Raw genomic sequence first — 55,184 nt, 5'->3', positions numbered from 1 at the left:
CGTGCCGGAGCACCCCAACCACCCCAACCACCCCGGCCCCCCGCCCCCGCCGAAAGCCCCCCGGCCTTCCGCCCCCCGTCGCCGATGGTCCCTCCGGACCCGGCTCGTGGTGTCCGCGGTGGCTCTGATCGCCGTCGTCGGGGCCGTCATCGGGACGGTGACGTCCATTGCGCTGTACTCCTACATGCAGGGGCAGTTGGACCGACAGGTGCATGAGTTCGTGAGGCGTGCCCAGATGCCGCGCCCCCACGAACCGCCGCGTCCCCAGGGCGGCCTGGACTTCGTGGCGATGGCGGGTCAGCCCCTCGGTGCGGTGGGGGCGCGGATCGGGCCCGGCGGTACGGCCGGGGCCGGAGCGAAACTGACCAACCCGACCGGCTGGCCGCCCGAGAAGCGGCTGACGATCCTGACCAAGGCGCAGGTCGCGGCGCTGAACAGGCTGCCGAGAGACGGCCGGTCACACACCGCCGAGCTGCCCGGACTCGGTGACTACCGGGTGGAGTCCGCCAAGGACGGCTCCCTGGTGCTCGGCCTGCCGCTCGCCGATGTGCAGAAGACCGTCGGCAGGCTCGTCCTCATCGAGGCGTGTGTGACGGCCGCCGGGCTGGCGGCGGTGGGGCTCGCGGGCTCCGCCATGGTCGGAATCGCGCTGCGGCCGCTGCGCCGGGTCGCCGCCACCGCCACCCGGGTCTCCGAACTCCCGCTCCACCAGGGCGATGTGGCGCTGCATGTCCGGGTTCCGGCGTCCGAGTCGGACGGGCGTACGGAGGTCGGGCAGGTCGGTGCGGCGCTGAACCGGATGCTGGGGCATGTCGGTTCGGCGCTCGCGGCCCGTCAGGAGAGCGAGACGCGGGTACGGCGGTTCGTCGCCGATGCCAGCCATGAGCTGCGTACCCCGCTCGCGTCGATCCGCGGTTACGCCGAGCTGACCCGGCGCGGGCGGGAGCAGCCTGGGCCGGAGACCCGGCACGCCCTGGGCCGGATCGAGTCGGAGGCGGAGCGGATGACGGGGCTGGTGGAGGATCTGCTGCTGCTCGCCCGGCTGGATTCCGGGCGTCCGCTCGCGTACGAGCGGATCGATCTGTCACCGCTGGTGGTCGATGCGGTGAGCGACGCCCGGGTGGCCGGGGCCGGTCACCGGTGGCGGCTGGAGCTGCCCGATGAGCCGGCCGTGGTGTACGGCGATGCCGGGCGGCTGCACCAGATACTGGTGAATCTGCTGGCCAATGCCCGTACGCATACGCCGGAGGGGACCACGGTGACCGCCAGGGTGCGGGCCGCCGCGGGTGCTGCCGACGGTCGCGACGGGGGCGTCCAGCTGGAGGTCCAAGACGACGGGCCGGGGATTCCGGCGGAGCTTCTGCCACATGTCTTCGAGCGCTTCGCCCGGGGGGATGCCTCGCGTTCGCGTGCCGCCGGGAGCACCGGGCTCGGCCTCGCCATCGTGCAGGCGGTGGTGGCCGCGCACGGCGGCACGGTCGAGGTCGGCAGTGCGCCGGGGCGGACGGTCTTTACGGTGACGCTGCCGACGGCGGCGGCGCCCTCGAAGGCGGGCCGTACGGCGGGACGGGCGGCACCGGGCACGGGCCGGTAAGACGCCCGTCACGGGCCGGGAGACGTCACTCGCGCTCCCCCCCCACCACTCGCCTCCCGCCTACTCACAGCCCCCCACCCACCCACAGCCCCACCACAGCCTCACCACACCCCCATGACAGCCGGTCTGGCGAATGTCGTGGCATGACGACGACACCGCCGCCCCGCGCCCCGCTGGGCTCCCTGCCACCACGCGAGCATCTGCGGCTCGGCCAGAGCGCGACCGTGCTCGATGTGGTGATCCCCGTCCACAACGAGGAGCGCGACCTCGAACCCTGTGTGCGGCGGCTGCGCGAGCACCTCGCCCGCACCTTCCCGTACGGCTTCCGGATCACCATCGCCGACAACGCGAGCACGGACCGTACGCCGGATGTCGCGGCCCGCCTCGACGATGCGCTCGACGAGGTCACCGCGGTACGGCTGGAGCAGAAGGGGCGGGGGCGGGCGCTGCGCACCGTGTGGTCGCTGTCCGAAGCGCCGGTGCTGGCCTATATGGACGTCGATCTGTCCACCGACCTCAACGCGCTGCTGCCGCTGGTGGCGCCGCTGATCTCCGGGCACTCGGATCTGGCCATCGGCTCCCGGCTCAGCCGGAGCGCGCGGGTGGTGCGGGGGCCGAAGCGGGAGTTCATCTCGCGGATGTACAACCTCATCCTGCGGGGCTCGCTCGCCGCACGGTTCTCCGACGCGCAGTGCGGGTTCAAGGCCATCCGCGGCGAGGTCGCCGAGCGGCTGCTGCCGATGGTCGAGGACACCGGGTGGTTCTTCGACACCGAGCTGCTGGTGCTCGCGGAGCGGGCCGGGCTGCGGATCCACGAGGTGCCGGTGGACTGGATCGACGATCCCCACAGCACCGTGCACCTCGTGCGGACGGCCGCCGATGACCTCAGGGGCGTCTGGCGGGTGGGGCGGGCGCTGGCGACCGGCGGGCTGCCGCTGGACCGGCTGGCCCGGCCGTTCGGGGACGATCCGCGGGACCGTGAGCTGACCGGTGTGCCCGGCGGGCTGGCCCGTCAGCTGGTCGGCTTCTGCGTCGTCGGAGGGCTGAGCACCCTGCTCTACCTCGCCCTCTTCTCCCTCTTCCGCCTCGGTACGGGCGCTCAACTGGCCAATGCCGCCGCGCTGTTGATGTCGGCGCTCGCCAATACGGCCGCCAACCGGCGGCTGACCTTCGGGGTACGGGGCCGGGACCGGGCGGTCCGCCATCAGGCGCAGGGGCTGGTGGTCTTCGCCGTCGGACTGGTGCTGACCAGCGGCTCGCTCGCGGCCCTCGACGCCGCCGGGGGCACCGCCTCGCACGGCACCGAACTCGCGGTGCTGGTGGCCGCCAACCTCGCGGCCACGGTGCTGCGGTTTCTGCTCTTCCGCGCCTGGGTCTTCCCCGACCGCGAGCGCCGGGACGACCACACCGTGACGCCGCACCCCTCGCCTGACCGGAACGACCTCACCAGGAGCGCTCGATGACCCCGCAACAACGGCCCGGCACCCCGGCCCCGCCGCCGTCCGCCCCACCAGAGGGCGCCACGGTGCCGCTCACCGGCCCCCGGGCGCCCGTGGAACCGGAGCCGGCAGCCCGCTGGGAGCGGCCCGCACTGCTGGCGTTGTTGCTGGTCACGGCGGTGCTCTACCTCTGGAGCCTGTCCGCTTCCGGCTACGCCAACCAGTTCTACTCGGCCGCCGTACAGGCCGGCAGTGAGAGCTGGAAGGCCTTCTTCTTCGGTTCGTCCGATGCGGCGAACTCCATCACCGTCGACAAGCCGCCGGCCGCGCTGTGGCCGATGGCGCTGTCCGTACGGCTCTTCGGGCTCGGCTCCTGGGCGGTGCTGGTGCCCGAGGCGCTGATGGGTGTGGCGGCCGTCGGGGTGCTCCATGGGGCCGTACGGCGGCGGTTCGGTGCGGGCGCGGGGCTGCTCGCGGGCGGTGCGCTGGCGGTGACGCCGGTCGCGGCCCTCATGTTCCGGTTCAACAACCCCGATGCGCTGCTGTGCCTGCTGATGGTCTGTGCGATCGCCTGCGTCCTGCGGGCTCTGGAAGCCGGCCGGACGAAGTGGCTGGTGCTGGCCGGGGTCTGCTTCGGGCTCGGGTTTCTCACCAAGACGCTCCAGGCGTGGCTGATCCTGCCGCCGCTCGCTGTCGTCTACGCCTGCTGTGCGCCGGTCGCGCTGCGCCGGCGGTTCGGTCAGCTGCTGCTCGCCGGGCCGGCGATCGTGGTGTCCGCCGGCTGGTGGGTGGCGCTCGTCGAACTGTGGCCGGCGGCCTCCCGCCCGTACATCGGCGGCTCCCAGCACAACAGCTTCCTGGAGCTGACCTTCGGCTACAACGGCTTCGGGCGGATCACCGGCAACGAGACCGGCAGCGTCGGCGGGGGCGGTGGCCGTCCCGGCGGCGGGGGTGGCTGGGGCGAGACCGGCCTCACCCGGCTGTTCTCGTCGGACATGGGCGGGCAGATCTCCTGGCTGCTGCCCGCGGCGCTGATCCTGCTGGTCGCGGCGGTGGCGGTGTTGTGGCGGGCGCGGCGGGCGGTCGCCGCCGAACAGGCCGGTCAGCGGGCGGAGTTCCTGGTCTGGGGCGGCGCGCTGCTGATGACCTTCACGACCTTCAGCTTCATGTCCGGGATCTTCCACCAGTACTACAACATCGCGCTGGCCCCGTATATCGCGGCGCTGGTCGGGATGGGTGCGGCGCTGTTGTGGCGGCGCGGCGGACGGCTCGCCGCATACGTCCTGGCCGGGACGGTGGCGGTGACCGCCGGATGGTCGTTCGTGCTGCTGAACCGCTCACCGGACTGGCTGCCGTGGCTGCGCTGGACGGTGGCGGCGCTCGGCTTGCTCGCGGCGCTGGGTCTGCTGGCGGCGGTACGACGGGACGGAGCCCGCGGGCCGGGGGGCACGCCCGTATCGAGCGGCGTGCCCGTATCGAGCGGCGCGCCGGCATCGGACGGCGGGCCGGTAGCGGGTGGCGGGCCGGTATCGGGTGGCGCCCCGGTACCGGCAAGCCGGCGGAGCGCCGTGCTGGCGGCGGGGCTCGGGTTGGTGACGGCGCTGGCCGGGCCGGTGGCGTACACGCTCAATACGGTCAACACGGCGAAGGGCGGCTCCATCGTCACGGCCGGTCCCTCGGTGCGGGGCGCCATGGGCGGCCCCGGCGGCGGGTTCCCGCGCGGCAGGATGCCGGGCCACAACGGCGGGGCCCCGGGCACCGGTCAGGGCGGCCGGACCGCCGGTCAGGCCCTTCCACCAGGTCAGGGCGCCCAAGGCCGGGGCCCGGTCGGTCGGCAGGCCGTCCCCGGCTTCCCGGGCGGTACGGGCCGCTCCGCCGAGACCGGTGCCGCCGGTGGCCGGATGCCCGTCAGGGGCGGCGTGGGCGGCATGGGCGGTCTGCTAAACGGCACCAAGGTGAGCGACCGGGCCAAGGCGCTGCTGGAGAAGGACGCGGACGACTACACCTGGGCGGCCGCGGGCACCGGCTCCCAGACCGCCGCGAGCTACCAACTCGCCACCGGGAAGCCGGTGATGGCGATCGGCGGCTTCAACGGGAGTGATCCGTCGCCGACCCTGGACCGGTTCAAGAAGTATGTCGCGGAAGGGGAGATCCACTACTTCATCGGCGGCGAATCGGCCGGTGGTCCCGCCCGTCCCGGCTCTACGGCTCGCCCCGGCGCTACGGCCCGACCCGGCGGCGGCCATGGAAGCGCCTCGCAAATCGACTCCTGGGTGAAGAAGAACTTCAAGAAGGTCACGGTCGGCGGCGCCACCTTCTACGACCTGACGAAGCCCGGGTGATGCGGTCACCCGGCACCTCACGGAGCTCCGGACCCAGGTCGCCGTCTGGGCCGTCGCGCAGGGCGTCACGGCCCCCTGACCGGCCCGGCTGACCGGCCCCCGGCCCCTTGACCGTCCCGCCGGGCGGGGCCCGCACCGCGATGCAGGTACCCGCGTACAGGTAGTTCTCCGCTACCGCCGGGCGGGCCGCGACGGTGATCGTGGTGCGGCGGTCGCCGCGTCGGGGTGGCGGCCCGTCCGGTCCGCCGGACGGGCCGTCCGGTCCGTCGGCGCCGTCCCGCGCACGGTGGCGCGTTCCGCTGCCCGCGCGGAGGAGCAGAGGGGTGGTGCCGGTCGGGCGCCAGCCCTCACCACCATGAGCAGGAAGAAGTGGGGCACCGGAAATGACTGCACGATGGGCCGGAAGACCCGGCCGTCTGTGTGCGCGCTGGGGCACGGCGGTGGCGATGGCCTTGATGATGTGCCTGGGGCTCATCGTCACACCGTTCGGGACGGGGCAGGCGCGGGCCGATGGCGGCCGGGACTGTAGCCAGCCGCTCCAGTGCGTGACGATCTACAGCAAGCTGGAGGCGCCCAACTGGCGGGTGCTGGACGTCGCTCGGGGCTGGGGCGGTGACGGTGCCGCGAACTGGGGTCACCTCAACGTCGTGCCGAAGGGCGACCCGACCGGGGAAAACCAGAAGTTCCAGCTGCGGGACACCGGAGACGGCAGTTTCCAGATGGTGGTCAACGACGGCGGCAAGTGCATCTCCCAGGACGACGGCCACTACCTCGGCTGGATGGCCGAGGTCGACTGCGCGAACGTCGACACCCAGAAGTGGTACCTCCAGCCGACGCCCTCCGACGGGTTCATGATCCGCTCGGTCAAGGACGACTCCTGCATGAACGCCCAGGGCGGGTACAGCGGGCAGAACTTCGTCTACCACTCGAACCACGTCGGGTCCTACGGCTGCAACGCCGGCGACCAGGCGTCGTTCTTCAGCATCCACGACCCGGCCGCCGGGGACGCGCGGGAGACCCCGGCCATGTACAGCCTCGCGGCGGCCTATGCGATGACCAAGTGCGACAAGGACCAGGCGTACTGCAAGTGGGAGATCACCGACCGTTCCGAGCCCACCTACGGGACCCCGATCTGCCGTGGTCACACCGATAAGAACGAGACCGGCGGCGACCTGACGAAGGAACTGACCCAGACCGAAACCAGCATCGAGTCCACCACGACGGGCTCGGCGATCCAGGACACCGCCGAGGTGGGCGTCACCCTGACCCTGGGTGTGAAGGACGTCTTCTCGGCGCAGGTGGGCGCGAAGTTCAGCCACTCCTGGCAGAGCAACTACGCACGCACCACCGGTACCCAGAAGACCTGGTCGGAGAAGGTGAGCATCACCGTTCCCGACGGCCAGTACGGCTGGGTGGAGGAGCGGCCCCGGACCCAGGACCTGACCGGCCACTTCGTCTTCGACATCAACGGCTGGGGCCAGTGGACCTACGGCGCCGACAGCAGCAACCCGGCCGTGGCCAAGATCGCCCTCGGCGGTGGCGACGACGGTAACGGGCTGTGGGTCAGCAAGACCGGCACCGAGCTGCCGACCTACTGCTGACCGCGGCCACCCCCGACCCGGCCTCAAATAAAATGTACGGCGTATAGCACTCCCTGTACGGTGTAAATCATTCGCTCATACACCGTACAGGGAGCCCGTATGTCCCCCGTGGCCTCCGACGCCACCACCACACTCCAGCCGCCGGGCCGGACCGCCACCCGCTGGCTGATCCTGGCCGTCATCTGCCTCGCCCAGCTGACGGTCATCCTCGACAACACCGTCCTCAACGTCGCCATCCCCTCCCTCACCGAGGACCTGGGGGCGACCACCGCCGACGTCCAGTGGATGATCAACGCCTACTCGCTGGTCCAGTCCGGTCTGCTGCTCACCGCCGGAAATTCCGCCGACCGCTACGGCCGGAAGAAGATGCTCGCCATCGGCCTGGTGCTCTTCGGCATCGCCTCGCTCGGCGCGGCGCTCGCCCAGTCACCCGGCCAGCTGATCGCCGCCCGGGCCGGGATGGGGGTCGGCGGCGCGCTGCTGATGACCACCACCCTCGCCGTCGTCATGCAGATCTTCGACGACGCCGAGCGCCCCAAGGCCATCGGTATCTGGAGCTCGGTCAACTCGCTCGGGTTCGCGGCCGGGCCGCTGATCGGCGGTTCGCTGCTCGACCACTTCTGGTGGGGCTCGCTGTTCCTGGTCAATCTGCCGGTCGCCGTCGTGGCGCTGCTGGCTGTCCTCGCCCTCGTGCCCGAGTCCAGCAGCCGCGGCGGCGAACTCCCCCAAGCTCTCAACGGCGTTCGAGCAGGGGGGTCCCCCATCGATCTGCTGGGCGCCCTGCTGTCCATGATCGGTATGGGCGGCGTGGTCTTCGCGATCATTTCCGGGCCGGTCACCGGCTGGCTGTCCGGGCGGGTGCTGATCTCCGCCGCCATCGGCCTGGCCGGCCTCGCGGTCTTCGCGCTGTGGGAGCTGCGCGTCCCGTATCCGATGCTGGATATGCACTTCTTCCGCAACCGCCGCTTCATCGGGGCGGTCTCCGGCGGCATCCTCGTCGCCTTCGGGATGGGCGGCTCGATGTTCCTGCTCACCCAGCATCTGCAACTGGTCCTCGGCTACGGCCCGTTGGACGCCGGACTGCGGATGGCGCCGCTCGCCGTCACCGTCATACTGATCAACTTCACCGGCCTGAGCGCGCGGCTGCTGCCCCGGCTCGGCACCCCCGGAATGATCGTCTCGGGGATGTCGCTGCTCGCGGCCGGCCTGGCCGCCATCTCTCTCCTCGGCGGCGACAGCTACGGCGGCATGCTGACCGGCCTGATCGTGATGGGCGTCGGTGTCGCGCTCGCCATGCCGACGATGGCCAACGCCATCATGTCCGCGATCCCGCCGGCCAAGGCCGGAGTGGGAGCGGGCGTCAACGGCACGCTGATGGAGTTCGGCCAGGGGCTCGGCGTCGCCGTCCTCGGCGCGGTCCTCAACTCCCGCTTCGTCGCGCTGCTTCCGCTGGTCGCCGCGAGCGCCGGCTCGCTGCCCGCGGCGCTCGCCAGGACCCGTACGGACGCCGAACGCACCGCCGTCCAGGACGCCTTCGCCGCCGGTATCGGCACCAGCCAGCTGGTCGGCGCGGCCGCGGTCTTCCTCGGCGGGCTGCTCGCCGCCGTGCTGCTGCGCCGGGCGGAGCGCACCGGCCGGGACCCGGAGGCGCCGGCCACGCCCGCCGGTGCGGAACCGGCGGCCGCCGTGGCGGAATAGCATCGGTGGGTAGGTGATCGTGAACGGCAGGTACCGACGGCCCGTATGACCACCCGTACGCGCCGTTGACTACCCGTACGCGCCGCGCACCGACGACGACACCAACAACGACACCAACAACGACACCGACACCGACACCGACAACGACACCCTGACGTCGCAGACGTCCGGGGCAAGGAGGGGCGCCATGGCAGCGACGGACGGCCGCACCGGGAAGCGGCCGAGCAGCGTCTGGCTGACCGCACGCCCCCCGCTCAAGCGCAAGGCGGACCAGCCGGCCGGACTCGACCTCGACAAGATCGTCGCGGCGACGGTCCGGCTGCTGGACGCCGAGGGCCTGTCGAAGTTCTCGATGCGCAGGCTCGCGGCCGAGCTGGGCGTCACCGCGATGTCCGTCTACTGGTACGTCGACACCAAGGACGACCTGCTGGAACTGGCCGTGGACGCGGTGGCCGGCGAGATGGCGCTGCCGGACGAGTCGGACACCGGCGCCGACTGGCGCGACCAGCTGCGCGCGCTCGCCGTCGGCTACCGCGACATGCTGCTGCGCCACCCCTGGGCGGCCCGGCTGCTGGGCCAGTTGATGAACATCGGCCCGCATTCGACGGCCTTCTCCAACGCCACCCAGCGGGTGATGCGGCGCAGCGGCCTGAGCGCGGAGCGCAACTCCGGTGCGCTGGCGTCGCTCTTCCACTTCGTCTACGGCTTCGCCACCATCCGGGCCACGCACGAAGAGCGGTGCCGGGCCGCGGGCATGACCCTCGACGACTACTTCGAGCAGGTCCTCGCCGCGCTCGCGGAGCGGCCGGAGTTCGCCGAGACGCTGGAGCTGTCTGCCCGCACCGGGTACACGCGCCAGGGCCAGAGCGTGGTGGAGATGCTGGACCGGGATTTCGCCTTCGCCCTCGATCTCCAGATCGCGGGGATCGAGGCGATGCGGGACCGGGCGGGGGAGTGACGGGCGTGGGCCCGGGGGAGACCCGGAGGTCTCACCCCATCGGCAGGCTCTCCCCCTGCACCGCCTGGATGTCGAGCTCCACCTTGAGCGTGGTCCCGATGGCCGCGACACCGGCCGCCACGACCTGGTTGTAGTTCATCTTGAAGTCCTCGCGGCGCAGCTCCGCGGTGGCGCGGAACGCGGCGCGCACCCCGCCCCACGGGTCGGGGCCGGTGCCGAGGTAGCTCAGTTCGAGGTCCACCGGCCGTACGACACCGTGCAGCGACAGCTCACCGTGCACGGTCCAGCGGTCCGGGCCGGCCGGGGACAGGCCCGAGCTGCGGTAGCTGAGCTCCGGGTGCTCCTCGACGTTCAGGAAGTCCTCGGAGCGCAGATGGCCGTCGCGCATCCCGTTGCCGGTGTCGATGGAGGCGGCCTTGATGTCGGCCTCGACCCGCGAGGCGTTCAGGTCCTCGGCGATCTCGATCCGGCCGCCGAACTCGGTGAACCGGCCGTGCACGCTGGAGATCCCCAGGTGCTGGGCGACCGCCGCCACCGTCGAGTGCATCGGGTCGATGGTCCAGACGCCGGGCGGCGGCAGCTCGGCCCCGCCCTGCCGGGCCAGGACGACGCTGCCCACGTCCATCCGGCCGCTGGCCGTCACGATCGCGCTGGAGGCGACCGGCGCGTAGCCGACGGCCGTCACGATGACCGTGTACGGGCCGGCCGGCAGCGGCTGTGCGCTGCGGATGGCGCCCTCGTCGTCCGCGGCGGCCCGCAGTACCTGCGCGCCGGTCATATCGGTGACGGTCAGTACGGCGTGCTGGACCGCCCAGCCGTCCCGTGTGCGGACCTGCGCCCTCAGTCCCGCAGCTCCCGCGCCCGTCGAAGTCATTGCCTCTCCCGTGTGTTGCCTGATGATGTCCCCTGCTCAGGGGGCCGGTGCGAGCCCGGCCGAGAGTGCGGGGAGGTGTCGGGCTCCGGCGGCGGCGTGCAGGCCGTCCCCTGCCTGTGCGCAGCGCCGCCGCCGGCGCCCTTCGGTCCGGTCCGGGACGCGCCTCCGCTCAACGCGCGCACCGGACCGGGGTATTGCTCCCGGGTGAGATCCCCGGGCCCGGGCGGTTTCAGTCCCCGGGGTGTGCGAGCTCGACGTCGTACCCGTCGACCCCGCCGGCATCGACCGCGAGGCCGGTGGCGACGGGCGGGTAGCCGCTCGCGATGACCGTGTAGTCGCCGGCGTCCAGGTCGGTGAACGCGTAGGCGCCGTCCTCCCCGGTCGTCGAGGTGGCCACGACATTGCCCGCCGCGTCCACCAGCGTGACCCGGGCGTCGGGCAGCGGCCGGCGGTGCGCACCGGCCCGCACGACGCCCTGCACCCGCGCGCCGGACAGCAGCTCGATCTCGATCCGCGTGGTGCCCTGGCCGCCGATCTCCACCGGCAGTGCGGCCGGGCGGTGGTCCGGGGCGTTCACGGCGACGGTGAAGGTGCCGGGCGCCAGCTCGTCGAAGGCGAAGTGGCCCTCGGCGCCGGTCTTTCCGGTGGCCAGCACCTCGCCGCGGACGTCGGTGACGACGACCATGGCCCCGTCGACCGGTGCGCCGGTGGCCGCGCTGCGGACCTGGCCGCCGAGGCCGCTGGTGCCGCTGAGCAGGATGTCGTAGGCGTGCGGTGCCTCGCCGATGACGACCGTGGACGCCTGCGGCTGGTGGCCGTCGGCCGCGGCGATCAGGACGTACGAGCCGGCGCCGGGGGCGCTGAGCGCGTACGAGCCGTTGGCCTGGGCGACCGCGCGGCCCAGCTGCCGCCCGCTGAGCGAGATCAGCGTCACCGCGGAGCGCGGTACGGGGCTGCCCTCGGCGTTGCGGACGAAGCCGTGCACCGACGGGCCGGACGGGCTGGCATCCCCGCCATCGGCCGAGGCGTACGCGGCCAGCGGCTGGGCGGCCGTCGCCACGGCCGGGCGGGCCCAGGAGGGCGTGTGTGCCGCGTCGCCCGGGGCGACCGGCGCGGCGCCCACCAGGGCGAGCTCCCGCTCCTCGGCCTGCGCCGGGATGACGGCCTCCGCGGAGGCGGCCGACGGGGTGGCGGACGGGGCGGCCGCGGCCGGTGCGTCCTCGGAGCTCTGGGCCAGTCCGCCCCGCGTCTTCAACGCGACCTCCTTGATGAACAGGGTGAAGAGGAAGGCGAGCAGCGCGCAGGGCGCCGCGTACAGGAAGACATCGGCGACACCGTGGCCGTAGGCGCTCTCCATGACGGTGCGCAGCGGCGCCGGGAGGGAGTCCAGGTCGGGGATGCCGCCGCCGCTGTTGCCGGCGCCGTGGGCGGCGGCCCTGGCGGCCTTGGGACCGAGGTCGGCCAGACCGTCCTTCACGTAGTGGGTGACGCGGTGGGCGAGGACCGCACCCAGGGCCGAGACGCCCACCGCACCGCCGAGGGAGCGGAAGAAGGTCACGACGGACGAGGCGGAGCCGAGGTCCTCGGGGGCCACCTGGTTCTGCGTGGCGAGCACCAGGTTCTGCATCATCATGCCGATGCCCAGGCCCATCAGCGCCATGAAGATCGCGATGTGCCAGTACTCGGTGTCGTAACGGATGGTGCCCAGCAGACCGAGACCCGCGGTCACCAGCACACCGCCACTGACCAGCCACGCCTTCCACTTGCCGGTCTTGGTGATGACCTGGCCGGAGACGGTGGACGAGACGAACAGGCCACCGATCATCGGAATCGTCAGCACGCCGGACATCGTCGGCGACTCGCCGCGCGCCAGCTGGAAGTACTGGCTGAAGAAGACCGTGCCGGAGAACATCGCGACACCGACGAACAGCGAGGCCACCGACGCCAGGGTGATCGTCTTGTTGCGGAACAGCCGCAACGGGATGATCGGCTCCTTGGCCCTGGTCTCCACGAAGACGAAGATCGCGCCGAGCACGACCGCGCCGCCGACCATCGCGGCGGTCTGCCACGACATCCAGTCGTACTTGTCCCCGGCCAGCGTCACCCACACCAGCAGCAGCGAGACCGCCGCGCTGATGAAGAAGGCACCGGCCCAGTCGACCTTGACGCCCTCGCGCTTGACGACCGGCAGCTTCAGCGTCTTCTGGAGCACGATCAGGGCGATCACCGCGAACGGCACACCCACGTAGAAGCACCAGCGCCAGCCGAGCCAGTCGGTGTCGGTGATGACGCCGCCGAGCAGCGGGCCGCCGACGGTGGCGACGGCGAAGGTGGCGCCGAGGTAGCCGCTGTAACGCCCGCGCTCCCGCGGCGAGATCATCGCGGCCATCACGATCTGGGCCAGGGCGGACAGACCGCCCACGCCTATGCCCTGCACGACCCGGCAGGCGATCAGCATGCCGGTGTTCTGCGACAGCCCGGCGACGACCGAGCCCGCCACGTAAATGATCAGCGCGAACTGCACCAGCAGCTTCTTGCTGAACAGGTCGGAGAGCTTGCCCCACAGCGGGGTGGTCGCGGTCATCGCCAGCAGCGAGGCGGTGACCACCCAGGTGTAGGCGCTCTGTCCGCCGTCGAGGTCATGAATGATCTCGGGCAGCGCGTTGGAGACGATCGTCGACGACAGGATGGCGACGAACATGCCGAGCAGCAGCCCGGACAGCGCCTCCATGATCTGACGGTGCGTCATAGGGGCTCCGTCGGAGGCGTGCTGTCCGCCTCCGTGCCTGGCGTGGCCGCCCCGCACACCGGCTGGTGTGGTCGTAGCCATGTAATTCCTTTTCATCCTGCGGGTGTACGGGTGGTGACGTCGTGATGCGCCCGGGTGCGGCAGTCGCCGAAGCTCGTGCGGAGCCTGGCGAGGAGCTCGGTGAGCTGCCCGACGTCGGCGTCGGGCCAGTCGTCCAAGTACCGGGCGAGCGTGGCGGTGTAGCGCTCGGCGAGCTCCGCCAGGAGCGCGGTGCCGCTCGGGGTCAGGCGCAGCAGCCGTGAGCGCTTGTCCGCCGGATCGGGCTTCCGCTCGATCCAGCCGCGCTCGGCGGCATGGGCCACATGCCGGCTCGTCACCGACATATCGATCGCGAGCAGCTCGGCGAGCTGGCTCATCCGCATCTCGCCGTGCCGGTCGAGGAGGGCGAGCACCCCGGCCGAGGCGGGCGGACAGTCCTGGGGCAGCGTCCGCCCCATCTCGCGTTTGACCGCGCCGATGGCGCTGAGTTGCCGGGCCAGCTCCTCGTACTGACTGTGAGCTGCCACCGGCGCCTCCACGCATCCCTCGCACCTCTTTTGTTGCTTGGGGCAACCATAGGCAATGTTGGTTGCTGAAGGCAAACGATTCATCCAGCATTGAAGTAAAGGCGCCCAAAAGTCTGCACCGGGCATTGGTCAACAACCTGACCGAGACCCGCAAACCCGCAGGTCGGAGCCGCTATCGCAGGCGCCACCCAATACCGGCCGGTAACGGGACGCCCCCGGACGGCCCGCCCGCCCTCCCGCCCACGCGCCGTACCCGGCCCGGCCCCGCTCCGTAGGCGCCTGCGCGGGCGCTCCACGCGCGCCCCAACGGTGCCGCTCCGCCCCCGGTTCGCTAGGGTCCTTGCCCATGGCGACCAACCCGCAGAACCAGGCCGGCGGCAACTACGACCCGGCCGGCAGCACGCAGATGTTCCGCGCCTTCGTGGACGAGGGCGGCACCCCGCAGACCGGCGGCCGCCGCGCCCCGGCCCCCCAGCAGTCCGCCGGCCCCCGCGTGGGCGTCATCATCGGCGTCATCGTCGCGATCCTGGTCGTCGCGGGCGCGGCGTGGCTGGCGCTGGCCTAGACACTTCCTCGTCGTACGGGGCCCGGCATCTGCGATGCCGGGCCCTTCATCTGTGCGGGCCACAGGTCAGGCCACGCGACCGCCCTTACGGCAGAGCCCTCGGCCAGGGGCATGGACCTGACCGAGGGCGGCGCCGGGGCGGAGTCTTACTCCGTCGCCGGATGAGGCACCTCAGGTGCCCGGGCAGGAGCCGGGGGGCGGCGGGGCCGGCTCATCCTTGTTCGAATAGCCCTCCGCATAGGTGACGGTGCTGGTGCCCTCGGCGCTCCACTTCATGGGCCCGCTGGAGAAGGTCCAGGTGCCTGTCACGTCCCGCTTTTCCATGATCTTCACGACCCACCCGTAGTTTCCGGGCGAGATGGGAAAGTCCCATGTCGTGCTGCGCAAATCAATATGGCTCCAGGTCTTCTGGTATGACGTGGCAACCGAGGTGCTGACCTTATTCACCACGCCCGCGTCCACTCCGAATTCGGCTCCGACAGTGACGGTGGTCCCGACGCTGTGCTGCCAGCCCTCATGCTCCCCCCGGGTGAAATGACCAGTGGTCTTCTCCGTCTTGCTGGGGTTTTTCCACCACTGGTTCACGCACTCTTCGCCGACGGGCTGCGCATCGCCGTAGGACTTCGCTTCGTAGCTGCAACTATCGGGGTCGACACCGCACATCTTGAATGCTGCGGACAACGCCTTCTGGTGGAGCCGGCCGGTGAAATCGCTGCGCTGCGCAGCGTCTTCCAGAATGAACTGCTGGCTTGCCCGGCCCGAAGAGCACTCGCCCCTGCCGAGGTCTGGAACGTACTTGTCCTTGCGTATTTCGCCGCCGATCATCTGGTCGTCCATGCACCGGCGCTCGCTGGCGTTCACGATGTAGTAGGCGTTGCCCGCACCACCCTCGTTCACCGGTACGAGGTACCAGTTCTGGGAGTCTGTCGTGGGATCTGCGGCGTTCTTTTCATGACAGCCCGCCATCGCAAGCAGGTATGCCTGCTTGTAGCGGGGGACGTTCGAGTCGTTCGTTCGCCACTTGTCGATGCACTGGCCGTCCGTCCCGGACTTGATGTGGAACGTTCCGTCGTCGTTGAAGTCGAATTCGAAGACCTCGGGAGCATCCCAATTCAGAACAGATGTACCCGCCGCGTTGACGTACTGGCCCGGCTTCGACGTGCTTTGGACCGACACGGTCGTTGTGGCATCTTCAGCGCGAGCTGTCCCCGTGGCGAGCGGCGACACGACGAAACCAAGCATTGCCGAACAGACCGCCAACAGTGCGGCGGCCGCCCGCGCCCCGGATCTCCGGGGGGTCATCTCATGGGTCATGGTTTCTGCTCCTGTTTCCGTGAGCCGAGCCCTCGGGGCCGGGTCAGGTGACCCCGAGCGGCACCCACAGCACGTTCTCCAGGACGAAGGGCCTGGCCGGGCACCGGTTCACCCTGTGGGCCCGGATCGCGGTGGGACTGTCAACGTAGGAGCGGGTGGCTGGATGTACATCCGTCATCTGACGGATAAAGCCCTTGATTACAGGCGCACCGGGTCGTATTGACCGGCGGTCAGTGCGGCGATGGCGGCTCGTCCGGATTCCTGCGGCGGATGACTTCGGCGGCGAGTTCGACCCGCGAGGTCATCCCCAGCTTCTGGAGAATGTTGGACACATGGGTGCCGACGGTGCGTCGTGAGATGTACATACGGGCCGCGATCTCGGGGTTGGAGTGTCCGGAGGCGACGTGGCCGGCGACGAGGTGTTCGGTGTCCGTCAGCGCCTCCCACCCGAGGCGGGCACTGCTGCGTGGTCTGCGTGCGCTGCGGTGGACGGCGTGGGCCCGCAGGCGAGCCAGGGCGCGGGCCATGTCCCACTGGGCGTCCAGCCGTGTGTAGACCTCCAACGCCTGGTCGAGCAGGGCACGAGCCCGGGCGGGCCGCCGCTGCTGGGCCAGTAGTTCGGCCGCGTCGGTGTAGGCGTGTGCCTCACTCAGCGGTCGCGGCGCCTGGTGGTAGCAGCGGGCTGCTTCCAGCAGCAGATCCGGGTCCCGGTCCAGCAGTCCCTGGCACCGGAGGGCATCACCGAGGTGGTACGGGGTGCCACTGTGGTCGGCCCGTCTGCGTGCGGCCTCGGCGTAGCGCCGTGCGTTGGCGGTGTCGTTGTGGGTCAGGGCGAGCCGCACGAGATCGGGCGTCAGAAAGCCGAGGCTCAACTGGCCCGGCAGATGGCCGCCCACGCCACGGTCGAACGCGGCGGTGAGCCGGGCGTAGGCGCGCTCGGGGTGGCCCCGGGCCTCGTCCGCGAGGGCGTCGGCACACAGCGGCAGGTGTGCGTAGTACCAGGTGATGTCACTGCTGTCGGTCGCCGCGGCCGCGGCGGTCAGATGAGCCTCGGCGGCGGACTGCCGGCCGCGGTGCAGTGAGATCAGCGCCGCCACCCCCCGCAGTGCCCGGCACATCCTGAAGCGCTTGCCGGGATCGAGCCCGGCCTCGATCTCGGTGAGGGCGTCGTCCCAGCGGCCGGCGTGGAAGGCGAGCAGGGCACAGGAGAGGTGGTACCAGGGCAGATAGACGTCACCGGTGTGTTTCGTCGTCTCATGGACGGCTGCGAGGGTGCGCTGCGCGTCCTGGTAGCGGTCGAGATCCATATAGCGGTTGACCAGGGTGAGTTGCAGCCTGATCCGCTGTGCCGGATGCAGCGGCTCCGGCGTGAGCCGGGCGGCGTGCCGGGCAAGTTCCAGGGCTTCGGTGCCAGGAGCTTCGAGGAATCGCTTCGCCGCCAGGATGTGCAGCGCATCGGCCAGGGCGGCGTCGTCGTCCATCGCTTCTGCCGTGCGCCGAGTGGCCGAGGCGACCGCGCCGGCCTCCGTCAGCCGGCCGAGTGCGAACAGGCAGGTTGCGCTGAACGCCCGGAACCGGAGCGCCTCAAGCGCCGATACGCCCGGCCTGCCGCACGCGGCGCGGATCTCGACGAGCGCCAGGTCGGGACGGCCGCGGGCGAAGGACGCGTGGACGATGATCCACCGCAGCGGGCCTTCCCACCCCGGGCCACGGGTCCTGGCCAGTGCGCAACGGGCGGTCTCCTCCGCCTCGGCCAGGCGGCCGGAGGAGAGCTCGGCGACGGCCCGGTACAGCTGGAGTTGGCCGCGGCGTGGATCAGTGGGTCCGGCGAGCTCCAGTGCCTGGTCGATCAGCAGGAGCGCCATGGCCGGCGCCCGGGACGTGAGGGGGACCGCGGATCCAAGGAGCCAGTCGATCAGGAATTCGCCCGACGCGGACGTCGCGACCAGCAGATGCTCGGCGACGCGTTCGGGAACCGCTCCGGCGCCCGCGAGGGCCTGCGCCGTCCTCAAGTGCAGCAGGGCGCGGGCCGGTCCCGGCACGGCGTCGTAGAGGGCATGTCGGATGAGGTCGTGACGGAAGACCAGCCGGTCGCCGGCATCGCGCAGAATTCCGGCCGTCCCGGCCTCCGCGAGGATGCTGAGCAGTTCATGTGTCGGCCGGTCGAGGACCGTTGCGAGGTCGGTGAGGGTACAGCCGGTGCCCAGCACCGAGGCGGCGCGAAGCACTTGCAGCACCTCCTCGCGCAGATACCGCAACCGGTGGTTGATCAGATGGGTCAACGACGGTTGCGGGCAGTCGAGGGGGACCTCCGCGAGCCCGTCGCGGAGGTCGATCGCGTCCTCACGCCGGAGGGCGGCGGCCAGCTCCATGACGTACCACGGGTTTCCTGCCGCCCCCTCGGCCATGCGTCTCAGCCGCGGACCGGGCGCACCGCCGCACAGGCCGGCCAGCAGGGCCGACACGGCAGGCGGAGGCAGGGGTGTCAGCTCCAGTATCGGGTGGTTGCCGAGAGCCAGACTCCGGGAGAGCCGGTCGACGTCCCCTTGGGGCGCGGGCCGATAGGCCCCGACGAGGAGCAGCGGCAACTGGTGAACCGACCGCAGCAGCCGCTGCACCACCAGCAGGCTCGCCGAGTCCGCCCACTGGAGGTCGTCGAGGAACAGTGCCAGCGGCTGCTGGGTACACAGGTCGTCGATCAGGCCGAGCATCGTCTCGACGGCGGCGAAGTCCGACCCGGCCGCCTCGCCCAACCCACCCGGCATCCCGTAGCGGCCCTCGCCCCGCAAGATCTCGTCGGCCCGTGCCAGGGAGGCATCCGCCGACTCCGTATCCACCCCCAGACAGGCCGAGATCACCGCGAACGGGCGCTGCCGTTCCAGCTCCTGGGCCGTCGCGTGCAGCACCCGCATGCCCAGCGACCCGGCAGTTTCCGCGGTCAGTTCCAGCAGGGCTGTCTTGCCCAGGCCGGCCTCGCCGACGACGAACGCCGCCTGCCCCGTGCCCGCCGTCGCGGTCCTCGCCCATCCCGCCATTTTCGCCAGCTCGGCCTCACGGCCCACCAGCCGCCCCGGGAAATACACCACGCCGCCTCCTCTGTACTTCGCGTACCAGCTGGAGAGACGCGCCACGGTGGGTTCCATTACGCCACTCGGACAAAATCGCGAAGAAAGTTCAGCTGTGGGTCACCGGTGTGGGGAGGACGGCGCTCCCCGCTCGCCGCCCTGGTGATCAATCACCGAGCGGCTCAAGAGACACGAAAGGCCGACCGTGCAGACGCCGGCCGCACGGCCCGGCCACCAGCGCACCTGGTACGGCCCCGTTGCGACTCCGCTAGGACCTCGACGCCCCCAGGCGTTCGACTGCACGGTGGGCCTCGGAGAGTACGCTGCCCAGCTCCCCGTACAGCAGTTGGCCGTCGCGTTTGACCGGGCGGCCGTCGACCAGGACCGTGTCGATGTTCCCGGGGTGGGCGGCGGTCACCACGGCGCCGATCGGGTCGTGGGCGACCGGGGCGAGGTTGAGGGCGTCGGCGCGCAGCAGGACGAGGTCGGCGCGCTTGCCGATGCCGAGTGAGCCCACCTCGTCAGCCAGGCCGAGGGCCTCGGCGCCCTCCGCGGTGGCCATCCGCAGCACATCGGCCGCCTTGACCGTGGGCCCATCGGCCTGGCCGTCGCCGTCACCGTCGAAGTGACTGCTCATCAGCGCGGCGCGCATCTGGGAGAACATGTCGCCCGGCGCCGAGGTGACCGCGTCCGCGCCGAGTCCCGTCGGGATGCCCGCCCGGCGCAGCCGGCCCGCCATCGGTGCGCCGAAGCGCATCGAGGCCTCGATCGCCGGCGTGATCGCCACCGCGCCGCCGGACTCGGCGATCAGCCGCAGCTCGGAGTCGGGCAGGGAATTGCCGTGCACATAGAGGGTGCCGGAGGTGAGCAGCCCCTGCTCCTGGAGTGCGGCGATCGGGCGCATCGCCACCGGGCCGGCGGTCACATGGACGGCGATCGGCAGGCCCAGTTCGCGGGCGAGCAGCCAGTCCTCCCGGACGGTCTCCGGCGGGGCGAAGGAGGGGCCGACGGGGGCCAGGGCCATCGTGAGCAGCGCCTCGCCGGAGGGGAAGTACTGGCTGCGGACCTGCCGCACCCAGTCGGCCCGCCGGGCGGTGTCGTCGAAGACGGGGTAGCCGTAGCCGAACACGGCGCGGATACCGGCCTCCTCCAGCGCCTCGACGGCGGCCGCGCTGTGCTCCGGCGTGTACTGGACGTGCGAGAAGTCCTGCACGGTGGTGACGCCGGTGTCCAGGCACTCCAGCGCGCCGAGGAGATTGCCGGTGTACACATCCGCGGGCGTGAAGCGGCCGGAGAGGTCGCCGAGGATCCGGCCGAGATAGCTGTCGAGGCTCTCGTCGACCGCGGCGGACCGCAGTACGGCCTGCCAGACGTGCCGGTGGGTGTCGACGAAGCCCGGCAGCACGATCAGGTCGCGGGCGTCGATCACCTCCAGGCCGGTATCGGCCTCGTCGACGGGCAGCCCACGGCCCACGGCGGCGATCCGGCCCTCCTCGACGAGGACATCGGTGTGCGGGTGGACGACGGGGTGGGGGGCGGTGTCGATGACCAGGCCGCCGCGCAGAAGCAGGCGCGGTGAGTGGTGGCGCTCGATTCCCATGGCAAGTCACCCTCTACACGTTCGGAAGAAAGCTTTATAGAAAGCTATCATGATGCTGATCTATCCTGCCGACGTGACCGCACCACCCGGACCGCGCCCTGACCCCGTCGACGCGCTGATGGACGCCTGGCACGCCGAGCTGCCGGACGTGCTCCGCCCGACGACGGAGCTCTCGAAGCGCATAGCCCAGCTCGCCCGCGCCCTGGATCAGGCCACCCGCGGGGTGCTGCCCGAACTCGGCCTGACCGTCGCCGAGTTCGACATCCTGGTCGCCCTGCGCCGGGCGGGCGAGCCGTACCGTATGAAGCCGAACGAACTGGCCCGCGCCCTGCTGCTGTCCTCCGGCGGCATCAGCAATGTCGTCAACCACCTCGCGGAGCGCGGCCTCGTCCGCCGCGAGCCCTCTCCGGACGACGGCCGGAGCACCATGATCACGCTGACGCCGGACGGGGTGCGGACGGCCGAGCACGCCGTACGCGCCAACGCCGACGCGCATGAGGCCGTCTTCGCCGAGGCGTCCCTCACGGCCGTGGACGCGGCCACCAGGGCCCTGCGTGACGTGGACATACGCCACAGCCCCGCCCCGCGCCCGATACGCACCGGACGGAATCCCAGCCGCTCCTGAGGCGGCGGCCGCGGCGCGGCGACGGGCCCCGGACCGAGGCCGGCCCGGGGCTCCGTGACACGCGTGGGGAGGGGCCGGGAAGGCGCTTCACGCCTGGTCGGCCGCCGCCCGGATCGCGGCGACATCGATCTTCTTCATGCCGAGCATGGCCTTCATGGCACGGACCGCGCGGTCCTGGTCCGGGTCGTTGAGCAGCTCCATCATGTCGCCCGTCGCCACCTGCCAGGACAGCCCGTATTTGTCCTTCAGCCAGCCGCAGGGCCCCTCTTCGCCGCCCTCGGAGAGCTTGGCCCAGTAGTAGTCGATCTCCTCCTGGTCGGCGCAGTTGATCATCAGGGAGATCGCCTCGGTGAAGGTGAACTCCGGCCCGCCGTTGATCGCGGTGTACGCCTGGCCGTCCAGCTCGAATTCCACCGTCAGGACGGTGCCCGCCGGCCGCGGGCCCGCCTCGTTGAAATAGGTGATGTCGTTGATCTTCGAGTTCGGGAACACCGAGCAGTAGAACTCGGCGGCTTCCTTGCCTTGGGTGTCGAACCAGAGGTTGGGGGTGATCTTGGGCATGGTCTGCTCCCTGGGACGGTTCGCGGCCGGTGGCTGCGTCTGTGCCTCTATAGACCGTCGCACCGCTCGGAACTCATCGCTATCCAGGAGGCCCGTTGCCGGGCCGACGGGGGAACGGAGCGGCCCGGCCGGCCGCGCGGCCCGGCGCCCCGCCCGGCCCGACGTCCCCGCGCGCCCCGGCGCCCCCGCCCGGCCGCCTCACTTCCAGGTGAAGGCCACATCCTTCGTCTCGATGTGCATGCCCGCCGGCACCCGCCAGCCATCCACACACACCCGCCAGATGCCGGTCTTCTTCTTCCCCGGCGCCAGCGGCAGCGGCAGCTTGTGGGTGGAGGGGAGGGTGGCCCAGTCGATGCCGAGGGCGCCGATGATGTGTGTCCCGAAGGTGACCGTGCCGGCGGTGACGGGCCGGTCGCCGGTGTTGAGGAACTCCAGGGTGACCCGCTCGCACCAGCGGACGTCGGTGCCGGACCGGCCGGGCACACCGATCAGCAGGCCGTCGGGGGTGTCCGGGCCGGCCGGGAGGGTGGGGGAGGGCGGTTCGGGGGCGGGGGTGCCGTGCGGCGGGGTGGGATCGCCGGGGTGCGAAGGGGAGTTGGGGGATCCCGGTGACGTCGGGGGCGTGGTGGCGCCGCCGTCGCCGGGGTGCGCTCCTGTGGTGGGTGCGGAGGAGCCGTGCCGTGCACCGGACGCACCGGGGCTGCCGGGGGCCCGTGAGCCGTCTGCCGTGCCCTTGCCGGGGCCGTCGGACGCCCCCGTGCCGGGCCGGCCGGACTCCGTACCGCCGCCGCTGCCGTCTCTGCCGCCGTTCCGCGCCTGGCCCCGGTCGCCCTCCAGAGGTGTCAGCTCGACGCCGTCGCGGGGCGGTACGGCCTGGGTCGGCACCCGGCCGTCGCCGGGACCTGCCGCGCCCACCGCGGCACGGCCCGCCCCGGCCGCGCTCCCACAGCCGGCCAGCAGGACACCCAGACACAACACGGCCGCGGAAGCGGAGGCCACAGTCGTCGTCCGTCGCATCGGGGCAGTGTTGCTGACGGAGTGTCAGATGTACAGGGGTCGGGCGACGCCGGGCTTGTGAAGGGCGGGTCGGCAGCCGTCATCAGCGGGTCGACAGCCACCACCATCCGGGGGCCCGCTCGCCGTCGGTGTCGTCGGTGTCGTCTGCCGGCTGACTGCACGGACGACCAACGGGCGGCCACGGCCGGATCAAGTCCCTGACCAACGAGGTACGTTCAACGCTCCGCGCGGACAGCACGGAGGGGCCCACGAGCTGCGTACGGTCCGCGTATGGGCCCGTGTACGGCTCTCGTGCGCCTCTGTCGCTGCTTTCGGGGTTGCGGCATTCGGGGTTGCTGCTTGCGGAGTTGCCGCTTTCGGGGCTGCGGCTGTCGGGCAGCCGGGGCGCGGATCTCCCGCGCGATGCCCCGCCGTCCTCCTGGCTCCTCTTGTGACTGTCCGCCGAGCGGCACGAGCGCTGTACAAGCCCCCCGGCGGACCGTTCCTCAGTCGGAGATGAGGCCCTCGCGCAGCTGCGCCAGGGTGCGGGTGAGCAGCCGGGAGACATGCATCTGGGAGATGCCGACCTCCTCGCCGATCTGGGACTGCGTCATGTTGGCGAAGAAGCGCAGCATGATGATCTGGCGCTCACGGGCCGGGAGTTTGGCCAGCAGCGGCTTGAGGGACTCGCGGTACTCCACGCCCTCCAGGGCGCTGTCCTCATAGCCGAGGCGGTCCGCGAGGGAGCCCTCGCCGCCGTCGTCCTCGGGGGAGGGGGAGTCGAGCGAGGAGGCGGTGTAGGCGTTGCCGACGGCGAGACCGTCGACCACGTCCTCCTCCGACACCCCCAGGCACAGGGCCAGTTCGGGGACGGTCGGGGAGCGGTCCAGCTTCTGGGAGAGCTCGTCACTGGCCTTGGTGAGGGCGAGCCGGAGCTCCTGGAGGCGGCGCGGGACCCGCACCGACCACGAGGTGTCGCGGAAGAACCGCTTGATCTCGCCGACCACGGTGGGCATCGCGAACGTCGGGAATTCCACGCCGCGTTCGCAATCGAAACGGTCGATCGCCTTGATCAGACCGATCGTGCCGACCTGGACGATGTCCTCCATCGGCTCGTTGCGGCTGCGGAAGCGGGCCGCCGCATAGCGGACCAGCGGGAGGTTCAGCTCGATGAGCGTGTCGCGTACGTACGTACGCTCCGCGCAGTCCTTGTCGAGCGAGGCCAGCCGCAGGAACAGGGAGCGGGAGAGCGTGCGGGTGTTGATGGCGTCGTCGTCGTGCACGTGCGGTGCGGGCGCGGGAATCGCGGGAAGCACCTTCGAGCTGCCCAGTTCTACGGACATGCCACCCCCTTGAGGTCGCGGTCGGGTCGCTGCGGCGTCCTCGGACCGGGGTGGACCGAGGAGTGATACCTCCACCTGAATACCGGAGGCAGCACCGCGGCAAACGCGGTTCCAGCAGAATGTCACATGTCGGCAACACGCTGTAGCGCCATGTCGACATATCTGTGCAGGATCGGGTCGCCCGTCCCGGCTATGCGTCGATCCTGTTTGCGGATCGCAGCCGGGCGAAGCTCCGCGACAGTAGCCGCGAGACATGCATCTGCGACACCCCTAGTTCCGCACTGATCTGTGACTGCGTCAGATTGCTGTAGTAACGCAGCAGAAGGATCCGCTGCTCGCGCTCCGGCAGCTGGACCAGCAGGTGCCGTACGAGGTCCCGGTGCTCGACGCCGGCCAGCTCCGGGTCCTCGTATCCGAGGCGGTCGAGCAGGCCGGGCAGGCCGTCGCCCTCCTGCGCGGCCTCCAGTGAGGTGGCGTGATACGAGCGACCCGCCTCCAGGCAGGCCAGTACCTCGTCCTCGCCGATCTTCAGTCGCTCGGCGATCTCGGCGGTGGTGGGGGAGCGGCCGTGCAGCACCGTCAGATCCTCGGTCGCGCCGTTGACCTGGACCCACAGCTCGTGGAGGCGGCGTGGCACATGGACCGTGCGGACATTGTCTCGAAAGTAGCGTTTGATCTCGCCGACGACGGTAGGCATCGCGAAGGTGGGGAACTGGACGCCCCGGTCCGGATCGAACCGGTCGATCGCATTGATCAGGCCGATGGTGCCGACCTGGATGACGTCCTCCATCGGCTCATTGCGGCTGCGGAAACGCGCCGCGGCATAGCGGACCAGCGGCAGATTGGCCTCGATCAGTGCGGCGCGGACCCGGGTGTGCTCCGGGGTTCCGGGTTCGAGGTCCGTCAGCTCCGCGAACAGCACCTGCGTGAGCGCCCGCGTGTCCGCGCTTCGGCTCTCGCGGGATGGAGCCTTGGGCGCAGTACGGGCCGTCACGGTCACGCCACCCTTCACAGTGCATGTATCCGGCAAAAGCGGTCATAGCATCACAAGACATGTGCACTGTGTGCAAGCACCTCATAACGCCGTGTTGAACAGAGAGTTGAGTGGCTGCGGGGTGGCGTGGGACGGGTGGGTGGCGGTCGGGGCCGGGGTACGACAAAGCCCCCCGCCCACGGGGGGCGAGGGGCTCGGCGGAGCGGGCCGGGGGAGTGCCGCGGCTCAGAATTCGTAGTCGGCGATCACCCAGGTGGCGAATTCACGCCACTGGGCAGCGGCCGCCTGGTGGGCCGGGTGCTCGATATAGCGCTTGAGGGCGTCCTTGTCGGCCACCGCCGAGTTGATCGCGAAGTCGTAGGCGATCGGCCGGTCGGTGATGTTCCAGGCGCACTCCCAGAACGCCAGCTCCGGAATCTCGCCCTCCAGTGCCGCGAACGCGCGGACGCCGGCCTGCACCCGCTCCTCGTCGCGGGAGACACCTTCATTGAGCTTGAACAGGACCAGGTGGCGGATCACGGGAGCCTCCGTGCGGCGGACGGGGCGCAGCCGGTCCGGTCGTCGGGCGGGCTGGGCCGGGGCTGGGGTGCCGGCCGACCGTGGGCCGGCCCGGTCGCGGGCGGCCCCCAGGGTTCGCCGGCCGGGGCGGGCGGTCCCTACTTGATCAGCTGGGTCATGAACTCGCCGACGCCCTGAGCGGCGGACGAGATGCCCTCGAAGCCTATCTGCACCATTTCGGCGGCCCGCTGCGGGGAGGTGATGATCGTGTACAGCACGAAGACAATGATCATGTACAACGCGATCTTCTTCGCCTGCGCCATCAGTCCCGTCTCCCCTACGCAGGCCCCTACGGCAGTGCCTGCACTTCCCGGTTGCAGTCGGGCGAGTGTAACCACAGGTGTTCGATCTCGGGAGCCGAGGTCGCGGGCCGAGTGCGTCCTCTCCTGCCCGGCACTGATACGGACTTTATGGACCAAAGGCCCACCAAAGGGGGCCCTTCGCCTGCCTGTTGGGACGGCTCCGGGGAGGCACCCTGAGAGACGTGGGCCGGTGGATCTGGCAGGAATTCCCGGCCCCTGGACCGGAGCCTCGCTGCGGGGTTCACGCCACGACCGCCCCCCGGGCGATGGCGTGGACTCGAGGTGTGGTCCTCCTCGGAGGATGCGGCCGTCCGCGGACGCCGCTCCCCCTGGATAGGAGCCCTGTCGTCGAGCCGCCCCTGGTCACCACGGGGGAACCCAGGAAACGGCCGGCGGCGGGGCTCCCGTCGTGTACGGCGACAGGCGCCGGGCCGCGGCACATAATGGCGGGACGCTCGTCCCAAGGGGGAATCGAAGATGCCCATGAACTCCGCCTCACCCGCGCCCGATTCATCGCACCGAGCCACCCGGCCCGCCCGGAGCGGCGCCCGCTCGCCCCTGACCCGGCGGCGGCCGGCCGTCGTGCTGGCGCTGCTGGCCGGTCTGCTGGCCGCGGCCGTCGCACCGGCCGCCGCGGCCGGCCGCGGCGCGGGGGACACCGCCCGGCCGGCCGCCGCAGCGAGCGCACCGAGCCGGGGCGCCGACGCCTCCGTACGGCTCGCCGCCGCTCCCGCGCAGCCCGTGTCGTACCGCCACCACCGGGCACACCACGCGCCGCACTTCACGACGGTCTCCAAGTCCAAGGTGTCGAAGTGGAAGAAGAAGGCGAAGAAGAAGGGCAGCTTCTTCAAGAAGCTCGGCATCGTGCTGATCGTGCTGTTCGTCGTCTTCCTGGCACTGGTGATCCTGGCGATCTGGCTGCTCGTGCGCTTCGTCCGCTCGCGCAGCAGGCGTAACGCCCAGTAGAAGCCGGCCGGCCACCCCGGCCCAGCGGCGCGCCCGTCCCCGCGGGCGCGCCGCTTTTTTGCGGCGGTCCCGGGCGCGGAACCTGCCCCGTCGCCGTCGCGGCCCCCGGACATGACGAAGGCCCCGATCCTGGTGGGGATCGGGGCCTTCGCCCTCTGAGCGGTAGCGGTGGGATTTGAACCCACGGAGGAGTTGCCCCCTCACGCGCTTTCGAGGCGCGCTCCTTCGGCCGCTCGGACACGCTACCGAGAGAGAGCTTAGCCCAAGGGTGGCCGTGCGCCGAAATCGGATTCCTGGCGGCGGCCGCCGCGGGCTCCGGACGCCGGTCAGCGCTCGCGGAAGAAGTCGGTGAGCAGGGCCGCGCACTCGGCTTCGAGGACGCCGGTGATGACTTCGGGCCGGTGGTTGAGGCGCCGGTCACGGATGACGTCCCAGAGGGAGCCGGCCGCCCCGGCCTTGGCGTCGCGGGCGCCGTAGACGACCCGGTCGATCCGGGAGAGCACGATCGCCCCGGCGCACATCGTGCACGGTTCGAGGGTGACGACCAGCGTGCAGTCCGTCAGCCGCCACTCTCCGACCGTGTGGGCGGCCGCGCGCAGCGCGAGGATCTCGGCGTGGGCGGTCGGGTCGCCGGTGGCCTCGCGTTCGTTGTGGCCGGTGCCGAGGACCGTGCCGTCCGCGGACAGCACGACGGCGCCCACCGGGACATCACCGGTCCCGGGGGCGCGGGCGGCCTCGCCCAGCGCCTGCCGCATCGGCGCGGTCCAGGGATCGCGCAGCGGGTCCGGCGCGGGGGAGGGAAGAGAGGCGGATGGGGGGACGGTCATGTCCCCAGTGTCGGGGACGTGACCGGGGCGGGGCCCGCGGGCCCCCGGGGCAGGAGCCCGGCCGGGCCCGCTCAGCGCACGGCTTCGAGGACTTCCGTGCAGCCCAGCGAGTCCGCGATGGTGCTCAGCGCATCACCGTCGAGGGCCAGCAGTTCCTTCTCGCTGACCCCCAGGTCGGCCAGCAGGGCGGCATCGCCGAGCGGACCGTGCGGCGGCCCGTCCGAGCCGTTCACCGCCTCCAGGGGGTCGTCCTCCACGTTGTTGTCCGATTCGGGTTCGCCGTCCTCCGTGCCGTCCAGGTCGAGGCTGTCGAGGTCGTCGGTCGCGTCGTCCTCGTCGCGGCCGAGCAGCTCGTCGGTCAGCATGGCGCCATACGAGCTTCTGGCGGCGATGGCGGCGTTGGAGAGGAAGACCCGTGGGTCCTCCTCGCCATCCACCCGGACGACGCCGAACCAGGCGTCCTCCTGCTCGATAAAGGCCACCACCGTGTCGTCGTCGACTGCCGCCTCTCGGGCCAGATCGGCCAGATCGGTCAGCGTCTCCACATCGTCGAGCTCCGTATCGCTCGCTTCCCACCCGTCTTCGGTGCGCGCGAGCAGTGCGGCGAAGTACACCGTGACTCTCCCACTGGTCATAGGCGTGCCGGGCCGGGCGGGGCGGCGCTGCACGCCGTTGGTCCCGCCCCTTCGGAATCGTGGCAGAAACAACGCGCTCGCGCGGGGTCTTCGGCGCTGCGTCGTGCGGAGGTTGTGAGAGATGTCGCTCACGTGCCGCAGCGCGAGCCGGGGCGTGAAGGCGTTCCGCTACCGGCGCAAAGGGCTCCGCTACCAGCGGAATGTGCGCATCCGCACGGCCTGGCGCATCCGCTCGGCCCGCGCGCGGCGCGGCTGGACGCGGTCCCGCAAGGCCTTGGCCTCGTGCAGTTCCCGCAGAAATTGTGCACGGCGCCGTCGGCGCGCCGCTTCGTTCCCGGCGTCCGGGGACGGGCCCTGACTACCGGAGACGGCGTCGTTCGTGTCATCGGTCCGCTTACGGTCGGGCACACGCACACCACCTCGGGCGAGCTCCTCGCCCGAGGACGGAACGGCCAATCGGGCGTACGTGCCCCCTTTCCCTCCTTTCAGTGGTTTGATGCCGGCCACCTCGCGCGGCCGCGGGCTTCCGCCGAGGACTGCACGGCGGGCTCCGGGGCCTTCCGGCTCGGTTACTGTCGATGTCATGCGGATCCACGTCGTCGACCACCCGCTGGTGGCGCACAAACTCACCACTCTGCGCGACAAGCGCACCGACTCCCCCACGTTCCGGCGGCTCGCCGACGAGCTGGTCACCCTGCTCGCGTACGAGGCCACCCGCGATGTGCGCACCGAGCAGGTCGACATCCAGACCCCGGTGACGGCGACCACCGGAGTGCGGCTCTCGCACCCGCGCCCCCTGGTCGTGCCGATCCTGCGGGCCGGTCTGGGCATGCTGGACGGCATGGTCCGGCTGCTGCCCACCGCCGAGGTCGGCTTCATGGGCATGGTCCGCAACGAGGAGACCTACGAGGCGCACACCTACGCCACGCGGATGCCCGACGACCTCTCGGGCCGTCAGGTCTACGTCGTCGACCCGATGCTCGCCACCGGCGGCACGCTGGTCGCGGCGATCCGTGAGCTGATCAAGCGCGGTGCGGACGATGTCACCGCGATCTGCCTGCTGGCCGCGCCGGAAGGCGTCGAGGTCATGGAGAAGGAGCTGGCCGGGACGCCGGTGACGGTGGTCACCGCGGCGGTCGACGAGCGGCTGAACGAGGACCGCTACATCGTGCCGGGCCTCGGCGACGCGGGCGACCGGATGTACGGCACGGCCGGCTGACCGGACCCGCCCTTCCCACCTGATCATTGTTCGGGCCCTGCACCACGGGTTGGTGCAGGGCCCTTGCTCATGTGCTCATGCGGTCAGCACTTGGCGTCGGCGGCGGGGGCCGGGGACGGATGGGTCAGCAGGGAGAGGGACTTGGTCGCGGCCTGCTGGGTGGCCAGCGCCTTGAAGGTGTCGCCGATGATCAGGTCGAGCTCGGCGCCCTTGCGGTCGTCGGTCTTCTGCTGGGCGCCGGCGAGCTGGGTGGCGAGCACCTTCAGCGGTCCGTCGGCCGCCTTGGGGCCGAGCAGTATCCCGGCGCCCTTGATCTTCTTGTCGTAGGCCGCGGGGGCGTTGCCCACCTTGCCGATCTTGAAGCCGCGCTTCTGGAGTTCGTCGGCGGTGCGCTTGGCGAGCCCGGAGCGCGGGGTGGCGTTGAAGACATTGACCGTCAGGGTCTTGGGCGCGGGCAGCTTCCGGGCGGCGGTCTTCGCCTGGGCGGCCGCCGTTTTGGCGCCGTCCCGGCAGTGCTGTTTGTCCGGGGCGGCGTGGGCGGTACCGGTCCGGCCACCGAAGACGTCGATGAGCTGCAGGGTGCCCCAGCCGGCCAGGCCGAGGGCGCAGCCGACGGCGACGAGGGTGAGAACGATCCGGCGACGGTGGCGCGGACGGCGCATCCGCGGATACCTGTCGCCCGTGATGCGGTACTTCCTACCGCCCATGCCTGGGGGCGTCAGCATGCTCATGGGCGCAGCGTAGTGCGGGCGGAGGTCCGTGCCTACTAGATGATCAACGCGTCGTGCGAGACCCAACCCAAAAGGGTCAATTCGGACAGGGTGGGTTGGGTGGTGACGGGCGGTTGAAGGCGATTTCCGGCCTGTCGGTCGACGCCGGCCGGGGCTTCAGTCCAGTTCGAGCACGCGGGCGTGCAGCACCTGGCGCTGCTGAAGGGCCGCGCGCACCGCGCGGTGCAGCCCGTCCTCCAGATAGAGGTCGCCCTCCCACTTCACGACATGCGCGAAGAGGTCGCCGTAGAACGTCGAGTCCTCGGCGAGCAGCGTTTCGAGATCGAGCTGCTGCTTGGTCGTCACCAACTGGTCGAGGCGTACCGGGCGCGGGGCGACGTCCGCCCACTGGCGGGTGCTCTCCCGGCCGTGGTCCGGGTACGGCCGGCCGTTTCCGATGCGCTTGAAGATCACACGGAAAGCCTACCGGGCGAGCGGCACCGGGCGCAGCCATGCCGCAGCAGTGCAAAAGGATCATTGGCGGCAAAGTTGGATCTTTGGGGAGCGGAGGTCCGGCGGATATGGCCGGATGCGACCCGAACGGCCTACCGCCGCGGGCACCGGAGCGCGGGACGCGTCCGGGCGTCACCACTTCCGGGTGGCCGCCAGGCTCGACTGCCAGTACGTGACCCGGGCGGTGTGCGGGTCGACATGGACCGGGGCGCGGCCGTCCAGACCGACCTGGGTGGGGGTGGCCCGGGCCGACAGGGCGACGCCGAACTGGGAGACCTTCCTGGCCCGGTGGTGCGTGCCGTCCGGCCCGTGGGCGGCGGAGGTGGTGATCAGGGCGTACGCGGTCCGGTTGGGCGCCAGCGTGACCACGGCCGGCGGTTCGCTGGCCCCGATCGCCGGGAGCGGGGCCAGCCGGTCGTCGCCGAAGTGCAGCAGGGGGAAGGGCTGGGCGGCGAACGTGCAGGGCCGGTCGGAGAAGTTGGTGACCGTCAGCAGCATGCGGTGCGCCCGCCGCGGCATCGCGCCGGCCTGGAACTTGAGCATCTCGGGGGTGCAGGCGGCCCTGCCGTCCGGGCCGGTGGGCGGCTCGCCGTCGTCGTGCGCCGAGGGCGGGACGGGAGCCGGCGAGACGGCCGTGGCGGAGTCCCCGGCCTTGGCGCCGCCGCCGTCGTGGCAGCCGGCGGTCAGGGCCAGGGTGGCGGTGACGAGGAGAGCTGCGGCGGCGGCCCGGCGGATGGTGGCGATGGCGGTGATGGGCATAGGTGCTCCCCGGACGGTGGCGTGTACACGACCTTCGACGCGGGTGCTGGCGATCCACTAACGCATGGCTAACGCCTGCCGGGCTGCCCCGGCGGGTGGTCCGCCGCTCCCGGGACCTGGACGAAAGTCGGGGGTCGTTCCTGCCGAACGACAGCGGTGACGAGGGGGCCGCCGCTTCTAGCGTCCCGGTACGCGGTAAGCGAGGCGTACGGGGAGAGGAGAGCGGTGTGCTCGGCATACGGGAGCGCGGGGGAGCGGGAGCGGGCAAGTCGGGAGGGACGGCCCCGGGGAAGGGGGCGGAAAGAAGGGAGCGCACGGCGCGGCCACGGGCTGCCGGGCGGTGGCTGTGGGGGGCGGGCGCCGCGCTGCTGCTGCTCGCCGTGCACAGCAACTGGCATCTCGCGGCGGCCGCCTGGCTGTTTCCGGTCTTTCTGCTGCGCTACGCCCGGCTGCGGCCGGCCCGGCACGGGCTGCTGCGGGTCGGATACGCGCTGGGCCTGGCCCAGTTGGCGTGGCTGATCTCGACCGGGATGGTGTTCGTGCCGTCCGTACTGGCGGTGTTCGCGGTGCTCGCCGTGGTGCAGACACTGCCGTTCGTCGCCGACCGGCTGGTCGCGGCGCGCTCCGGTTCGGTGGCTTCGACGCTGGTCTTTCCGGCGGTGCTGGTCGGCGGGGAGTTTCTCTTCACGCGGCTGGCCGGCTTCGGCGACTACGGGGTGCTCGGCTTCACCCAGCACGGCTTTCTGCCGCTGGTCCAACTCGCCTCCGTCACCGGGGTGTACGGCGTCAGCTTCGTGGTGGCGTGGACGGCTTCGGTCGCGCACTGGGCATGGCGGCGCGGTTTCCGGTGGCGGGAGATCCGGCGCGGCGTCGTGGTGTGGGCCGGGGTGTTCGCCCTGGTGCTGGGGGCCGGTGGGGTACGGCTGGTGGCCTTCGCGCCGACGACGAAGACCGTACGGGTCGCGGGCATCAGCGCCGGCCGCGCCGCGGAACGGGCCACCGAGCGGGCGCTGCGCACGGCCGGGGAGGAGCTGTGGCGGCCGCGGAATCTGGTGCGGGCCGATCCGCGGCGGGTGCGCGCCGCGCTGGCGCCGGTGACCGACGATCTGGTGGCGGCCACCGACCGGGAGGCGCGGGCCGGTGCGCGGATCGTGGTGTGGCCGGAGACCCAGGCCCGGGTGCTGTCGGACGACCGGCAGCGGCTGCTCGGCCGGGTCGCCGGGATCGCCCGCAAGCGCCAGGTCTACGTCAACACCGCCTTCGCCCTGCACACCCCGCGGCCGCCCTATGTGCGCAATGTCGCCGCCCTGGTGACACCGGAGGGGAAGGTCGCCTGGACCTACGACAAGACGCACCCCACCCCGATGGAGCCGATGACGCCCGGCACGGGGGCGGTACCCGTCACCGGCTCGCCGTACGGGCGGCTGGCGACGGTGATCTGCTACGACGCCGACTTCCCCGGGCTGATGCGGCGGGCGGCGGACCAGGGCACCGCCCTGATGATGGTGCCCGCCAACGACTGGGCGGGCTTCGAGTCGCTGCATGCCCAGCGGGCCGTCTTCCGGTCCGTCGAGTACGGCTATGCCATGGTCCGGCAGTCCGTGCACGGTGTCGCCACCGCGGTGGACCACCAGGGCCGCGTCCGTGGCCTCGCGGACTACTTCACCGCGGACCGGCAGACGCTGGTCGCCGAGGTGCCGGTGCAGCCGCGGACGGACACCCTCTACAGCCGGACCGGTGATCTGTTCGCGCTGCTGTGCACCGGCGGGACGCTGCTCGTGGTGGCGCTCGGGGTGCGGGGGCGGCGGTCCGCTGCCGGTGTCCCGGCGGCCGGGAGCAGTCACCCGTAATGTCCTCAACTCGCCGTTGCCGTAGGGGTGTTGCTCCGTTGGCCGCTCTGTGGGGCGGGGGCGTCCGTCGGGGAAGCGGAGGCCGGCGGGGCGGTCCCGGAGGGGCTGGCGGACGGCCGGGTGGGGGTGGGCGTGGGGCGGTCCCGCGGCGGCCGGGCCGGTTCGGTCGTGGGCGGCGCACCGGAGGGAGCGGTGGTGCGGGGGCCGCCCGGTGACGGGTCGCTGGGCGACGGCTTGGAGGTCGGTGTCCTGGGGGCAGGGTCCGGTGACGGGCTGACGGAGTGCGGCGGGCGCGCGGGCAGCGGCCGGTCCGGCGGGCCGTCGGCGGCGGTCGCCAGATAGCCGAGCACGGCGGCGACGGCCGCGGCGGCCGCCGCCAGCGGCAGCCCGAAACGGCGCAGCCACAGCCGCCGCACGGCGGACAGCGGGCCACGGCGCGGTGCGGGGCGCGGGGGCGCGGCGGGCCGCAGATCCCGGATGCCGATGCTCTCCGCGCGGGCCGCGAGGGCCCGCCGCAGGCGGTCTTCCACGGGGCGGCCGGACGCCACCTCGTCGGGGCCGGGCCCGAAGCCGCCCGGGCCGGCACCGCCGTCTCCCGGGTGGTCTCCGGTGCGGCCGAAACCCGTGCCTGGGCCGTTCATGACCGCGCCTCCAAGATCTTCTCCAGCGAGTCCAGTGCCCGGCTGGCGATCGATTTCACCGAACCGCGGCTGATACCGAGTGTCGTCGCGATCTGCGCCTCCGTCAGATCGCCCCAGTAGCGCAGTACGAGCACCTCACGGCGGCGGGCGGTCAGCCCGCTCAGCGCGGCGAGCACCTCCCGGTGCTCCTCGTCCAGCACGATCCGCTCCTCGGCCGACGGGGCGGCCGCCTCGTACGGAGGGATGTAGTCGCGCGCGGTACGGCGGCGGCGCAGCACTGAGCGGGCGGCGTTGACCACCGCGGTGCGCAGATAGGCGAGCGCGTTGTCGACCTCGTCGAGCCGTTCGCCGTGTCGCTTGTAGAGCGCGGCGAACGCGTCCTGGACGACGTCCTCCGCGGTGGCCCGGTCGTCGACGAGCAGCACGGCCAGCCGGACCATGGTCAGCCGGTGTGCGTGGTAGAGCTCGCTGATCGTGGGCGCGGGATCGGGCGGCGCGGCGCCTCCGCCGTCCGGCAACCGGGGCCGGGAGCCGGCGGGCCGGCCGTACGCGGACGGCACGGGCGAGTGGCCGGGGCGCGGTGCCTCGCGGTGGGCGGCGCTCGCGCGGGCGGTGCGCAGCAGCCACCGCCACCAGGCAGGCCGGGGCCCCGGCAGGGCGAACCGTGCCGGGGCGTGGTGCGGGGCGGCGGAGAGCTCCATCGCTTTCTCCGGGGGCGGTGCGCGCCGGCTCAGGCGCGCCGGCGGCGGACCGCGTAGACGGTGCCGCCGCCCGCGGCGATCAGCGCCGCGGCGCCGCCGCCGTACGCCACGGTGGCCGTGGAGGCCCCGGTGTGGGCGAGTTCCTTCCCGCCGCCCTTTCCGTGGCCGGGGGTGGTGGGCTTGCCAGGGGAGGTGGGCTTGCCGGGGGAGGTCGGGGTGGCGGAGGGCCGCGGGGGTTCGGTCGAGTCCGGTCCCGGGTGGGTGGCGGAAGGCCGCGGGGGTTCGGTCGAGTCCGGTCCCGGGTGGGTGGCGGAAGGCCGCGGGGGTTCGGTCGGCTGCTGTCCCGGGTGGGTGGCGGAGGGCCGCGGGGTGCCGGGAGCGGTGGGCGGGGCGGTGGGTGCCGGCCGGGTGCTGCCGTCGCCCGGCGCCGGGGTGGGCGTCGCGGACATGTGGCCGGTGGCCGGGCGCTGCGGCTGGGACGCCTGGCTGCCCGCGGCGTAGGCGGTGCCGGCCGACAGCGCGGCCAGGGTGAGCGCCGCGATCGCTCCGGCGCCGGCCGCACCGCGCAGACGGGGGCGGGCGGCGGACGGCCGGGCGGCGGAGGGGGTGCGGACGGTACGGGTGGACTTCACGGTCGGCTGCTCCACGTTCTTCGGCGGGGCGGCGCCGGATGGCGCCCTCACCCCTGACGACGTGCGGCGGGGGCGGGGGTTGCCGGGCGGCGCGAAAAATCTTCCGCCGGGCCCGCGCCCCGTCCGCCGACGGGCCTCAGCCCACGCTCTGGAGCAGCTTCTCCACGGCCTTGACCCGGTCGCCCAGCTCGGCCAACTGCGCGGTCATCGCCTCCTGCTGGGCGGTGACCCGTTCCGCGAGCCCGCGGTACTCGGCGAGCGCCGCGGCATCCGCGCGATGCCGCTGGAGCTTGAAGTACGACGCCACGATCGTGGTGACCGAGGCAAAGATGATCACCAGGACGGCTATCGGGATGATGATGCTGCCGTTCATCGTGTCTCCTTCGTGGATACGCCTGGCGTTACCTGGGTGAGGAATCGAAGCTTCCGCGTGAGCGGGGCGGGGAAATCCGGTTCGCCGTCAGGGCGGATCGGCGTCCATTCGCAATGGTGGCGAGGTGGCCCGCAGGGGCCAGGAGCTCTCAACTGTCAGTCCCCCCAGGTAGGTTGCTGTTCATGGTGACGGGAGCGAAGACGACGGGTGACGGGCACGCCCGGTTCGCCTACCGGCTTCGCGTGTCGTCCACGGCCCGCGCCGCCCTCGAAGCGGAGTGGGACCGGTGCCGGTGGGTGTGGAACGCGTGTGTTGCCAAGTCCAAGCAGGTCGGTGCTTGGAACAAGACCCGTCCTGACGGGGCGGAGAAGCGTACGTGCGGACCGGTGCAGCTCGCCGCGATGCTGACCGAAGCCCGTGCCCGGATCCCGTGGCTGCGGGAGGGCGCGTGCGTTCCGCAGCTGGGGGCACCTCCCAGCGGTAGCTGGGGGACAGTTGATCCGGGACTTCGGCAGGTCCCGGGCGAAGGCGCTCAAGGACATCAGGGCCCGGTTGCCGATGCGGCAGCGGGCGGGGATGCCGAAGTACAAGAAGAAGCGCGAAGCGCTCCTCACCCTCGAATACACCCAGCGGGGCTTCCGTCTCAAGGATGGCCGTCTGCACCTGGCGGGTGGCACCGTGGTGCGGGTGGTGTGGTCGCGGGACCTGCCCGAGCCGCCGTCCTCGGTGCGTGTGTACCGCGACAGTACCGGCGCCTGGTACGCCTCCTTCGTCGTCCCCACCGTGCCCGAGGTCCTGCCCGCCACTGGACGGGTGATCGGGATCGACTGGGGCGTTACGGAGACCGCAACCACCACCAGCGGCGACCACGACCTTCCCCATCCGCAGTACGGGAAGAGCGCCGCCCAGCGCCTTGCGAAGTACCAGCGGATGATGGCCCGCCGTAAACCCGCGAAGGGACAGGCCGCGTCGAAGGGCTACCGCGAAGCGAAGCGGCAGACCGCGAAACTCCACAAGAAGGTGGCCCGGCAGCGTCAGGACACCGCCCGCAAGTGGGCCAAGCGCGTGGTCCGTGACCATGATGTGTTGGCGGTGGAGGACTTCAGGCCGAAGTTCCTTGCCAAGTCCTCGATGGCCCGCAAGGCCGCCGATGCCGCGATCGGTGCCACCAAGGCGGCGTTGGCCGAGATGGCCCGCAAGCACGGGCGGGCCGTGCATCTGGTGCACCCCGCGCACACCACGATGGACTGTGCGCAGTGCGGAGCGAGAACCAAGCACGCACTTCCTCTTTCCGAGAGAACCTATGCCTGCACCGCGTGCGGAGCGGTATCCCCCAGGGATAAGAACTCCGCCCGCGTCATGCTGGTCCGGGCTGGTCTTCAACCCGGCTGGTGCTGATCGTGTAAGACCTGTCGGCCCGCAGGACCGCAGGCGACGTGAGCCAGGAATCCCCCTTCGTCTACGAGGGGGAGGAGTCAAGTACGCGTCCCCCTAGGGTCGTTCGGTCCCTTCGCGGCCGACGGCGCCACCGCGCCGCCCGCGTCCCCGGTCTCTTCGGGCGGCGCCCCGGACCGGTCCTCCTGGAGGGCGGCGAGGACGGTGGCCACGTTCAGCTTCAGCTCGAACGGCGCCAGTTCGAAGTACTTCAGCGCCTTGCCGTCCTCGGACAGCTCCAGCCGGCCGACCACCAGACCGGCCTTCTCCAGCCGGTCCAGGTGCATATAGAGCAGCGGCCGGGACATCTCCAGCCGGCGGGCCAGCTCGCTGACGTACAGCCGCCCTTCGGCCAGTTCGCCGATCACCCGCAGCCGTTGCGCATGGCCCACGGCGGACAGCAGGGCCAGCAGCTGCTCGCTGTTCATGGCCCACCTTCTTGCTGTTCCGGACGTCTGTCAGCGGAGGTTTTCGCATGCCACGACGGACTGTCAAACAGTCCGGCGCCCTCCGGCCACCACGATTTTACGGACGCTCTGATCCGACACCTGTAATTCTCGACTTACATGCGTACCAGTGGGGGGCGCGATGCGATGCCGAAGGGGCGGGGCAAGTGAACGTGGCGGTACGAACACGGCCGTTGGAGCCGCAGTCGAGGGAAAAACGGCCGGTCACGGTGCGGTTGGCGGTCTGGAGCGCACGGCATCCCGGGCGCGCGCTGGCCGGCTGGCTGGCGTTCGTGGTGCTGTGCCTGGGGGTGGGCCTGGCGATGGGCACCCACAAGGCCACCGGCGAGGACTACCGTGTCGACGAGGCGGGCCGCGCCGAGACCCTGGCCGCCGAGGCCCGGCTGGACCGGGAGCCGGTCGAACAGGTGCTGATCTCGGCTCGGTCCGGCCCGCTGACGCAGGCCGCCGCCGAACCGGCCGTCCGGGACGTGACCGCCCGGATGCGGAAGCTGCCGGAGGTGGCGCGGGTCGAGCACCCGGTCCGTTCGGCCGACGGGGGTTCGCTGCGGGTCGCGGTGATCATGAAGGGCGCGGAGGCGGACGCCGACGACCATGTGGCGCCGCTCGCCGCCCAGACCGCGGCGGTCCAGCGCAGCCACCCGGAGCTGCGGGTGGCGGAGACCGGCAGCCCGTCGGTCAGCGTCGGCGTCGACACCCAGCGCGGCGATGACCTGGCGCTCACCGAGGCGATCGCGCTGCCCCTCACGCTGCTGACGCTGCTGGCCGTCTTCGGGTCCGCGCTGATGGTGGCGGTGCCGCTGCTGCTCGCGCTGACCTCGATCGCGGCCGCCGTGGGCCTGTCGATGGTGGTCTCGCACCTCCAGCCGGACGCCGGGGTGGGCGCCAACATCATCCTGCTGATCGGTATGGCCGTCGGCGTCGACTACACGCTCTTCTACCTCAAGCGCGAACGGGAGGAACGGGCCCGCGCGGGCGGCCGGCTCGGCGCCGAGGCGCTGGTGGAACTGGCCGCCGCCACTGCCGGCCGGGCGATCGTGGTCTCCGGCCTCGCGGTGATCGTCTCCACCGCCACCCTGTACCTGGCCACCGACGTGGTCTTCTCCTCGCTCGCGACCAGCACCGTCATCGTCGTACTGGCCGCGGTCCTCAGCTCGCTGACGGCGCTGCCCGCACTGCTGGTCAAGATCGCCCAACGCGCCGAACGCCGCGCGGACCGCCGTGTGCAGCGGACCGGCCGCCGCCCGGCACCGCATGGGCGTGCGGAGGGCACCGGCCGTCTCTGGCGCGCCCTGCTGCGTCCGGCGACCGAGCACCCGGCCCGCACCCTGTGCGTGTCCGTCCTGGTGATGCTGGCGCTCGCGGCACCCGCGCTGGGCATGCAGCTGCGCGTCCTCAACAAGGACAGCCACTCCCGCGAGATCCCGGCCCTCCAGACCTACGACCGGCTCACCACGGCCTTCCCCGAGCTGCGCGTCCAGCACCAGATCGTGGTCCGGGCCCCCGCCGCAGAATCCTCCGAAGTGGCGGCGGCGCTACGGCAGTTGAGCGCGCGGGCGCAGTCCGATCCGCTCTACGCCAAGGGTGTCACCCCGCTCGTGAAGACCTCGCGGGACCACCGCACCACCACCATGGAGCTGTCGACGCCGCACAAGGTCAGCTCCCCCGAGGCGATCGCCTCCCTCGACCGCCTCCGCCGGGACTATCTGCCGGACACCGTGGGCGCGGTGCCCGGGGCGGAGTTCGCGGTCAGCGGCGATGTCGCCCATGACACCGACTACCTCGCCCACCAGGACGCGAAGCTGCCCCTGGTCGTCGGCGCCCTGCTGCTGCTGACCTTCCTCATGACCGCGCTGGTCTTCCGCTCGGTCGTCATCGGCCTGCTCGGGGTCGCGCTCAATCTGCTCTCCGCGGCCGCGGCGTTCGGGCTGGTCGTGGTCTTCTTCCAGCACGGCCTGGCCAGCACGCTGTTCGGGTTCGACACCGCGGCGACCAGCGCCATCGGCTCCCGCGTACCGCTGTTCCTCTTCGTGATCCTCTTCGGCCTGTCGATGGACTACCAGATCTTCGTCGTCAGCCGGATACGGGAGGCGGCGCTGCGCGGGGTGCCGACCCGGGAGGCGGTGCTGCACGGCGTCGGGGCCTCCGCCAAGGTCGTCACCAGCGCGGCGGCGGTCATGGTGACCGTTTTCGCGGCCTTCATGTTCCTGCACCTCGCGGAGATGAAGCAGATCGGGTTCAGCCTCGCGGTGGCCGTCCTGCTGGACGCCTTCGTCATCCGGGTCGTGATCCTGCCGTCGGCGCTGACCCTCCTGGGGCGGGCCAGTTGGTGGCCGTCCCGGACGATCCGGCGGGCGCAGGAGGCCGTGCCGGTGCGGGTGGTGCCGTAGCCGGGCGGGGCCGTGGCCGGGCGGGGCCGTGGCCGGGCGGGGCCGTGGCCGGGCGGGGCCGTGGCCGGGCGGTAGCCGCGTCAGCCGGTGAGCGGCACCGCTGGGCGGTCCGCCGGGCCCTCGTGGTCGCAGAGCTCCCCGGTGCCGTGGACGCCCCAGGCCGGGAACGGGTCGTCGGCGCTCGTGGGCGCGGGCTCGTCGGGGTCGAGGAGGCAGGCGGCCAGCGCGGTGTGCAGTGGCGCGGCCCGCAGACCGGTGCCGATGAACACCAGCTCCTGACCGCCCGGGCCCGGCTCCGCACCGGGTGCCGGGCCCGGCTCCGTCTGCCCGTCGTGCACGCCCGACGGCTCGAAGCGGGCGACCGAACCGGCCTGGGACCACAGCCCGGTGACGCCGGGACGGGTGGCGAGCCGGAAGAAGCCCTTGGAGCGCAGGACGCTGCCGAAGGCGCCGCTGTCGAGCTGTTCGGTGACGAAGTGCCAGAGGCGGGCCGGGTGGAAGGGCCGCTCGGCGCGGAACACGGTGCCGGAGATGCCGTACTCCTCGGTCTCCGGGACATGGTCGCCGTTGAGTTCCCGTACCCAGCCCGGCGCCTGCTGGGCGCGCTCCAGGTCGAAGCGGCCGGTGCCCAGCACCTCGGCGGGCGCCACCACGCCGTGCCGGGCCGGGACGATACGGGCGGCCGGGTTGAGCCGGGCCAGCGTCGCCCGCAGGCGTTCCGCGGTCCCGGCGTCGACCAGGTCGGTCTTGTTGAGCACGAGCACATCGGCGAACTCGATCTGGTCCATGAGCAGATCGCTGACCGTGCGTTCGTCGTCCTCGTACTGGTCGAGGCCGCGTTCGGCGAGGCCGTCGCCGCCGGTGAGTTCGGGGAGGAAATGGGCCGCGTCGACGACGGTGACCATGGTGTCCAGGCGCGCGAGCTCGCCGAGCGTGGCGCCGTCGTCGCGCGGAACGGCGAAGGTCGCGGCGACCGGCATCGGTTCGGAGATGCCGCTGGACTCGATCAGCAGATAGTCGAAGCGCCCCTCGCGGGCCAGCCGATCGACCTCTTCCAGCAGATCGTCGCGCAGGGTGCAGCAGATGCACCCGTTGGTCATCTCGACGAGCCGCTCCTCGGTGCGGGACAGCGCTGCCTCGCCGCCGCGCACCAGGGCGGCGTCGATGTTGATCTCGCTCATGTCATTGACGATGACGGCGACGCGCAGGCCCTCCCGGTTGCCCAGGACATGGTTGAGCAGGGTCGTCTTGCCGGCGCCGAGGAAACCGGAGAGGACGGTGACGGGCAGCCGGGGGTGCGCCATGGCCGGTCAGCCCTTCGGGTCGATCAGACCGAGCCGGTAGGCCTTCACCAGCCGGCGCGGCACCTGGTACACGGAGCCGTCGACGGTGACCGGCACCAGCTGGGGCGTACTGGCCTTCCACTGGGCCCGGCGGTGGCGGGTGTTGCTGCGGGAGAGCTTGCGCTTGGGTACGGCCATGGGGCGGGCCTCCTACGGGACGGGCGGGTGCCGGCACGGTGCGCCGGCGGACGTCGTCGCAGGGTATATGGAAATGGATTCCATTTTCAATTGTGCGCATAGCTCTCCCCGGCGCCGTCAGATCGTCGCGGTGTCGATCACGAAGCGGTAGCGCACATCGCTCGCCATGACCCGCTCGTACGCCTCGTTGATCCGGTCCGCGGCGATCACCTCGATGTCCGCGGCCAGCCCGTGCTCCCCGCAGAAGTCGAGCATCTCCTGGGTCTCCGGGATGCCGCCGATCATCGAGCCGGCGATCGACTTGCGCTGCGGTATCAGCGCGAACGGCGCGACCGGCAGCGGATTCTCCGGTGCGCCGACCTGCACCAGCGTGCCGTCGGTGCGCAGCAGCCCGAGGTAGGCGTTCAGATCCAGGTTGGCCGAGACGGTGTTGACGATCAGGTCGAAGGTGCCCGCCAGCTCCTCGAAGGTCGCCGGGTCGGACGTCGCGTAGTAGTGGTCAGCGCCCAGCCGCAGACCGTCGTCCTTCTTGCGCAGCGACTGGCTCAGCACGGTGACCTCCGCGCCCATCGCATGCGCGAGCTTCACGCCCATGTGGCCGAGGCCGCCCAGGCCGACGATCGCGACCTTCTTGCCGGGGCCGGCCTGCCAGTGGGCGAGCGGCGAGTAGAGGGTGATGCCGGCGCACAGCAGCGGGGCCGCGGCGTCCAGCGGGATGCTCTCGGGGATGCGCAGGGCGTAGTTCTCGTCGACGACGAGATGGGTGGAGTAGCCGCCGTAGGTGGTCTCGCCGTCCCGGCCCGTGGCGTTGTACGTGCCGACGTTGCCGAGCTCGCCGGTGCAGTACTGCTGCAGCCCGGCACGGCAGTTCGCGCACTCCCGGCAGGAGTCGACGAAGCAGCCGACGCCGACCCGGTCGCCCGCCCGGTAGCGGGTGACCTCGGCGCCGACCTCGGCGACCACACCGGCGATCTCATGGCCGGGGACGATCGGGAAGGCCCCGCCGTCGCCCCACTCGGCGCGCACGGTGTGGATGTCGGAGTGGCAGATACCGGCGTACTTGATGTCGATCAGGATGTCGTGGGCACCCAGCTCGCGGCGCGGGATCGTGGTCCGCTCCAGCGGTGCTTTCGGGGCGGGTGCGGCGTACGCGAAGACAGAGGTGTGGGTCATGCCACCGAGACTGCGTCGTTCCGCACGCCGGGACCAGTGCCCCCTTCAACATATGCATGGTGTGCCTAGCACTGGCGGAACCACCCTCCGGGCCGGCCGGGGGAGGGGCGGCCGCCGGCCGTGCGCTCCGGCGGCCGGCGTCGGATCAGGCGAAGACCACCGACCGCACCTTCAGCCGCTCCGAGCCATGACCGCCGTTCGGCCGGAGCGTGAAGTAGTCGCCGGTGCAGTCGACGCCCGTGAACAGGGTGGCGACGGACGCGGTGTAGTTCTTCGGGGTGTGCGCGGGCGGTACGGCCTGGTCGGCCACCTCGGGCAGGGTGATGCACACCCGGCTCACCGGGTCGGGCAGCAGCCCCACATGCGGAGTGCCGGTCTGGTCGGTGTAGACGTAGGTGAAGGGGCCGGTGGCCGCGCCCGCCGGGGAGGCGGGCAGGGACAGGGTGAGCGCGAGCGCACTGACGGCGAGGGCGGCGGTGTGACGAAGACGCATGCAGACATTCCTTCCGTTCCGGTTCTGTGCGGAATGTGTGTTTCCCGGCCTTCCGCCCGGTGATGTGCGTCGTCACACGAAGGAGTTGCGGCGAAACGATCCCTCGGCGGTTGTTCGGGGCGGGGCCCGGGGCCGGTCCGTGCGGGGGCCGGCCCGCGTCCACCGCGCTGGGCTGGGGCGTCAGGCCCGTTGTCCCCCGTCGTACCGCGCCCGCAAGGCATCGGCGCTCCGCTCGCACCAGTCGCGGGTCTCCCGTTCGAAGGCCAGACCGCGCAGACAGGTCAGATACGGGCCGAGCCGCGTGCCGTGCGCCAGGAACTCCGCCTCGTCCTTCCCACCGCGCAGCCGCACCGCCAGCTGTTCGAGAATCTCGGCCTTGGCGGCGGCGGTCCGGGCCCGCGCGGCCAGCTGCTCGATCACCGGAGCGGCCTCGATCCGGTCCACGGCCTGCACCTTGACCAGCAGATCGTCGCGGATGAACGACGGCTTGGCCGTGGTCGCCGCGAACCGCTCCAGCTCGGCCAGGCCCTCCTCGGTGACATGGAACAGCCGCTTGTTGGGCCGGGTCTCCTGGATCACCTTGCGGCCGGCGACCAGCCCGTCCGCCTCCAGTTTGGTCAGCTCCGCGTAGAGCTGCTGCGGCAGCGCGTGCCAGAAATTGGCGACTCCGGCATCGAACGCCTTGGCCAGCTGATAGCCGCTGTACTCGCCGTCCAGCAGCGCCGCCAGCACCGCGTGCCTGAGGGCCATGTCCGGCCACCCCTTCCCATACTCAAGAATCTGACTAATCATAGTCGCGACTATGAGGGCGGGGTCCATCGCCGCGGCCGGGCAGGGGCCGGGGCCGCTCGGACCGCTGCCCGGCCGAGGCGAGGAGGAAGAGTCATGGGGACGACCGCGGACCGCTTCAAGGCGGCGGTGGAGGCACAGGAACTCGACGCGGTGGAGGAGCTGTTCACCGAGGACGTCCGCCTCTACAGCCCGGTGAAGTTCACCCCCTTCGAGGGGCGGCCGATGGTGCTCGGGCTGTTCGGGGTGCTGCTGCGCACCTTCGAGGACTTCCGCTACGTCGGCGAGCTCACGGGCAGCGCACAGACGGCGGCGGGACCGGACGGCGGCCCCGCCGACTCCACGGTCCTGATCTTCCGGGCCACCGTGAACGGCAAGGAGATCCACGGCATCGACCTGCTCCAGTTCGACGAGGCGGGCCGGATCAAGGAGTTCACGGTGATGGTGCGCCCGCAGTCCGCGGTGCATGCGCTGGGCGAGGCGGTGCTGGCCGGGCTGGTCGAGGACGGGCTGGCGCCCGAGGCGTAGGGCGGCGGGGCCGGGTGGCCTCTCTCGGATGGGCGGCCACCCGTCCGAAAGAGGCCGATGCCGGGGCGGGGAGCTCGGCTAGACCTGCTCGGTCTTGTCAGTCTTCTCGATCGTGATCGCCGCGGCCGGGCAGATGGCCGCGGCCTCGTGGACCGCGTCGTGCAGCGCGGCCGGTGGTTCGGCGTCGAGCAGCAGGACGATGCCGTCCTCCTCGCGCTGGTCGAACACCTCCGGCGCGGACAGCACACAGCTTCCGGCGCCGCAGCACTTGTCCTGGTCAACGGTGATACGCATGGCTCTCTCCAAGGCGGGCCGCCCGGCCCGTGACGGCCGTGGACGGACGGGCTGGAACGGGGCGACGGGACGGGACGACGGAACGGGGCGACGGGACGGGATGACGGGAACGGCCGGGGCGGCGCTGTCGTGCGCGCGTGCTCACCACGCGACGGGCAGCGCGTGCACCCCGTAAATCCCCATGTCATGACGGAACGGGATGTCCTCGAAGGGAATGTCGAGCCGCAGGCCGGGCAGCCGGCGCAGCAGGGTTTCGAGGGCGATCTGGAGTTCCACCCGGGCCAGCGGCTGGCCCAGGCACTGGTGAACGCCGAAGCCGAAGGCGATATGACGGCGGGCATCACGGCCGACGTCGAGTGCGGCGCCCCCGGGGAAGATCTCCTCGTCGCGGTTGGCGGTGTTGAGCACGCACAGCACGCCCTCGCCGGCGCGGATGGTGCGGTCGCCGATGGTGACGTCCTCGTCGGCGATCCGCGGGAGACCGTTGTGGACGATCGTCAGATAGCGCAGTAACTCCTCGACGGCCCCCTTGATCAGCGAGGGCTCCGCGCGCAGCCGCGCCAGCTGGTCCGGGTTGCGCAGCAGGGTGAGGGTGGACAGCGCGGTCATGTTGGCGGTGGTCTCATGGCCCGCGACCAGTAACAGCCGTCCCATGGCGGCGATGGCCGCGTTGTCGAGTTCGCCGCGGGCGACCAGCCGGCTGACGATGCCGCCATCGGGCTCCCGCCGTTTGGACTCGGCGAGCCGGCTCAGGAAGTCCTGCAGCTCCTGTTGCGCGACGCCCACCTGCTCGGCCGTCGACCGCAGATTGAGCAGCACGCTGCTGTGCTTCTGGAAGAACTCGTGATCGTCGTAGGGGACACCGAGCAGCAGACAGATCACCAGTGACGGCAGCGGCAGCGCGAACTCCGCGACCAGGTCGGCCGCGTGCCGCCCCTCGGTCATCCGGTCGAGCAGCTCGTCGGCGAGGCGCTGCACCTCGGGGCGCAGCGCCTCCATCTTCTTCACCATGAAGTCGGCGGTGAGCATCCGTCGCAGCCGGGCGTGCTCGGGGTCGTCCTGGCGGATGAACGACGGGTTGCCGGTGGCGAATTGACGTGCGCCGGCGGTCAGGAACGGGAATCCCGGGCGGGTCGCATCCGCACTGAACCGCGGATCGCCGAGCACTTCCCGTACGTCCTGATGCCGGGTCACCAGCCAGCAGGAGGACCCGTCCCACAGCGTGGCCCGGGTGACCGGCTCCTCCCGGTGGGCCCGTGCGATCTCGGGTGCCGGGTCGAAGGGGCAGCCGGCGGCCCGTGTGCCGGGGACGGCGAGGGGGGAGCTGCCGGTGTCCGGTCCGGCGTCCGGTCCGGTGTCCCGCTCCCTCTCGATCTCCCTCGCGATGCGTTCCGTAGTCGTCATTGGGCTGGTCCTTCCACGATCGGGACACGGCGGTGCCGTGGCGAACGGTGCGGGTGGCGCCACTCCTTGACGGGACATACGAACTCGGCGGCGGCTCGGCGGCCGCGGTGACCAGCGGCGATCACTGTCGGGCGAAAGCTAGTTACCTAACTTAAGCAACTAAGTTGTTCCACGCTAACCCACCCTCGGAGGGGGCGGGAAGAGGCGAACGTGGCGCGCACGAGGTTGGCTCAAACCGAGCCGACACCCCTACGGAACGGGCAGGTCACGGGGCCGATCGCCGCGTCGTGCGGGCCGCTAAAGTGCCTGCATGCCGGACCTCGGAAGAGACCAGGACCCCACCGTCGCCCTGCAAAGAGTGCTGGCCACGCTGTCCTACCTGCTCACCCGCTCCCGGGCGCACGAGCGCCAGGCGGCCGAGGCGGGCGTCACGGCGGCACGCTCCGATCTGTGGCTGCTGATGGCCCTGGAGGACAGCGGAGGCAGCAGCAGGGTCGGTGACCTGGCCGCCCTGCTGATGGTCGAGCCGCCGCATGTCACCCGGCAGATCGGCCAGTTGGAGTCCCAGGACCTGGTCGAACGGACCCCGGACTCGCTCGACCGCCGTGCCCGCAAAGTGGCGATCACCCCGCATGGCAAGGCCGTCCTCAACCGTCTGCAACAAACCAGCCAGGCCGGCCTCCACGAGGCACTCGCCGGATTCGACGACACCGACATCGCCACCACCGTCGCCGTCCTCAACCATCTGGTGGCCTACGCCCGCCGGAAGCACACGGAGGAGGAGCGACAGCGGGGGCGGGGGATGTGAGGGGGCGGGGGTGTGAGGGGACGAGGGTGTGAGGCGGCCCCTGCCCCGCCCCTGCCCCATCCCCTGTCCTTTCCCCGTTTCCGTCCCCGCCCCGTGTTTCCGTCCCCGCCCCGTCGCTGCTACTCGATCTCGACCCGGCCGCTGTGGCCGTTGGCCGTTCCGGAGCTGTCGTTCTTGTCGGCGCTGCTGTCCTGCCCGTCGGGGGTGCCGAGGTTGCGGCGGACCGAGTCGAGGATGGTCAGGCCCTGGCCGACCAGTCCGGCGGCGATCTCGCCGAGGCCGTCGGTGCCGTTGAGGACATTGACGTTGGCGTTGGCCAGGCCCGCGGAGGCCTCCTTGACGATCTGCGGGAGCTGGTCGATGAGCATCCGGTCCAGGGCCACCCGGTCGTGCGAGGCGGCGGCCTCGGCCTGGATCTTCATCCGCTCGGCCTCGGCCATCGCCAGCAGGCGGATCCGCTCGGCCTCCGCCTCGGCGGGCTTGACCACCTCGGCCACCAGCTCCTGCTGGCGCAACCGGGCCGCGCGCTCGGCGAGTTCGGTCTGGGCGGCGAGCACTTCCTGCTGGGCGTGTGCCTGGGCGAGCGGGCCGGCCTGGGCGGCGCGGGCCTGGGCGCGGTCCACCTCGGCGTTGTACTCGGCCTGGACCACGGCGGTCTGCCGGGAGTACTCGGCCTGATTACGCGCGGCCTCCTGCTGCGCCTCGACCGAAGCCTGGGTGGCCTGGGCCTGGGCGATCTGTGCCTGCCGCTGGATGGCGGCCTTGTGCGGGGCGGACATCGCCTCGATATAGCCGGTCTCGCCGTCGTCGATCGACTGGATCTGCAACGAGTCGACGATCAGACCGATCTTCGCCATCTCGGTCTTGGACGTCTCCAGGACCTCGGTGGCCAGCTTCTGCCGCTCGGTGACGATCTCCTCGACCGTCATCGAACCGATGATGGAGCGCAGATGACCGGCGAAGATCCGGCCGGTCAGTACCGACATCTGGTCCTGGTCGGACAGGAACCGCTGACCGGCGTTGACCACGCTCTCGGTGTCGTTGCCGACCTTGAACGCGATCACGGCGCGGACCGTCAGCGCGATGCCCTGCCGGGTCACACAGGTCTCGGCGACCTCCGCCTCACACATCGCCAGGGTCAGAAAGCGGACCTTGCGAAAGACCGGCAGCACGAACTTGCCGTGCCCGGTCACCACTCGGAATGGCGCGCCCCCTTGTCCACGCCTGCCGCCCGAAATCAGCATGGCTTGATCGGGGGCAGGAACGCGGTAACCGAACATTCTTTGTCTCCTCAGCCTGCGTCGCCGGCACCGCCGGTCAACGCGTCCAACGGATCGGCCCACTCCATGACGTCGACCTGGCGACTGCCACGGGACTCGATGACGAGCACGGTCGCCCCTACCGGGAGGGGCTCGGCGGACCAGGCGAGAAAGGCCTCGGAGCCGCCCCTGATCCGCACCAGAACCTCACCGGGACCGGCAGCCCCACGAGTGCCGATCAGAAGCACTCCCGTACAGCCGATCACGGCATCGTCCTGTGCCATCGGCGGCTGCCCTCCCCCGTTTACGTTCCTGGAAATTCGACCTTAGCGCTCCGTTGCGCGGCGGCCTACGGGGGGAGGGCGGCGAGTTCGGATATCGGTTCGGCCCCGTCAATTTCTCGTAAAGAAGGGAACCGAATGCCGCAAAGCAGGGAACCGAATGCCGAATGCGGTGCGGAATTCCGGCGGCCGGTGCTTCAGTGCGCCGTGGGGAGGGCGTCGAGGGCGGCGAGTATGTCGGACGGTTCGGCGCGGGCGGTGTAGTCGGTGTCGAGGAAGGACCAGCGGATGGTGCCGTCCTGGTCGATGACGTAGGTGGCGGGGACGGGCAGGGTGCGCGGATGTCCGCCGTTGACCCGCTGGAGGTCGAAGCCGAAGGACTCGTAGACGACGGCCAGGTCGTCGGGCAGGTCGAAGCTGATGCCGAACTGCTTGGCGGTGTCGCAGCCGGCGTCGCTGAGGACGTCGAAGGCGAGCGCGTGCTTCTCGGCGAGGGTGAGGGACTCGTCGGGGATCTGCGGCGATATGGCCACCAACTGGGCGCCGCGGGCGGTGATATCGGCGTGGTGCTGCTGGAGGACACGCAGGGCGAAGTTGCAGAAGGGGCACCAGGCGCCGCGGTAGAAGGTGAGCACGACCGGGCCCGCCGACAGCAGACCGTCCAGCGTGACGGTGCGGCCGGTCGCGGTGGGGAGGCTGAAGGCCGGGGCGGTGTCTCCGGCCCGCAGGGCGCGCTCGGCCAGTCCGGAGGCGGCGAGCTCACGGCCGGCCCGGTCCATCACCGCGCGCTCGGCGTCGGGGATCCGGATGTGGGGGTAGTGCTCGCGCAGGAAGGCGGTGAGTCCGTCGGCGTAGTTCATTGCGGGCGTTGCTCCTGAGGTGTGAGAGGCGCGCGCAGGGGCGCGAGGGCAGCGGCCACCGTGTCGGTCAGCGCCTGGGCGTCGGCACCGGCACGGGAGCGCAGATTGACGCCGTACGCGAGGGTCGCCAGCACGGCGGCGGAGGCGTCGAGATCGCAGGACGGCTGGAGTTGCCCCAGGTCGGCAGCGTTGGTCAGGGCCGCGCGCATGGCTGACTGGAGCATGTGGTGGTGGTCTTCGAGCAGCGTGCGGATGCCGGTGTCGGCGCACTCCGGGCCGGCGTAGGCATTGGTGACCATGCAGCCCCAGCCGGCGACCGGGCCGGAACAGCGCACCTCGATCAGCCCGGCGAAGAACTCCTCTATCGAGGTCAGCCCCGCGGCGGCCTGCGCCAGCTGAGCGAAGGCCGGTGTCGAGTGCTGCGCTATATAGCGGTCCAGCGCCGCCGCGTAGAGACCGTCCTTGTTGCCGAAGGTCGCATAGAGGCTGGAGCGGCTCACTCCGGTCGCGCTGACCAGCGCCTGGATTCCGGTCGTCGGCAGGCCGTGCCGCCAGAAGACCTGGATCGCTTCGTCGAGCACGATCTCGGGGTTGAAGTGCTTGATGTCGGGCATGGCTGTGCTGCTCGTTTCGCCGTCACCGGAGGAAGGAGGAAGGAGGAAGGAGGAAGGAGGAAGGAGGAAGGAGGAAGGAGGAAGGAACGCAGGGTTGCTCGGTCCCACTCAGGAATCTTGGAACGGTTATTCCAAGATACGCCGACTGGCCTCCCCTGCCAAGGAGTTGGGGAAATCGGCTGAGGAAACATGTGGAACCTGGCCATCCGGCCACGGAACGCCCCGCCCGCCCCCGCCCCCACCCCTACCCCTTGACCCCTACCCCTTGACCCCCACCGCCTTGAAGAAGGTGTAGTGGAAAGTCCCGCCCTCGGCCGCGGTCAGTCGTAGGTCGGCGATGCCGCGGTCCCAGTCGGCGGTCGTGGTCAGGCCGGTGCTCAGCGCCTTGTCCCGGACCGCTTCGACCATGGCGATAAAGGTCTTCCGGGTGAGGCCGTCCACCAGCGCGGGACGGGTGGCGTCGGCGTAGGCCGTCCGCGGGCGGACCACCACCTGGTCGAATCCAGCGCCGGTGAGCAGCGGCTGCAACGCCCGTCCGAGCAATGCGTTTCCGCCGGCCGCGGCCTGTAGCCGTATCTGGTGGCCGATCACCTCATGGGCGTGGATGCTGTCCGGGTGGAGGAGCACCGAGCCGTGGTCGCCTTCGATCACGGTCAGGGTGCCGCCGGGGCGCAGCACGCGTCGTAGCGCGGCCAGTGCCTGGCCCGGGTCCGGGAGGTGTTCCAGCACGAAGCAGGCGAAGACATGGTCGAACTCGGCCGTGTCGAAGGGGAGGTGGTGGAGATCGGCGGTACGCCACTCCACGTCGGCCCCGGGCTCTTGCGCCGACACATAGGCGCGGGCCTGCGCCAGCGACTCCGCGGAACGGTCGATGGCGACGATGCGCGCCCCCGGGCTGTTCCTGGCCAGATGCACGGTTTGTGCGCCCACCCCGCAGCCGACCTCCAGCACTCGGCTGCCGGCGGCGTACGCCGTATCCGCGTGCAGCAGCGCGGCCAGCGTGTCCGCCTGGTCGCCGAGGCGACGTGCCTCCTGCGGTGAATAGCCGTGCACATAGGCAGTGTTCGTCTTCATGCCTTCACCGTGCCGGGACAATGGCCCGGTGCACAGGTCCAAAGAGCCTCCTGCCGACCGGTCCATAACTTCCTCGCGGCCCCCGGCCCGTCCGTCCCCCTCGCCCCCGTCCCCCTCGCCCCCGGCCTCCCCGGCCCGTCACACCTCCCCCGGTTCCTCCGACTTCCTTCAACTCAACCTCGGTGAGGCGCCGGTGGGTGGCCGGTCGGACTGGCTGGCACGGGAGTTGCGGCGGGCTGTCGCGGACGGCCGGCTGCCGGTCGGGAGCAGACTGCCCGCGACCCGGACGCTCGCCGCCGACCTGCGGGTATCGCGGGGTGTGGTCACCGAGGCATATCAGCGGCTGATCGAGGACGGGCAGCTCGCCGGGCGAGGGAGGGGCGGCACGGTCGTCGTTGCCGCGCCCGTGACGGCCGGTGCGGGGCCCACGGCAGGGACGCCCCGCGCCCACCGGCCGCCCGCTCCGTTCGCCGCACCGCCCGGCCCGGAGATCTTCGACGAGCTGCGCAGCGCACCCGCACGGATCGACCTCGCACCCGGCGTGCCGGACCTGGCCGCCTTCCCCCGTGCGACCTGGCTGCGCGCCGAACGCGCGGTGCTGGCGGACCTCCCGTCGGCCGGCTTCGGATACGGCGACCCACGTGGCACCGACGCGCTGCGCCGGGCCGTCGCCAACTGGCTGGCCCGCAACCGCGGGATCCGGGCGGATCCGGACGAGGTGCTGATCGTCGCCGGCACCGCGCAGGCGCTCGGTCTGATCGCCGAGGTACTGCATCGCGACGGGGTGTCGGAGATCGCGGTGGAGGACCCCGGAGCGCTGGGCGCGCGGCAGCATCTCCAGTACTGGCGGATGGCGACGCCGCCGGTTCCGGTGGACGAGGACGGGATACGCGTCGACGCGCTGCGGACGAGCGGCGCACGGGCCGTGTTGCTCACCCCGGCGCACCAGTTCCCGACCGGGGTGGTGCTCGGTGGTGCACGGCGCCGGGAGCTGATGCGCTGGGCGGCCGACGGCGGCCTGATCATCGAGGACGACTACGACGCCGAGCACCGCTACGACCGCGTGCCGGTCCCCGCCCTGCGCTCGCTCCTCCCCGAGCAGGTCTGTTACGCCGGCAGCGTCTCCAAGCTGCTGGCCCCCGCCCTACGGGTGGGCTGGCTGCTGCCGCCGCCCAAGTACCGGCAGGCGCTGATCACAGCGAAGCGGTTCGCCGATCTCGGCAACGCCGCACTGCCCCAGCTGACCCTGGCCCGGCTGATGGAGTCCGGCGAACTGGAGCGCTGCCTGCGGCTGTTGCGCCGCCGCCATCGCCGCCGTCGGGACGCCATGATCGCGGCGATCCGCGCCCATCTGCCGGGGGCGACCGTGCACGGCGCCGCGGCGGGCCTGCATCTGACGCTCACCTTCGGACCGGACGGCTACCGGGGCCCCGATACGGACCTGGCCGCGGCCGCGCTCGCCCACGGCGTCAAGGTCCACCCGCTGTCCTGGCACTGCCAACGCCCGTCCCCGTCCGGTCTGGTGCTCGGCTACGCCGCCCGCACTCGGGACGAGATCACGCGGGGGCTGGCCGTCGTGGGCGAGGTACTGAGACGCGGGTGACGGGGCGCACAAGGGAAGGCCGGGGTGCGGCCCTGCTGACCCGGTGGCGCGCCGACCGACGCGGGCACGTACGGGGGGGCGCTCCCGTAGTGCCGCTGGGTGGTCGGACCGGTGAACCGGCGGGATCAGGGCTCGATGACCGGTGCCGTGTCGCTGGACGGGGACAGGATGGCCGTCGGGGTGGCCGCGCCGGCGAAGCTGACCTCATAGCCGCCGTTGAGGAGGATGAGCGTCAGAGTGAGCGTCTCGTTCACCCGGGCGACGCCCTGGGCGTCGGTGTTGGCGATGCCCAGGACGTTGCTGCCGGCCTTGAACAGGATCGGCTGGTTGGGCACCGGAAGGCCGGTGACCTGGTCGGTCAGCGTGGCCGTCAGGAACGGGAAGTACACGTGCGGCGGGAACAGCTTCGACAGCGCCGGGGTCGCGGTCAGCGAGGTGGCGTGGACGGGGACGAAGTAGGTGAAGCCGCCCACCAGAGTGGTGCTGCCAGCAGGCGTGGTGACGGTGACGTCCGCGGGGCCGGGCACCCCGGGCGGAGTGGTCGCGGTGAGCTGCGTACCGGTGGCGTTGACGCTCACGCCGGTCGCGGGGTTGCCGCCGATGTCGACGGTCGCCCCGGTCAGGTTGGTGCCGGTGATCGTCACCACCGTGCCGCCCGTGACGGGCCCCGAGTTGGGGGTGATGCTGGTGATCGTCGGGTCGAACTGGATGACGCTGACACTGGCCCCGGCGATGTTGGTGACGTAGACCTTGTTGTTGGGCGCGACCACCAGGGCGATCGGCTGGGCGCCAACGGGGATCGGGGCGCCGATGGTGGTGTTGGTGGTGGTGTCGATCACCGACACGTTGTTCGACCCGCGGTTGGCCGTGTAGGCGTTGCCGTCGGGGCCGACCGTGATGCCCCAGGGGTTGGTGCCGACGGGGATCGTGGTCGCGATCGTGTCCGTGGTGGTGTCGACCACGGTCACGTTGTTCGACCCGATGTTGGCGACGTAGGCATCCCCGCTGGGGCCGATCGCCACGAAGTTCGGCTGGTTGAAGCCGGGGATCGTGGTGACGACGGTGGCGGTGGCGGTGTCGATCACCGTCACGCTGTTCCCGTTCCGGTTGGCGACATAGGCCTTGCCGTTGGGGGCGACCGCGATGCCGACCGGTCCGCTGCCGGTGGGGATCGCGGCGCCGATGGCGGTGTTGGTGGCGGTGGAGATCTCCTGCACGCTGTTCGCCCCGAAGCGGCTCACGTAGACGTTGCCGCTGGGGATGACCGCCGCCGCGGCGGGGCCGCCGCTGAGGCCGATCGTGGTGAGGACGGTGCTGGTGGCGGTGTCGATCACCGTCACGTTGTTGGAGATGTTGTTGGGGACGTAGGCGTTGCCGTTGGGAGCGACGGTCAGCCAGGCCGGCGTGGTGCCGGTCGGGATCGCGGCGCCGATGACGGTGTCCGTGGCGGTATCGATGGTCTGCACATTGTTCGACCCGGAGTTGGCGACGTAGAGGTCGCCGTTGGGGATGAACGCCAGCCCGACCGGGTTGGTGCCGACGGGGATCGTTGTGACGGCCAGGAACGTTACGGGCGCGGCCGGTGCCGGCGCCGGGCCGGGATTCGCGGCCGACTCCAGCAGAGCCTGCGCCGGCGTCGAGAGAGTGGTACCCATGTGGACCCCTTCTGTGGGGGGCCGTCCAGAGATCCCGCTCCGGGGCACCACACCCACAGAAACCCCGCGTCGCAAAAACGCAGTGGGCCGCGCATCCCCGAGGAGGGATGGGCAGCCCATTGGTCGGTCGATTTCTTGCTTCCCGCGCCCAGAGGTGGCGAAACCTCCGCCTAGCCTACGTTTCGTGCCTTCTCCAAGCCTTTACCCAGGGGGTGTTGTACGGCACCGGGGGGATGAACTCCGCACCGCCGCCGGGGTGTCGCTCACCCGTACCGCCGCTGCCGCGCTCATGGAGACGGCGGGGAGTGCGACGGGGGCGGGGGTGGCGCGGGTGGCGCGCAACGAAAGCTGATGGCACATGAGTTCGAAAGGCGACTAAGATCAACTACGTGCACGCGGTGCCCGTCACGCCCCATTCGTGGCGGGATTTTTCGCGTCTTCCGCCCGTATTCCGAGGAGAGGAATCCCCCCACACATGACCCGTTCGAAGCTGCTCCGTGCCCTGACCGTCGCCGGCACGATCGCGCTGAGCGCCGTCGCCACCACCCCGGCCGCGCACGCCGCCGCGGACGCCTGCACCCACGACTGGTCGGGTCCGCAGATCTGCATCTCGGCCGACGGCCAGAACGGGACGGCCAACCCCGGTCACGTCACCGCCTCCTGGACCAACCCGCCCAAGAGCCGGCAGTCCGCGACCGTCTACCTCTACCAGCCGGACGGCTACACCTACTCGTTCAAGGCGAAGCGGTCCGGCGGCGAGATCGTCGGCCACACCGTCCCGGGGATCCAGTCCGACGGGAACCTCTGCGTGCGGTTCAAGGGCAGCTCGCACAAGGCGTGCATCGACATCCGCAACCGCAACGGCTCCTTCTAGGGACTGTGCGGACATGCCCTAGCGGGGCAGCGGTCCCAGGACGCGGGGGGGGGGGGGGGGGGGGGGGGGGGGGGGGGGGGGGGGGGGGGGGGGGGGGGGGGGGGGGGGGGGGGGGGGGGGGGGGGGGGGGGGG

The 55,184-nt window shown here is 71.4% G+C and carries 52 protein-coding genes, 1 tRNA gene and 1 pseudogene; 17 read left to right on the top strand and 37 right to left on the bottom strand.

Features of this window, described 5'->3' with window-relative positions:
* Positions 1-106 precede the first annotated feature (106 nt).
* From ACZ4XD_RS17805 to ACZ4XD_RS17780, 6 genes are all read left to right on the top strand, one after another.
* The gene (locus tag ACZ4XD_RS17805; protein ID WP_468043189.1) at positions 107-1,594 is read left to right on the top strand and encodes a sensor histidine kinase; all 1,488 of its coding nucleotides are present in this window, start codon (positions 107-109) and stop codon (positions 1,592-1,594) included.
* Between the two features lie 143 nt (positions 1,595-1,737).
* A complete protein-coding gene (locus ACZ4XD_RS17800) occupies positions 1,738-3,057 on the top strand; it encodes a bifunctional glycosyltransferase family 2/GtrA family protein (protein WP_468043058.1) in 1,320 nt (439 codons plus the stop codon).
* Positions 3,054-5,375 (top strand): ArnT family glycosyltransferase, encoded by a 2,322-nt coding sequence (locus tag ACZ4XD_RS17795; protein WP_468043056.1) that lies wholly within the window; start codon positions 3,054-3,056, stop codon positions 5,373-5,375. Before ACZ4XD_RS17800 ends, ACZ4XD_RS17795 begins: the two co-directional genes overlap by 4 nt.
* Before the next feature lie 383 nt (positions 5,376-5,758).
* Entirely contained in the window at positions 5,759-6,976 is a 1,218-nt protein-coding gene (locus tag ACZ4XD_RS17790) for an RICIN domain-containing protein (RefSeq protein ID WP_468043054.1), read from the top strand.
* Between the two features lie 99 nt (positions 6,977-7,075).
* Positions 7,076-8,674: an MFS transporter gene (locus tag ACZ4XD_RS17785; RefSeq protein ID WP_468043053.1), complete on the top strand. Its 1,599-nt coding sequence runs from the start codon at positions 7,076-7,078 to the stop codon at positions 8,672-8,674.
* Positions 8,675-8,861: 187 nt separating this feature from the next.
* A complete protein-coding gene (locus tag ACZ4XD_RS17780) occupies positions 8,862-9,632 on the top strand; it encodes a TetR/AcrR family transcriptional regulator (RefSeq protein WP_468043051.1) in 771 nt (256 codons plus the stop codon).
* A gap of 31 nt (positions 9,633-9,663) precedes the next feature.
* On the opposite strand, the gene ACZ4XD_RS17775 is transcribed toward ACZ4XD_RS17780, so the two are convergent.
* The 3 genes from ACZ4XD_RS17775 to ACZ4XD_RS17765 form a co-directional block, all read right to left on the bottom strand.
* Positions 9,664-10,506: a YceI family protein gene (locus ACZ4XD_RS17775; RefSeq protein WP_468043049.1), complete on the bottom strand. Its 843-nt coding sequence runs from the start codon at positions 10,504-10,506 to the stop codon at positions 9,664-9,666.
* A gap of 229 nt (positions 10,507-10,735) precedes the next feature.
* Entirely contained in the window at positions 10,736-13,255 is a 2,520-nt protein-coding gene (locus ACZ4XD_RS17770; RefSeq protein ID WP_468043047.1) for an MFS transporter, read from the bottom strand.
* 92 nt (positions 13,256-13,347) lie between these two features.
* The gene (locus tag ACZ4XD_RS17765) at positions 13,348-13,821 is read right to left on the bottom strand and encodes a MarR family winged helix-turn-helix transcriptional regulator (protein ID WP_468043045.1); all 474 of its coding nucleotides are present in this window, start codon (positions 13,819-13,821) and stop codon (positions 13,348-13,350) included.
* A 346-nt stretch (positions 13,822-14,167) separates the two neighbouring features.
* Between ACZ4XD_RS17765 and ACZ4XD_RS17760 the strand changes: the two genes are divergently transcribed.
* The gene (locus ACZ4XD_RS17760) at positions 14,168-14,386 is read left to right on the top strand and encodes a hypothetical protein (RefSeq protein WP_042150716.1); all 219 of its coding nucleotides are present in this window, start codon (positions 14,168-14,170) and stop codon (positions 14,384-14,386) included.
* 171 nt (positions 14,387-14,557) lie between these two features.
* Here the strand turns inward: ACZ4XD_RS17760 and ACZ4XD_RS17755 are convergent, their stop codons facing one another.
* The 3 genes from ACZ4XD_RS17755 to ACZ4XD_RS17745 all read right to left on the bottom strand — a co-directional run bounded on the left by ACZ4XD_RS17755 (position 14,558) and on the right by ACZ4XD_RS17745 (position 20,365).
* The gene (locus ACZ4XD_RS17755) at positions 14,558-15,700 is read right to left on the bottom strand and encodes a hypothetical protein (protein ID WP_468043043.1); all 1,143 of its coding nucleotides are present in this window, start codon (positions 15,698-15,700) and stop codon (positions 14,558-14,560) included.
* 230 nt (positions 15,701-15,930) lie between these two features.
* Positions 15,931-18,786: a helix-turn-helix transcriptional regulator gene (locus tag ACZ4XD_RS17750; protein ID WP_468043041.1), complete on the bottom strand. Its 2,856-nt coding sequence runs from the start codon at positions 18,784-18,786 to the stop codon at positions 15,931-15,933.
* Positions 18,787-19,033: 247 nt separating this feature from the next.
* Positions 19,034-20,365, bottom strand: a complete 1,332-nt coding sequence (locus ACZ4XD_RS17745) for an amidohydrolase family protein (protein WP_468043039.1) — start codon at positions 20,363-20,365, stop codon at positions 19,034-19,036.
* 49 nt (positions 20,366-20,414) lie between these two features.
* Between ACZ4XD_RS17745 and ACZ4XD_RS17740 the strand changes: the two genes are divergently transcribed.
* Positions 20,415-20,990 carry a MarR family winged helix-turn-helix transcriptional regulator gene (locus ACZ4XD_RS17740; RefSeq protein ID WP_468043037.1) on the top strand — a complete coding sequence of 192 codons (576 nt, stop codon included), beginning with the start codon at positions 20,415-20,417 and terminating at the stop codon, positions 20,988-20,990.
* A gap of 87 nt (positions 20,991-21,077) precedes the next feature.
* On the opposite strand, the gene ACZ4XD_RS17735 is transcribed toward ACZ4XD_RS17740, so the two are convergent.
* The 6 genes from ACZ4XD_RS17735 to ACZ4XD_RS17710 form a co-directional block, all read right to left on the bottom strand.
* Positions 21,078-21,551 (bottom strand): VOC family protein, encoded by a 474-nt coding sequence (locus ACZ4XD_RS17735; protein ID WP_468043036.1) that lies wholly within the window; start codon positions 21,549-21,551, stop codon positions 21,078-21,080.
* Positions 21,552-21,749: 198 nt separating this feature from the next.
* Positions 21,750-22,568, bottom strand: coding sequence for a hypothetical protein (locus tag ACZ4XD_RS17730; RefSeq protein ID WP_468043034.1), 819 nt, complete (start codon positions 22,566-22,568; stop codon positions 21,750-21,752).
* Positions 22,569-23,053: 485 nt separating this feature from the next.
* Entirely contained in the window at positions 23,054-23,890 is an 837-nt protein-coding gene (locus tag ACZ4XD_RS17725; protein WP_026169669.1) for an RNA polymerase sigma factor SigF, read from the bottom strand.
* 190 nt (positions 23,891-24,080) lie between these two features.
* A complete protein-coding gene (locus ACZ4XD_RS17720) occupies positions 24,081-24,890 on the bottom strand; it encodes an RNA polymerase sigma factor SigF (protein WP_026169670.1) in 810 nt (269 codons plus the stop codon).
* A gap of 219 nt (positions 24,891-25,109) precedes the next feature.
* A complete protein-coding gene (locus ACZ4XD_RS17715) occupies positions 25,110-25,403 on the bottom strand; it encodes a Dabb family protein (protein WP_235470507.1) in 294 nt (97 codons plus the stop codon).
* A 137-nt stretch (positions 25,404-25,540) separates the two neighbouring features.
* Positions 25,541-25,675: a hypothetical protein gene (locus ACZ4XD_RS17710; RefSeq protein ID WP_275451775.1), complete on the bottom strand. Its 135-nt coding sequence runs from the start codon at positions 25,673-25,675 to the stop codon at positions 25,541-25,543.
* Positions 25,676-26,221: 546 nt separating this feature from the next.
* Here ACZ4XD_RS17710 and ACZ4XD_RS17705 point away from each other — a divergent pair.
* Positions 26,222-26,710 carry a hypothetical protein gene (locus tag ACZ4XD_RS17705; protein ID WP_468043031.1) on the top strand — a complete coding sequence of 163 codons (489 nt, stop codon included), beginning with the start codon at positions 26,222-26,224 and terminating at the stop codon, positions 26,708-26,710.
* 160 nt (positions 26,711-26,870) lie between these two features.
* Here ACZ4XD_RS17705 and ACZ4XD_RS17700 read toward each other — a convergent pair.
* The 4 genes from ACZ4XD_RS17700 to ACZ4XD_RS17685 form a co-directional block, all read right to left on the bottom strand.
* Positions 26,871-26,957: transfer RNA gene (locus ACZ4XD_RS17700), tRNA-Ser, on the bottom strand.
* Between the two features lie 79 nt (positions 26,958-27,036).
* Entirely contained in the window at positions 27,037-27,465 is a 429-nt protein-coding gene (gene tadA / locus ACZ4XD_RS17695) for a tRNA adenosine(34) deaminase TadA (protein WP_468043187.1), read from the bottom strand.
* A 143-nt stretch (positions 27,466-27,608) separates the two neighbouring features.
* The gene (locus tag ACZ4XD_RS17690) at positions 27,609-28,151 is read right to left on the bottom strand and encodes a tRNA adenosine deaminase-associated protein (RefSeq protein ID WP_468043029.1); all 543 of its coding nucleotides are present in this window, start codon (positions 28,149-28,151) and stop codon (positions 27,609-27,611) included.
* A 210-nt stretch (positions 28,152-28,361) separates the two neighbouring features.
* Positions 28,362-28,580, bottom strand: a complete 219-nt coding sequence (locus ACZ4XD_RS17685) for a hypothetical protein (protein WP_042151782.1) — start codon at positions 28,578-28,580, stop codon at positions 28,362-28,364.
* 175 nt (positions 28,581-28,755) lie between these two features.
* Between ACZ4XD_RS17685 and upp the strand changes: the two genes are divergently transcribed.
* Positions 28,756-29,391 (top strand): uracil phosphoribosyltransferase, encoded by a 636-nt coding sequence (upp, locus tag ACZ4XD_RS17680; RefSeq protein WP_398828701.1) that lies wholly within the window; start codon positions 28,756-28,758, stop codon positions 29,389-29,391.
* A gap of 83 nt (positions 29,392-29,474) precedes the next feature.
* On the opposite strand, the gene ACZ4XD_RS17675 is transcribed toward upp, so the two are convergent.
* The 3 genes from ACZ4XD_RS17675 to ACZ4XD_RS17665 all read right to left on the bottom strand — a co-directional run bounded on the left by ACZ4XD_RS17675 (position 29,475) and on the right by ACZ4XD_RS17665 (position 31,373).
* A complete protein-coding gene (locus ACZ4XD_RS17675; RefSeq protein WP_468043026.1) occupies positions 29,475-30,122 on the bottom strand; it encodes a LytR C-terminal domain-containing protein in 648 nt (215 codons plus the stop codon).
* A gap of 156 nt (positions 30,123-30,278) precedes the next feature.
* Positions 30,279-30,575, bottom strand: coding sequence for a type II toxin-antitoxin system VapB family antitoxin (locus ACZ4XD_RS17670; RefSeq protein ID WP_006604254.1), 297 nt, complete (start codon positions 30,573-30,575; stop codon positions 30,279-30,281).
* Positions 30,576-30,746: 171 nt separating this feature from the next.
* Positions 30,747-31,373, bottom strand: a complete 627-nt coding sequence (locus tag ACZ4XD_RS17665; protein ID WP_468043024.1) for a DUF4232 domain-containing protein — start codon at positions 31,371-31,373, stop codon at positions 30,747-30,749.
* A gap of 227 nt (positions 31,374-31,600) precedes the next feature.
* On the opposite strand from ACZ4XD_RS17665, the gene ACZ4XD_RS17660 reads away from it, so the two are divergent.
* Positions 31,601-33,223 (top strand): apolipoprotein N-acyltransferase, encoded by a 1,623-nt coding sequence (locus ACZ4XD_RS17660; RefSeq protein ID WP_468043022.1) that lies wholly within the window; start codon positions 31,601-31,603, stop codon positions 33,221-33,223.
* A 5-nt stretch (positions 33,224-33,228) separates the two neighbouring features.
* Here ACZ4XD_RS17660 and ACZ4XD_RS17655 read toward each other — a convergent pair whose 3' ends face one another.
* The 4 genes from ACZ4XD_RS17655 to ACZ4XD_RS17640 form a co-directional block, all read right to left on the bottom strand.
* Complete coding sequence (locus tag ACZ4XD_RS17655) at positions 33,229-33,864, bottom strand: hypothetical protein (protein WP_468043020.1); 636 nt, start codon at positions 33,862-33,864, stop codon at positions 33,229-33,231.
* On the bottom strand, positions 33,861-34,565 hold the full coding sequence (locus tag ACZ4XD_RS17650) for an RNA polymerase sigma factor (RefSeq protein ID WP_468043018.1): 705 nt from the start codon (positions 34,563-34,565) through the stop codon (positions 33,861-33,863). Before ACZ4XD_RS17650 ends, ACZ4XD_RS17655 begins: the two co-directional genes overlap by 4 nt.
* A 29-nt stretch (positions 34,566-34,594) precedes the next feature.
* Positions 34,595-35,197 (bottom strand): LAETG motif-containing sortase-dependent surface protein, encoded by a 603-nt coding sequence (locus tag ACZ4XD_RS17645; RefSeq protein WP_468043016.1) that lies wholly within the window; start codon positions 35,195-35,197, stop codon positions 34,595-34,597.
* 136 nt (positions 35,198-35,333) lie between these two features.
* Positions 35,334-35,570 (bottom strand): hypothetical protein, encoded by a 237-nt coding sequence (locus ACZ4XD_RS17640; protein WP_468043014.1) that lies wholly within the window; start codon positions 35,568-35,570, stop codon positions 35,334-35,336.
* Between the two features lie 182 nt (positions 35,571-35,752).
* Between ACZ4XD_RS17640 and ACZ4XD_RS17635 the strand changes: the two are divergent.
* Positions 35,753-37,065 (top strand): annotated as a pseudogene (locus ACZ4XD_RS17635) (RNA-guided endonuclease InsQ/TnpB family protein).
* On the opposite strand, the gene ACZ4XD_RS17630 reads toward ACZ4XD_RS17635, so the two are convergent.
* Positions 37,046-37,432 carry an ArsR/SmtB family transcription factor gene (locus tag ACZ4XD_RS17630; protein ID WP_468043012.1) on the bottom strand — a complete coding sequence of 129 codons (387 nt, stop codon included), beginning with the start codon at positions 37,430-37,432 and terminating at the stop codon, positions 37,046-37,048. The pseudogene ACZ4XD_RS17635 and the gene ACZ4XD_RS17630 sit on opposite strands and share 20 nt — an antisense overlap.
* Positions 37,433-37,680: 248 nt before the next feature.
* Here ACZ4XD_RS17630 and ACZ4XD_RS17625 point away from each other — a divergent pair, with 248 nt between their 5' ends.
* On the top strand, positions 37,681-39,861 hold the full coding sequence (locus ACZ4XD_RS17625; RefSeq protein WP_468043185.1) for an MMPL family transporter: 2,181 nt from the start codon (positions 37,681-37,683) through the stop codon (positions 39,859-39,861).
* 80 nt (positions 39,862-39,941) lie between these two features.
* Here the strand turns inward: ACZ4XD_RS17625 and ACZ4XD_RS17620 are convergent, their stop codons facing one another.
* The 5 genes from ACZ4XD_RS17620 to ACZ4XD_RS17600 all read right to left on the bottom strand — a co-directional run bounded on the left by ACZ4XD_RS17620 (position 39,942) and on the right by ACZ4XD_RS17600 (position 43,758).
* Complete coding sequence (locus ACZ4XD_RS17620) at positions 39,942-41,165, bottom strand: GTP-binding protein (protein ID WP_468043010.1); 1,224 nt, start codon at positions 41,163-41,165, stop codon at positions 39,942-39,944.
* 6 nt (positions 41,166-41,171) lie between these two features.
* Positions 41,172-41,342: a 50S ribosomal protein L32 gene (gene rpmF, locus ACZ4XD_RS17615; RefSeq protein ID WP_042150687.1), complete on the bottom strand. Its 171-nt coding sequence runs from the start codon at positions 41,340-41,342 to the stop codon at positions 41,172-41,174.
* A gap of 117 nt (positions 41,343-41,459) precedes the next feature.
* Positions 41,460-42,515, bottom strand: coding sequence for an NAD(P)-dependent alcohol dehydrogenase (locus tag ACZ4XD_RS17610; protein ID WP_468043008.1), 1,056 nt, complete (start codon positions 42,513-42,515; stop codon positions 41,460-41,462).
* 145 nt (positions 42,516-42,660) lie between these two features.
* A complete protein-coding gene (locus ACZ4XD_RS17605) occupies positions 42,661-43,008 on the bottom strand; it encodes a hypothetical protein (RefSeq protein ID WP_468043006.1) in 348 nt (115 codons plus the stop codon).
* A 180-nt stretch (positions 43,009-43,188) separates the two neighbouring features.
* On the bottom strand, positions 43,189-43,758 hold the full coding sequence (locus tag ACZ4XD_RS17600) for a PadR family transcriptional regulator (protein WP_468043004.1): 570 nt from the start codon (positions 43,756-43,758) through the stop codon (positions 43,189-43,191).
* A 135-nt stretch (positions 43,759-43,893) separates the two neighbouring features.
* Here ACZ4XD_RS17600 and ACZ4XD_RS17595 point away from each other — a divergent pair, with 135 nt between their 5' ends.
* A complete protein-coding gene (locus tag ACZ4XD_RS17595; RefSeq protein WP_468043002.1) occupies positions 43,894-44,325 on the top strand; it encodes a nuclear transport factor 2 family protein in 432 nt (143 codons plus the stop codon).
* Between the two features lie 78 nt (positions 44,326-44,403).
* On the opposite strand, the gene ACZ4XD_RS17590 is transcribed toward ACZ4XD_RS17595, so the two are convergent.
* Positions 44,404-44,619, bottom strand: coding sequence for a ferredoxin (locus ACZ4XD_RS17590; RefSeq protein WP_468043000.1), 216 nt, complete (start codon positions 44,617-44,619; stop codon positions 44,404-44,406).
* A 141-nt stretch (positions 44,620-44,760) separates the two neighbouring features.
* Positions 44,761-46,023 carry a cytochrome P450 gene (locus ACZ4XD_RS17585; protein ID WP_468042998.1) on the bottom strand — a complete coding sequence of 421 codons (1,263 nt, stop codon included), beginning with the start codon at positions 46,021-46,023 and terminating at the stop codon, positions 44,761-44,763.
* A 310-nt stretch (positions 46,024-46,333) separates the two neighbouring features.
* On the opposite strand from ACZ4XD_RS17585, the gene ACZ4XD_RS17580 reads away from it, so the two are divergent.
* Entirely contained in the window at positions 46,334-46,831 is a 498-nt protein-coding gene (locus tag ACZ4XD_RS17580) for a MarR family winged helix-turn-helix transcriptional regulator (protein WP_468042996.1), read from the top strand.
* Between the two features lie 119 nt (positions 46,832-46,950).
* Here the strand turns inward: ACZ4XD_RS17580 and ACZ4XD_RS17575 are convergent, their stop codons facing one another.
* From ACZ4XD_RS17575 to ACZ4XD_RS17555, 5 genes are all read right to left on the bottom strand, one after another.
* Complete coding sequence (locus ACZ4XD_RS17575) at positions 46,951-48,111, bottom strand: SPFH domain-containing protein (protein ID WP_468042994.1); 1,161 nt, start codon at positions 48,109-48,111, stop codon at positions 46,951-46,953.
* A gap of 11 nt (positions 48,112-48,122) precedes the next feature.
* Complete coding sequence (locus ACZ4XD_RS17570; RefSeq protein ID WP_042150670.1) at positions 48,123-48,374, bottom strand: hypothetical protein; 252 nt, start codon at positions 48,372-48,374, stop codon at positions 48,123-48,125.
* A gap of 194 nt (positions 48,375-48,568) precedes the next feature.
* The gene (locus tag ACZ4XD_RS17565; protein WP_468042992.1) at positions 48,569-49,231 is read right to left on the bottom strand and encodes a peroxiredoxin-like family protein; all 663 of its coding nucleotides are present in this window, start codon (positions 49,229-49,231) and stop codon (positions 48,569-48,571) included.
* Positions 49,228-49,845 (bottom strand): TetR/AcrR family transcriptional regulator, encoded by a 618-nt coding sequence (locus tag ACZ4XD_RS17560; protein WP_468042990.1) that lies wholly within the window; start codon positions 49,843-49,845, stop codon positions 49,228-49,230. Before ACZ4XD_RS17560 ends, ACZ4XD_RS17565 begins: the two co-directional genes overlap by 4 nt.
* A 258-nt stretch (positions 49,846-50,103) precedes the next feature.
* On the bottom strand, positions 50,104-50,919 hold the full coding sequence (locus ACZ4XD_RS17555; RefSeq protein WP_468042988.1) for a methyltransferase domain-containing protein: 816 nt from the start codon (positions 50,917-50,919) through the stop codon (positions 50,104-50,106).
* Between ACZ4XD_RS17555 and pdxR the strand changes: the two genes are divergently transcribed.
* Positions 50,918-52,522: a MocR-like pyridoxine biosynthesis transcription factor PdxR gene (gene pdxR / locus ACZ4XD_RS17550; RefSeq protein ID WP_468043183.1), complete on the top strand. Its 1,605-nt coding sequence runs from the start codon at positions 50,918-50,920 to the stop codon at positions 52,520-52,522. The genes ACZ4XD_RS17555 and pdxR overlap by 2 nt on opposite strands.
* Positions 52,523-52,647: 125 nt before the next feature.
* Here pdxR and ACZ4XD_RS17545 read toward each other — a convergent pair whose 3' ends face one another.
* The gene (locus tag ACZ4XD_RS17545; protein ID WP_468042986.1) at positions 52,648-54,177 is read right to left on the bottom strand and encodes an IPT/TIG domain-containing protein; all 1,530 of its coding nucleotides are present in this window, start codon (positions 54,175-54,177) and stop codon (positions 52,648-52,650) included.
* Between the two features lie 475 nt (positions 54,178-54,652).
* On the opposite strand from ACZ4XD_RS17545, the gene ACZ4XD_RS17540 reads away from it, so the two are divergent.
* Positions 54,653-55,051, top strand: a complete 399-nt coding sequence (locus tag ACZ4XD_RS17540) for a hypothetical protein (protein WP_468042984.1) — start codon at positions 54,653-54,655, stop codon at positions 55,049-55,051.
* Positions 55,052-55,184 lie beyond the last annotated feature (133 nt).

The sequence above is a fragment of the Streptomyces sp. NPDC029466 genome (assembly GCF_055574515.1).
Note: the sequence above shows the minus strand (reverse complement) of the source record. Positions and strands in the feature narration are given on the sequence as shown.

Coding starts and splice junctions, on each gene's coding strand:
- ACZ4XD_RS17800 (WP_468043058.1), top strand. CDS start 1,738: ATGACGACGACACCGCCGCCCCGCGCCCCGCTGGGCTCCCTGCCACCA.
- ACZ4XD_RS17795 (WP_468043056.1), top strand. CDS start 3,054: ATGACCCCGCAACAACGGCCCGGCACCCCGGCCCCGCCGCCGTCCGCC.
- ACZ4XD_RS17790 (WP_468043054.1), top strand. CDS start 5,759: ATGACTGCACGATGGGCCGGAAGACCCGGCCGTCTGTGTGCGCGCTGG.
- ACZ4XD_RS17785 (WP_468043053.1), top strand. CDS start 7,076: ATGTCCCCCGTGGCCTCCGACGCCACCACCACACTCCAGCCGCCGGGC.
- ACZ4XD_RS17780 (WP_468043051.1), top strand. CDS start 8,862: ATGGCAGCGACGGACGGCCGCACCGGGAAGCGGCCGAGCAGCGTCTGG.
- ACZ4XD_RS17775 (WP_468043049.1), bottom strand. CDS start 10,506: ATGACTTCGACGGGCGCGGGAGCTGCGGGACTGAGGGCGCAGGTCCGC.
- ACZ4XD_RS17770 (WP_468043047.1), bottom strand. CDS start 13,255: ATGACGCACCGTCAGATCATGGAGGCGCTGTCCGGGCTGCTGCTCGGC.
- ACZ4XD_RS17760 (WP_042150716.1), top strand. CDS start 14,168: ATGGCGACCAACCCGCAGAACCAGGCCGGCGGCAACTACGACCCGGCC.
- ACZ4XD_RS17755 (WP_468043043.1), bottom strand. CDS start 15,700: ATGACCCATGAGATGACCCCCCGGAGATCCGGGGCGCGGGCGGCCGCC.
- ACZ4XD_RS17745 (WP_468043039.1), bottom strand. CDS start 20,365: ATGGGAATCGAGCGCCACCACTCACCGCGCCTGCTTCTGCGCGGCGGC.
- ACZ4XD_RS17740 (WP_468043037.1), top strand. CDS start 20,415: ATGATGCTGATCTATCCTGCCGACGTGACCGCACCACCCGGACCGCGC.
- ACZ4XD_RS17735 (WP_468043036.1), bottom strand. CDS start 21,551: ATGCCCAAGATCACCCCCAACCTCTGGTTCGACACCCAAGGCAAGGAA.
- ACZ4XD_RS17730 (WP_468043034.1), bottom strand. CDS start 22,568: ATGCGACGGACGACGACTGTGGCCTCCGCTTCCGCGGCCGTGTTGTGT.
- ACZ4XD_RS17725 (WP_026169669.1), bottom strand. CDS start 23,890: ATGTCCGTAGAACTGGGCAGCTCGAAGGTGCTTCCCGCGATTCCCGCG.
- ACZ4XD_RS17710 (WP_275451775.1), bottom strand. CDS start 25,675: ATGATCATTGTCTTCGTGCTGTACACGATCATCACCTCCCCGCAGCGG.
- ACZ4XD_RS17705 (WP_468043031.1), top strand. CDS start 26,222: ATGCCCATGAACTCCGCCTCACCCGCGCCCGATTCATCGCACCGAGCC.
- tadA (WP_468043187.1), bottom strand. CDS start 27,465: ATGCGGCAGGCGCTGGGCGAGGCCGCCCGCGCCCCCGGGACCGGTGAT.
- upp (WP_398828701.1), top strand. CDS start 28,756: ATGCGGATCCACGTCGTCGACCACCCGCTGGTGGCGCACAAACTCACC.
- ACZ4XD_RS17675 (WP_468043026.1), bottom strand. CDS start 30,122: ATGAGCATGCTGACGCCCCCAGGCATGGGCGGTAGGAAGTACCGCATC.
- ACZ4XD_RS17665 (WP_468043024.1), bottom strand. CDS start 31,373: ATGCCCATCACCGCCATCGCCACCATCCGCCGGGCCGCCGCCGCAGCT.
- ACZ4XD_RS17655 (WP_468043020.1), bottom strand. CDS start 33,864: ATGAACGGCCCAGGCACGGGTTTCGGCCGCACCGGAGACCACCCGGGA.
- ACZ4XD_RS17650 (WP_468043018.1), bottom strand. CDS start 34,565: ATGGAGCTCTCCGCCGCCCCGCACCACGCCCCGGCACGGTTCGCCCTG.
- ACZ4XD_RS17640 (WP_468043014.1), bottom strand. CDS start 35,570: ATGAACGGCAGCATCATCATCCCGATAGCCGTCCTGGTGATCATCTTT.
- ACZ4XD_RS17630 (WP_468043012.1), bottom strand. CDS start 37,432: ATGAACAGCGAGCAGCTGCTGGCCCTGCTGTCCGCCGTGGGCCATGCG.
- ACZ4XD_RS17620 (WP_468043010.1), bottom strand. CDS start 41,165: ATGGCGCACCCCCGGCTGCCCGTCACCGTCCTCTCCGGTTTCCTCGGC.
- rpmF (WP_042150687.1), bottom strand. CDS start 41,342: ATGGCCGTACCCAAGCGCAAGCTCTCCCGCAGCAACACCCGCCACCGC.
- ACZ4XD_RS17610 (WP_468043008.1), bottom strand. CDS start 42,515: ATGACCCACACCTCTGTCTTCGCGTACGCCGCACCCGCCCCGAAAGCA.
- ACZ4XD_RS17605 (WP_468043006.1), bottom strand. CDS start 43,008: ATGCGTCTTCGTCACACCGCCGCCCTCGCCGTCAGTGCGCTCGCGCTC.
- ACZ4XD_RS17600 (WP_468043004.1), bottom strand. CDS start 43,758: ATGGCCCTCAGGCACGCGGTGCTGGCGGCGCTGCTGGACGGCGAGTAC.
- ACZ4XD_RS17595 (WP_468043002.1), top strand. CDS start 43,894: ATGGGGACGACCGCGGACCGCTTCAAGGCGGCGGTGGAGGCACAGGAA.
- ACZ4XD_RS17590 (WP_468043000.1), bottom strand. CDS start 44,619: ATGCGTATCACCGTTGACCAGGACAAGTGCTGCGGCGCCGGAAGCTGT.
- ACZ4XD_RS17585 (WP_468042998.1), bottom strand. CDS start 46,023: ATGACGACTACGGAACGCATCGCGAGGGAGATCGAGAGGGAGCGGGAC.
- ACZ4XD_RS17580 (WP_468042996.1), top strand. CDS start 46,334: ATGCCGGACCTCGGAAGAGACCAGGACCCCACCGTCGCCCTGCAAAGA.
- ACZ4XD_RS17575 (WP_468042994.1), bottom strand. CDS start 48,111: ATGTTCGGTTACCGCGTTCCTGCCCCCGATCAAGCCATGCTGATTTCG.
- ACZ4XD_RS17570 (WP_042150670.1), bottom strand. CDS start 48,374: ATGGCACAGGACGATGCCGTGATCGGCTGTACGGGAGTGCTTCTGATC.
- ACZ4XD_RS17565 (WP_468042992.1), bottom strand. CDS start 49,231: ATGAACTACGCCGACGGACTCACCGCCTTCCTGCGCGAGCACTACCCC.
- ACZ4XD_RS17560 (WP_468042990.1), bottom strand. CDS start 49,845: ATGCCCGACATCAAGCACTTCAACCCCGAGATCGTGCTCGACGAAGCG.
- pdxR (WP_468043183.1), top strand. CDS start 50,918: ATGCCTTCACCGTGCCGGGACAATGGCCCGGTGCACAGGTCCAAAGAG.
- ACZ4XD_RS17555 (WP_468042988.1), bottom strand. CDS start 50,919: ATGAAGACGAACACTGCCTATGTGCACGGCTATTCACCGCAGGAGGCA.
- ACZ4XD_RS17545 (WP_468042986.1), bottom strand. CDS start 54,177: ATGGGTACCACTCTCTCGACGCCGGCGCAGGCTCTGCTGGAGTCGGCC.
- ACZ4XD_RS17540 (WP_468042984.1), top strand. CDS start 54,653: ATGACCCGTTCGAAGCTGCTCCGTGCCCTGACCGTCGCCGGCACGATC.